51 protein-coding genes are annotated in these 55434 nt (G+C 42.3%); 24 read left to right on the forward strand and 27 right to left on the reverse strand.

Going from position 1 to position 55434, the window contains the following annotated elements:
• Positions 1-1140: 1140 nt before the first annotated feature.
• On the reverse strand, positions 1141-2373 hold the full coding sequence (gene tyrS, locus D7V32_RS11750) for a tyrosine--tRNA ligase (RefSeq protein WP_120403048.1): 1233 nt from the start codon (positions 2371-2373) through the stop codon (positions 1141-1143).
• A gap of 63 nt (positions 2374-2436) precedes the next feature.
• Between tyrS and D7V32_RS11755 the strand changes: the two genes are divergently transcribed.
• Entirely contained in the window at positions 2437-3564 is a 1128-nt protein-coding gene (locus D7V32_RS11755; protein WP_120403049.1) for an anhydro-N-acetylmuramic acid kinase, read from the forward strand.
• Positions 3565-3771: 207 nt separating this feature from the next.
• Here D7V32_RS11755 and D7V32_RS11760 read toward each other — a convergent pair whose 3' ends face one another.
• The 4 genes from D7V32_RS11760 to D7V32_RS11775 form a co-directional block, all read right to left on the reverse strand.
• Positions 3772-5061: a lytic murein transglycosylase gene (locus D7V32_RS11760; RefSeq protein WP_120403050.1), complete on the reverse strand. Its 1290-nt coding sequence runs from the start codon at positions 5059-5061 to the stop codon at positions 3772-3774.
• A 713-nt stretch (positions 5062-5774) separates the two neighbouring features.
• Complete coding sequence (locus D7V32_RS11765) at positions 5775-6896, reverse strand: 5-(carboxyamino)imidazole ribonucleotide synthase (protein ID WP_120403051.1); 1122 nt, start codon at positions 6894-6896, stop codon at positions 5775-5777.
• A 27-nt stretch (positions 6897-6923) separates the two neighbouring features.
• Positions 6924-7436 carry a 5-(carboxyamino)imidazole ribonucleotide mutase gene (purE, locus tag D7V32_RS11770; protein WP_120403052.1) on the reverse strand — a complete coding sequence of 171 codons (513 nt, stop codon included), beginning with the start codon at positions 7434-7436 and terminating at the stop codon, positions 6924-6926.
• Between the two features lie 192 nt (positions 7437-7628).
• Entirely contained in the window at positions 7629-7967 is a 339-nt protein-coding gene (locus tag D7V32_RS11775; RefSeq protein ID WP_120403053.1) for a DMT family protein, read from the reverse strand.
• Positions 7968-8222: 255 nt separating this feature from the next.
• Here D7V32_RS11775 and mpl point away from each other — a divergent pair, with 255 nt between their 5' ends.
• Positions 8223-9587 carry a UDP-N-acetylmuramate:L-alanyl-gamma-D-glutamyl-meso-diaminopimelate ligase gene (gene mpl / locus D7V32_RS11780; protein WP_120403054.1) on the forward strand — a complete coding sequence of 455 codons (1365 nt, stop codon included), beginning with the start codon at positions 8223-8225 and terminating at the stop codon, positions 9585-9587.
• A 62-nt stretch (positions 9588-9649) separates the two neighbouring features.
• Here the strand turns inward: mpl and D7V32_RS11785 are convergent, their stop codons facing one another.
• From D7V32_RS11785 to D7V32_RS11795, 3 genes are all read right to left on the reverse strand, one after another.
• Positions 9650-10114 carry a BLUF domain-containing protein gene (locus D7V32_RS11785; RefSeq protein ID WP_120403055.1) on the reverse strand — a complete coding sequence of 155 codons (465 nt, stop codon included), beginning with the start codon at positions 10112-10114 and terminating at the stop codon, positions 9650-9652.
• Positions 10115-10600: 486 nt separating this feature from the next.
• Complete coding sequence (locus tag D7V32_RS11790; RefSeq protein ID WP_120403056.1) at positions 10601-10900, reverse strand: GNAT family N-acetyltransferase; 300 nt, start codon at positions 10898-10900, stop codon at positions 10601-10603.
• A 271-nt stretch (positions 10901-11171) separates the two neighbouring features.
• Positions 11172-11453, reverse strand: coding sequence for a GNAT family N-acetyltransferase (locus D7V32_RS11795; RefSeq protein ID WP_120403057.1), 282 nt, complete (start codon positions 11451-11453; stop codon positions 11172-11174).
• Positions 11454-11581: 128 nt separating this feature from the next.
• Between D7V32_RS11795 and D7V32_RS11800 the strand changes: the two genes are divergently transcribed.
• The 4 genes from D7V32_RS11800 to D7V32_RS11815 all read left to right on the forward strand — a co-directional run bounded on the left by D7V32_RS11800 (position 11582) and on the right by D7V32_RS11815 (position 15824).
• Entirely contained in the window at positions 11582-12781 is a 1200-nt protein-coding gene (locus D7V32_RS11800; protein WP_120403058.1) for a sugar transporter, read from the forward strand.
• A gap of 290 nt (positions 12782-13071) precedes the next feature.
• The gene (locus D7V32_RS11805; protein WP_120403059.1) at positions 13072-14037 is read left to right on the forward strand and encodes a TerC family protein; all 966 of its coding nucleotides are present in this window, start codon (positions 13072-13074) and stop codon (positions 14035-14037) included.
• A gap of 257 nt (positions 14038-14294) precedes the next feature.
• Positions 14295-14660, forward strand: coding sequence for a hypothetical protein (locus D7V32_RS11810; RefSeq protein ID WP_120403060.1), 366 nt, complete (start codon positions 14295-14297; stop codon positions 14658-14660).
• Between the two features lie 3 nt (positions 14661-14663).
• On the forward strand, positions 14664-15824 hold the full coding sequence (locus tag D7V32_RS11815) for a glutathionylspermidine synthase family protein (protein WP_120403061.1): 1161 nt from the start codon (positions 14664-14666) through the stop codon (positions 15822-15824).
• Positions 15825-15890: 66 nt separating this feature from the next.
• Here the strand turns inward: D7V32_RS11815 and D7V32_RS11820 are convergent, their stop codons facing one another.
• A complete protein-coding gene (locus D7V32_RS11820) occupies positions 15891-16364 on the reverse strand; it encodes a hypothetical protein (RefSeq protein WP_120403062.1) in 474 nt (157 codons plus the stop codon).
• Positions 16365-16475: 111 nt separating this feature from the next.
• The gene (locus D7V32_RS11825; protein ID WP_228200213.1) at positions 16476-17078 is read right to left on the reverse strand and encodes a nucleotidyltransferase family protein; all 603 of its coding nucleotides are present in this window, start codon (positions 17076-17078) and stop codon (positions 16476-16478) included.
• Positions 17079-17211: 133 nt separating this feature from the next.
• On the opposite strand from D7V32_RS11825, the gene guaD reads away from it, so the two are divergent.
• The 3 genes from guaD to D7V32_RS11840 all read left to right on the forward strand — a co-directional run bounded on the left by guaD (position 17212) and on the right by D7V32_RS11840 (position 19715).
• On the forward strand, positions 17212-18534 hold the full coding sequence (gene guaD, locus D7V32_RS11830; protein WP_120403064.1) for a guanine deaminase: 1323 nt from the start codon (positions 17212-17214) through the stop codon (positions 18532-18534).
• Positions 18535-18743: 209 nt separating this feature from the next.
• A complete protein-coding gene (gene hpt, locus D7V32_RS11835; RefSeq protein WP_120403065.1) occupies positions 18744-19271 on the forward strand; it encodes a hypoxanthine phosphoribosyltransferase in 528 nt (175 codons plus the stop codon).
• Positions 19272-19457: 186 nt separating this feature from the next.
• Complete coding sequence (locus D7V32_RS11840) at positions 19458-19715, forward strand: GlsB/YeaQ/YmgE family stress response membrane protein (protein WP_120403066.1); 258 nt, start codon at positions 19458-19460, stop codon at positions 19713-19715.
• Between the two features lie 48 nt (positions 19716-19763).
• Here D7V32_RS11840 and D7V32_RS11845 read toward each other — a convergent pair whose 3' ends face one another.
• Both D7V32_RS11845 and dmeF read right to left on the reverse strand, forming a co-directional pair.
• Positions 19764-20468: a DsbC family protein gene (locus D7V32_RS11845; RefSeq protein ID WP_171407652.1), complete on the reverse strand. Its 705-nt coding sequence runs from the start codon at positions 20466-20468 to the stop codon at positions 19764-19766.
• Between the two features lie 96 nt (positions 20469-20564).
• Positions 20565-21533, reverse strand: coding sequence for a CDF family Co(II)/Ni(II) efflux transporter DmeF (gene dmeF / locus D7V32_RS11850; protein WP_120403067.1), 969 nt, complete (start codon positions 21531-21533; stop codon positions 20565-20567).
• 57 nt (positions 21534-21590) lie between these two features.
• On the opposite strand from dmeF, the gene D7V32_RS11855 reads away from it, so the two are divergent.
• Positions 21591-21857, forward strand: coding sequence for a metal/formaldehyde-sensitive transcriptional repressor (locus D7V32_RS11855; protein ID WP_120403068.1), 267 nt, complete (start codon positions 21591-21593; stop codon positions 21855-21857).
• Positions 21858-21967: 110 nt separating this feature from the next.
• Complete coding sequence (locus D7V32_RS11860; RefSeq protein ID WP_120403069.1) at positions 21968-23146, forward strand: MFS transporter; 1179 nt, start codon at positions 21968-21970, stop codon at positions 23144-23146.
• 683 nt (positions 23147-23829) lie between these two features.
• Here the strand turns inward: D7V32_RS11860 and D7V32_RS11865 are convergent.
• The 8 genes from D7V32_RS11865 to rpmH all read right to left on the reverse strand — a co-directional run bounded on the left by D7V32_RS11865 (position 23830) and on the right by rpmH (position 32602).
• The gene (locus tag D7V32_RS11865) at positions 23830-26265 is read right to left on the reverse strand and encodes a DUF3987 domain-containing protein (protein WP_120403070.1); all 2436 of its coding nucleotides are present in this window, start codon (positions 26263-26265) and stop codon (positions 23830-23832) included.
• 111 nt (positions 26266-26376) lie between these two features.
• A complete protein-coding gene (locus D7V32_RS11870) occupies positions 26377-26610 on the reverse strand; it encodes a helix-turn-helix transcriptional regulator (RefSeq protein ID WP_117007993.1) in 234 nt (77 codons plus the stop codon).
• Between the two features lie 432 nt (positions 26611-27042).
• Positions 27043-28284 (reverse strand): tyrosine-type recombinase/integrase, encoded by a 1242-nt coding sequence (locus D7V32_RS11875; protein WP_120403071.1) that lies wholly within the window; start codon positions 28282-28284, stop codon positions 27043-27045.
• Positions 28285-28489: 205 nt separating this feature from the next.
• Positions 28490-29845: a tRNA uridine-5-carboxymethylaminomethyl(34) synthesis GTPase MnmE gene (gene mnmE, locus D7V32_RS11880; protein WP_120403093.1), complete on the reverse strand. Its 1356-nt coding sequence runs from the start codon at positions 29843-29845 to the stop codon at positions 28490-28492.
• Between the two features lie 93 nt (positions 29846-29938).
• The gene (yidC, locus tag D7V32_RS11885; protein WP_120403072.1) at positions 29939-31705 is read right to left on the reverse strand and encodes a membrane protein insertase YidC; all 1767 of its coding nucleotides are present in this window, start codon (positions 31703-31705) and stop codon (positions 29939-29941) included.
• Between the two features lie 5 nt (positions 31706-31710).
• The gene (yidD, locus tag D7V32_RS11890) at positions 31711-32031 is read right to left on the reverse strand and encodes a membrane protein insertion efficiency factor YidD (protein WP_120403073.1); all 321 of its coding nucleotides are present in this window, start codon (positions 32029-32031) and stop codon (positions 31711-31713) included.
• Positions 32032-32040: 9 nt separating this feature from the next.
• A complete protein-coding gene (gene rnpA, locus D7V32_RS11895) occupies positions 32041-32436 on the reverse strand; it encodes a ribonuclease P protein component (RefSeq protein ID WP_120403074.1) in 396 nt (131 codons plus the stop codon).
• A 31-nt stretch (positions 32437-32467) separates the two neighbouring features.
• Complete coding sequence (rpmH, locus tag D7V32_RS11900; protein ID WP_000831329.1) at positions 32468-32602, reverse strand: 50S ribosomal protein L34; 135 nt, start codon at positions 32600-32602, stop codon at positions 32468-32470.
• Positions 32603-33259: 657 nt separating this feature from the next.
• Between rpmH and dnaA the strand changes: the two genes are divergently transcribed.
• From dnaA to D7V32_RS11925, 5 genes are all read left to right on the forward strand, one after another.
• Positions 33260-34636 (forward strand): chromosomal replication initiator protein DnaA, encoded by a 1377-nt coding sequence (gene dnaA / locus D7V32_RS11905; RefSeq protein WP_120403075.1) that lies wholly within the window; start codon positions 33260-33262, stop codon positions 34634-34636.
• Between the two features lie 113 nt (positions 34637-34749).
• A complete protein-coding gene (dnaN, locus tag D7V32_RS11910; protein WP_120403076.1) occupies positions 34750-35898 on the forward strand; it encodes a DNA polymerase III subunit beta in 1149 nt (382 codons plus the stop codon).
• 26 nt (positions 35899-35924) lie between these two features.
• Complete coding sequence (recF, locus tag D7V32_RS11915; RefSeq protein ID WP_120403077.1) at positions 35925-37007, forward strand: DNA replication/repair protein RecF; 1083 nt, start codon at positions 35925-35927, stop codon at positions 37005-37007.
• Between the two features lie 46 nt (positions 37008-37053).
• Complete coding sequence (gene gyrB, locus D7V32_RS11920) at positions 37054-39522, forward strand: DNA topoisomerase (ATP-hydrolyzing) subunit B (protein ID WP_120403078.1); 2469 nt, start codon at positions 37054-37056, stop codon at positions 39520-39522.
• Positions 39523-39689: 167 nt separating this feature from the next.
• Positions 39690-40037 (forward strand): hypothetical protein, encoded by a 348-nt coding sequence (locus tag D7V32_RS11925; protein ID WP_120403079.1) that lies wholly within the window; start codon positions 39690-39692, stop codon positions 40035-40037.
• 457 nt (positions 40038-40494) lie between these two features.
• Here D7V32_RS11925 and D7V32_RS11930 read toward each other — a convergent pair whose 3' ends face one another.
• Positions 40495-42432: an ATP-binding cassette domain-containing protein gene (locus D7V32_RS11930; RefSeq protein ID WP_120403080.1), complete on the reverse strand. Its 1938-nt coding sequence runs from the start codon at positions 42430-42432 to the stop codon at positions 40495-40497.
• Positions 42433-42656: 224 nt separating this feature from the next.
• Between D7V32_RS11930 and D7V32_RS11935 the strand changes: the two genes are divergently transcribed.
• The 4 genes from D7V32_RS11935 (at position 42657) to erpA (ending at position 46614) form a co-directional block, all read left to right on the forward strand.
• On the forward strand, positions 42657-43664 hold the full coding sequence (locus tag D7V32_RS11935) for a putative solute-binding protein (RefSeq protein ID WP_120403081.1): 1008 nt from the start codon (positions 42657-42659) through the stop codon (positions 43662-43664).
• A gap of 249 nt (positions 43665-43913) precedes the next feature.
• Positions 43914-44924, forward strand: coding sequence for a putative solute-binding protein (locus tag D7V32_RS11940; protein ID WP_120403082.1), 1011 nt, complete (start codon positions 43914-43916; stop codon positions 44922-44924).
• 234 nt (positions 44925-45158) lie between these two features.
• Positions 45159-46157 carry a putative solute-binding protein gene (locus D7V32_RS11945; protein ID WP_120403094.1) on the forward strand — a complete coding sequence of 333 codons (999 nt, stop codon included), beginning with the start codon at positions 45159-45161 and terminating at the stop codon, positions 46155-46157.
• A 121-nt stretch (positions 46158-46278) separates the two neighbouring features.
• Complete coding sequence (gene erpA / locus D7V32_RS11950; protein ID WP_120403083.1) at positions 46279-46614, forward strand: iron-sulfur cluster insertion protein ErpA; 336 nt, start codon at positions 46279-46281, stop codon at positions 46612-46614.
• 53 nt (positions 46615-46667) lie between these two features.
• Here erpA and D7V32_RS11955 read toward each other — a convergent pair whose 3' ends face one another.
• From D7V32_RS11955 to grpE, 4 genes are all read right to left on the reverse strand, one after another.
• Positions 46668-47051 (reverse strand): hypothetical protein, encoded by a 384-nt coding sequence (locus tag D7V32_RS11955; RefSeq protein WP_171407651.1) that lies wholly within the window; start codon positions 47049-47051, stop codon positions 46668-46670.
• A 109-nt stretch (positions 47052-47160) separates the two neighbouring features.
• Positions 47161-48072 (reverse strand): matrixin family metalloprotease, encoded by a 912-nt coding sequence (locus tag D7V32_RS11960; RefSeq protein WP_120403084.1) that lies wholly within the window; start codon positions 48070-48072, stop codon positions 47161-47163.
• 195 nt (positions 48073-48267) lie between these two features.
• Positions 48268-50214 carry a molecular chaperone DnaK gene (gene dnaK, locus D7V32_RS11965; RefSeq protein ID WP_120403085.1) on the reverse strand — a complete coding sequence of 649 codons (1947 nt, stop codon included), beginning with the start codon at positions 50212-50214 and terminating at the stop codon, positions 48268-48270.
• A 154-nt stretch (positions 50215-50368) separates the two neighbouring features.
• Entirely contained in the window at positions 50369-50902 is a 534-nt protein-coding gene (gene grpE, locus D7V32_RS11970) for a nucleotide exchange factor GrpE (protein WP_120403086.1), read from the reverse strand.
• Between the two features lie 98 nt (positions 50903-51000).
• On the opposite strand from grpE, the gene D7V32_RS11975 reads away from it, so the two are divergent.
• Together D7V32_RS11975 and D7V32_RS11980 are read left to right on the forward strand one after the other, a co-directional pair.
• Complete coding sequence (locus D7V32_RS11975; protein ID WP_120403087.1) at positions 51001-51231, forward strand: hypothetical protein; 231 nt, start codon at positions 51001-51003, stop codon at positions 51229-51231.
• Between the two features lie 375 nt (positions 51232-51606).
• Positions 51607-51852 carry a hypothetical protein gene (locus D7V32_RS11980; protein ID WP_120403088.1) on the forward strand — a complete coding sequence of 82 codons (246 nt, stop codon included), beginning with the start codon at positions 51607-51609 and terminating at the stop codon, positions 51850-51852.
• 305 nt (positions 51853-52157) lie between these two features.
• On the opposite strand, the gene D7V32_RS11985 is transcribed toward D7V32_RS11980, so the two are convergent.
• Complete coding sequence (locus tag D7V32_RS11985) at positions 52158-52655, reverse strand: hypothetical protein (protein WP_120403089.1); 498 nt, start codon at positions 52653-52655, stop codon at positions 52158-52160.
• A 195-nt stretch (positions 52656-52850) separates the two neighbouring features.
• On the opposite strand from D7V32_RS11985, the gene D7V32_RS11990 reads away from it, so the two are divergent.
• Positions 52851-53924: an alpha/beta hydrolase gene (locus D7V32_RS11990; RefSeq protein WP_120403090.1), complete on the forward strand. Its 1074-nt coding sequence runs from the start codon at positions 52851-52853 to the stop codon at positions 53922-53924.
• Between the two features lie 35 nt (positions 53925-53959).
• Here the strand turns inward: D7V32_RS11990 and D7V32_RS11995 are convergent, their stop codons facing one another.
• Positions 53960-54631: an acetoacetate decarboxylase family protein gene (locus tag D7V32_RS11995; protein ID WP_120403096.1), complete on the reverse strand. Its 672-nt coding sequence runs from the start codon at positions 54629-54631 to the stop codon at positions 53960-53962.
• A gap of 102 nt (positions 54632-54733) precedes the next feature.
• Between D7V32_RS11995 and D7V32_RS12000 the strand changes: the two genes are divergently transcribed.
• Positions 54734-55303, forward strand: a complete 570-nt coding sequence (locus D7V32_RS12000) for a peptidylprolyl isomerase (RefSeq protein ID WP_120403091.1) — start codon at positions 54734-54736, stop codon at positions 55301-55303.
• The last annotated feature ends 131 nt before the right edge of the window (positions 55304-55434 follow it).

Genomic DNA, 55434 nt, shown 5'->3' on the forward strand with positions numbered 1-55434 from the left:
CCTAATTAACGATATATTTCACGTATGTATTTTTTTTCTACAAAAATGGTAAAAAAATTGAATTTTAAGCTATTTTTTAAGCATTTTAAGTTAAAAAAATGCATTTATAGGTATTTTTTGTCTTTAAATTTCATTTGGACGCAAAATCATTCTGCTGCATATTTAGGCATAAAAACTATTAATACAAATTTTCATAAGGTCATGGCTATATTTTTATAAAACTTAAGCCCCGCTTTAAAAAAAGCTATTTGTGATGAATTGCACACTATCAGCTAAACACTCTATGTCAGCCTCTTTTACTAAATACACCATAAGCCCTAAAACCGTTTGCTATTTACCCATAAAACCTTCAGCAGAAAAAATACACCCAGCTAAACAAATACTCAGATACGAACGCGAACAGCTAATACATTACGCCTAACTCTAATCACTCAAAACTGGTAAATAATGAATTCGCTTCTTGAAATAATTACCGCTTTAATTTGATTGACTGGGACTCAAAGAGAAATCGCAGCACTTTATCAATCCGCTCATCATTGTTTTGAGGATCATAATAAGCAGCGCTCCCTTTCTTATATTTGCAGTTTCTGTGCATTTATATGGCATGCTGCTGTATTTTTTTAAACAACTACCCTTATAAAGAACCTTAATATACAGCTTTAGCATCAAGTGATCATCTGCAACATAAAAGCACGCTGTACCAAGAAATATAAAAAGGACAAACCATATTGTAAAAATATTAACAACCGCTTTAACACTGTTATGAATTTTTAGGCAATAAAAAGGAAGAGATCTCTCCCAAAATCCCTTCCTTGGAGTTGAATCTAAATTCGATCCATTCTGTAGTTATTATTGTTATCTTTAACATCAATTAAAAAATAGTCTCTTGGGGAAGAGGCTGATTTCAATTGTGAAGTTACTTTATTTTAAACACCCTCTAGATATGCTTCAAAATCTCTAGATGGATAAATCTTAAACATAAGATTCAAAAAATGCAATACTGATGGGAAAAATTAACTGTTGTTTTTATAAGGTTTTTTTGAATTTGCTTATTTAAATTATTAATATGAAATATCCATAAAAAAAGCAGGCCAAAGCCTGCTTTTAATTCAATGACTTAAAATCATCTAAACCATTCTATCAGTCTACAAAGATCACTTTAGCAATCGCTTTTTTGCTGGCTTGAACAATCAAAGTGACATTTTCTTTCACAGAAAAAGAAGCATCCACTTCCTTCCAGTCAATTTTAACCGCACCGCGGGCAACAGCATCTTTTGCTTGAGCTGCATTTTTAACCAAGCCTGATGCACGTAAAATAGAAGCAATAAACAATTCACCGCCAAATTCAGCACGTGAAATAGTGATTTCAGGCGTACCTTCCGGCAATTCGCCTTCAGTAATCAGGTTGCCTGCACCTTTATGTGCGCTGGCTGCTGCTTCCGCACCATGGAAACGCTCAACCAACTCAAGCGCAAGAATCTTTTTCACTTCCTGCGGGTTGCGGCCTTGCGCAATTTCTTTAAGCAAAACTTGAATTTCTTCAATTGACTTAAAGCTTAAAAGATCAAAATAACGTTCAATTAATGCATCTGGCATAGAAAGCACTTTTTGATACATCGCACCTGGAGCATCAAAGACACCAATATAGTTGCCTAAAGATTTAGACATCTTATTCACGCCATCCAAACCTTCAAGAATTGGCACCGTAATACATACTTGCGCTTCTTGATCGTAACGGCCTTGCAGTGTGCGGCCCATTAACAAGTTAAAGGTTTGGTCTGTACCGCCAAGCTCAACATCCGCCTCAAGCGCAATTGAGTCATAACCTTGTACCAATGGATACAAAAACTCATGAATTGCAATTGGCTGCTGATTATTATAACGCTTGGTAAAGTCATCACGCTCTAACATACGCGCCACAGTCTGCTGCGATGCCAACTGAATTAAATCTGCTGCTGTTTTTGACGCAAACCATTCAGAGTTAAAACGTACTTTCGTTTTATTTGGATCAAGAATTTTAAATACTTGTTCTTGATATGTTTTTGCATTTTCTAAAACTTGTTCGCGTGATAATGGCGGACGGGTTGCGCTCTTACCTGTTGGATCACCAATCATAGCTGTGTAATCACCAATCAAGAAAGTCACGTTATGACCCAAATCTTGGAAGGTTTTTAGCTTATTAATCAGCACAGTATGACCCAAATGTAAATCAGGTGCTGTAGGATCAAAACCTGCTTTAATATTTAAAGGACGGTTTTCCTTTAATTTTTTCAGCAGATCTTCTTCAGAAATAATTTCATGTGTGCCTCGTTGAATGAGGGCAAGTTGTTCTTCAGCCGGCAGGAAATTTGACATCTCAAAACCCAAATACATCAGTTATTCAATTTGTGCGATATACTAACACTTTTTCAGCACATTGCAGGCTTAAGAATAATCATGACAGCGATCTATATTGGGGTAATGACCGGCACAAGCATGGATGGTGTCGATATTGTTGCTGCTTCTTTTGATCCACTGCAGCTGCATGCTACGCTGACTCTCGAATTTGATCCTGACTTGCGCGATGAGCTGATGGCGCTGACGCTGCCGGATGACAATGAAATTGACCGCATGGGCAAAGCCGATGTCGCGCTTGCCAAAATGATTGGTGAAGGCATTAATTGTTTAATCGAACAAAATCATTTAGACAAAACTCAAATTAAAGCGATTGGCTCTCATGGACAAACCATTCGCCACCGCCCCGAACACGGTTTTACCCTGCAAATTGGCGACCCGAATATTATTACTGAAATCACCCAAATTCCGGTAATTTCAGACTTCCGCCGCCGCGATATGGCAGCTGGCGGTCAAGGCGCACCGCTTGTGCCTGCATTTCACCAAGATGTTTTCCAGCACGAATCAATTCACCGAGTGATTTTAAACTTAGGCGGCATTGCCAACGTCAGCTTATTGCCCGCAGGCCAGCCGGAACAAGTGTATGGTTTCGATACAGGCCCTGCCAATATTTTGATGGATGCTTGGTGCGAACGTTATACAGGCCAGCCATATGATGAAAATGGCAACTGGGCAGCTTATGGCACCCCCATCCGCAGCCTGCTGGATCGCCTGCAATCTCATGATTTTTTCTCCAAAGAACCGCCTAAAAGCACAGGCCGTGAAGACTTCAATCTTGAATGGCTAGATGAACAGATTGCAGACTGGCGCAGTGATTTAGAATATGACGAACTGGAAGATATACCTGAAAATATTCAGGCAACGCTGATGAAGCTCACGACCCGCGCCATTAAAAAAGCCATTTACCGCTCAGGCATGCCAACAGGTGAAGTCTATGTTTGCGGCGGCGGCGCCTATAATTCACATCTTTTAGAACAATTACGCTGGCGTTTGCGCAAACATGAATGGACTGTTCAAAGCACCGCAGATATCGGTCTTAGCCCGACATGGGTAGAGGCGGCAGCATTTGCTTGGCTCGCCATGCGCTTTATGGACCAGCTCAGCGGCAATTTACCGGCAGTGACTGGCGCTGCCGGCTATCGTGTACTTGGCACGATTAGCGCCGTTTAATCACCTCAGCTCTTTATTTGAATAAAAATCTAAAGATTAAATATCTCTCATAAGTCAAAAATGATCATTCATTCGCAGTAAGATGAATACTGAAAATCCCCATCTTTCTAAGATGAGGAGCATGCTCCTCAAGAGGATAAGGGAAATTTTTCATATAAATCTTCTCCCTAGCCCTCTCTTTAAAAAGGAGAGGGACTTTCCGCGGTATTACCTCATCATCGTTTTCGCATTTTCATTGCGAAAAGCTTTTAAAATTTGCTGACCTGCACGGCCTGTCGGACTTAAACCCAGCTTCAGCTGCTCCTGACGAATTGCCTGGCGGGTTTTGTCGCCAATCAAGCCATCTACAGCGCCAATGTCATAACCTTTATTCAGCAAATACTGCTGAATCTCTCTGCGCTCTGTACGAGACGTACCCGCATCATCTGTTGGCCAAGCGGTACTAAAGCCCCCCTTACCTTGCAAACGGTCAGACAAATGCGCAATCGCCAAAGCATAGCTTTCCGCTGCATTATAACTATATATAGCATCAAAATTTTTAAAGACTAAAAAGGATGGACCCTGCGCTCCTGCTGGAGACATTAAACCAGCCTGAGAACTGTCAAATAGATTACCCTGCACCAAAGGTGAACCGTCTGCGCGCATCACGCCTTGACTAGCCCAATAAGCCAGTGATTTTTTATTGCGCCGCCCTTCTCCGCCAATTTGCATGCCTGCAGGCAGCCGCACTTCAACCCCCCAAGGCTGTCCAGTTTGCCAACCGCGCTTTTTGAGGAAATTCGCTGTAGACGCCAAAGCGTCTGTGGTACTTGATACCAAATCACGGCGGCCATCACCATCAAAATCTACTGCCAGCTCCTCATAGGTAGACGGCATAAATTGAGTATGACCAAAAGCGCCTGCCCAAGAACCCTTCAGCTGAGACTCACTGAGATCACTGCGCTGTAAAATCCGCATTGCGGCAAAAAATTCCCCTCGGAAATAGCCTTGGCGGCGGCCTTCACAGCTTAATGTGCCCAAAGACTGCAATAAAGGATAAGAACCTGAAATACCGCCAAAGTTGCTTTCCACCCCCCAAACTGCCACCACAGTTTCCGCTGGAACACCATAAGCAGCAGCCACTCGATTCAGTACATCGCGGTGCTGGGCCAATTTCTGCTGTCCCAGCTGTACACGTTCTTCATCAACCAAACCGGACAAATAATCCCAAATTGGTGTAGAAAACTCAGGCTGATAATTCAGTTTTTCAATGACTGAATAATCCGGCGTTAAATTTTGCGTATAACGGTCATAGGTGGACATACTGACACCCGCATTTAGCGCTTGCGGACGTAAATTTGCCAAACAGCTTTGAAAATTATTTTGCGGCGCGTGATAGCCAGCAGAAGGGCGTATTTCTGTGCCAACACGGACTGGCTGGCCATTAATAATCAATTCAGCATAAGCTTGGGACAAAGCAAGACCCAGCGTAGCAAAGGCAAACAATATACGGCGCATAATATTCTTAATCTTAGTGAAGTGCTGTTTTTACCATACCAGCTCATTCACAAATAGAAAGGCTCAAAACGTAACTTTAAATTCATTTTATAATTTAAATTTATTTTCTCTTTTTAGTTTTAAATTTAAAAACATATCCACAAGGTTAAATTTAAATCATTTTTTAAATTCAAATTCATTTCAATAGGTAATTTTGAATTCAATTTTGCTTTAAATTTAAAAATACTTATCCACAGTTTGATTTTTTCAAGAGCTTTATCAATATATTAACATTTAAATTTAAAACACCATCCAGCGCTCTACTTTAAATTCAAAACACACTGGAACCACCTTTTCGATTTAAATTCATAATTTTGAATTTAAATTCAAAAACAAATTCATTTCAATATATTTGAATTCAAATTTGCATTTTATGCATTTTTATTCTTTTGAATTTAAACTTCGCTCGGCTCAGCAAAGAAATTTTTTAGATCAATCAGCAGCAATAGCCTTAATGCATCCACAAAAGGCACCACTTCGAATAAAATCCGCCATTATTTTGATGATTTTTTACTCATCCGCACATATAAACAACTGAGCATAAAATGTGCAAACACTTTTTAATCAGGCCGACTAATGGCTGCTGATTTAAAAGAGGCGCAATCATGCCCGAACTGTTTACATAAAAAAAGCGACCACAGGTGTGATCGCTTTTTTTAACAGCAACTTAAGGTTTAGATGGTCATATCTTCGCTAAGCGCTAATGGATTCGGTAAAATTTTCGCCAGCTTACGGCACAATACTGTCAATTCTGCGCTGTCATTTGGCATCAAGGTAATGTGGCCAATTTTACGGCCTTCACGCTCTGACTTATTATAAAGATGCAAATGCGCGCCTTCCAAAGCCAGAACATCAGCAGATTTTGGATGCTGACCGATAATGTTCACCATCACCGTTGGACGGACAACAGCCGTAGAACCCAATGGCAAACCAGCAACTGCGCGGATGTGATTTTCAAACTGAGAACACACAGCGCCTTCAATTGACCAGTGGCCAGAGTTATGCACGCGAGGCGCCATTTCATTGGCATATAAGCCTTTGTCCGTCACAAACAGCTCTAGCGTCAATACACCTACATAATTCAGATGATTCAGCAGGCGAGTGATGTAGTCTTGCGCGATAGGCTGCAAGTCTGCACTGTTGGGCGCAGGCACAATAGAGTGCGACAAAATACCGTTATGGTGATGGTTTTCCGCCAAAGGCCAAGTTCTAACATCGCCATTTTGGCCGCGAACCGCGATGATTGAAACCTCACGCGAGAAAGTTACAAAACTTTCAGCAATCAGTTCACCCGCAGGGCCTAACTCAGCCCAAGCCTGTTCAATTTGATCTGCTGTACGCAAGACAAATTGACCTTTGCCGTCATAACCGCCGCGTGAGGTTTTCAGCACGATCGGCAAGCCAAGCTCACTGACTGCAGTTTGAAGGCTTGCTAAAGACGTTACAGTCTTATATGGCGCAACAGGAATGGCCAATTCATCAAACAGCGCTTTTTCAGACAAGCGGTGCTGTGCGATCGCAAGCGCTTGACGCGGCGGATGCAAGTCTTTGTTTTTCGTTAAAACATCAACATCTGCCAAAGGCGTATTTTCAAACTCAAGGCTGAATACATCTGCACTGGCAATAAAATCATTTAAGCCATTGTTTGCCTGTGTTGAATACACTGCGCCCAATGCAGCAGATGGACAGTCTGTACTGGCTTCAAAAAAAGTACATTGAATATTCAGCGGCAATGCAGCTTGCGCCATCATACGGCCAAGCTGGCCGCCGCCAAAAATACCGATGGTTTTATCCATGATAATAACCCTTATAAAGCTTGCGGATTAAGGTTGACCAGGAATGTTTTTGCTCGAAACTTTTTCAGTTTGAGCCGCACGGAAATCTGCAACATTTTTAGCAATTTCAGGGCGTGTAAGACCTAAAATTTGCGCGGCCATAATCGCTGCATTGGCTGCGCCTGCAGGGCCAATCGCCAATGTGCCGACTGCAATGCCTGCCGGCATTTGCACGATAGACAACAATGAATCGACACCATTTAAAATAGATGATTTAACAGGAACACCCAGTACAGGAAGGTCAGTCTTCGCTGCACACATGCCCGGCAAATGCGCAGCTCCGCCAGCGCCTGCAATAATCACTTGAATGCCGCGGTCACGAGCTTGCTCTGCATATTCAAAAAGACGGTCTGGCGTACGGTGCGCAGAAACCACTTCCGCTTCAAATGGGACACCAAGCTGCTTAAGCATATTGGCAGTGTGTTCGAGAGTTGCCCAGTCAGACTGAGAACCCATGATAATTCCAACGAGAGGAGTGTCTTGTGAAGCGGCCGCATTCATTGCAATGTTTCCAGAGATAATTAAGAGAGATAAATCTCGACTAGAGCCAAGCTTTAATAAGAACTCCATATTATAGACTGATTTTACAGCTCTCCAAAATTTAACAGTCAAACTCAGCGCAGATTTTTCCTATTTTTTTGCTCTATATCGTAAAACTTAAATAAAAATAGGGCAGTAGCCCTATGATTTAAATCATTGACTTCTAAATACAAAGTAAACGCAGCCGAACAGACATAAGCCAGCCCACAAATAATCCAGTTTAAAAGGCTGTTTAAAGAGAAAAATCATAAAAGGGACAAAGACCAGCAGAGTCACAACTTCCTGCGTAATTTTCATTTCACCCATGGACCAGCCGCGCTCAGCCAATAACCGTGTTGCAGGAATCATAAAACTATATTCGACCAGCGCAATAATCCAGCTGAACAAAATAGCCTGCCAAATTGGCGCACCCGGCAAAAATTTTAAGTGTCCATACCATGCAAGCGTCATAAAACAGTTGGCAATAATCAATAAAATTAAGGGCAGGGACATGAAGCGTGGCCACCGAGTTGAGAAGCATTTTATTGTACGTTTTTTGCTAAAAAAATCAGTAAATATTGCGCTTTTCAAACGGTTTTTTCAGCAAATAAAGCCGCCGTTTAAGCCGCAGAATAATTAAACGATTAGATACAAGAATCACTATCTTTTCGCCAAGCGCCTTGCTATGGTTGCTTTCACATCGAATCAATCACGACAGCACCACAATAACAAAGTGATGTGTCTATAAAAGCAGTGGAGTGGAAATAAATGCATCTGCATATTTTGGGTATTTGCGGCACCTTTATGGGTTCTTTAGCGCTGCTGGCGCGCGACCTGGGACATAAGGTGACAGGTTCAGACCAAAACGTATATCCACCGATGTCCACTCAGCTTGAAAATGCCGGCATTACCCTGATGCAGGGCTATGACCGCAGCCATTTGCAGCCGCATCCAGACCTCGTCATTGTCGGCAATGCCATGAAACGCGGCATTGATGCAATTGAATATATGCTGAACGAAGGCCTACCATACATATCTGGCCCGCAGTTCTTGGCAGACCATGTCCTGCAAGGCAAACATGTATTAGGCGTTGCTGGCACCCATGGCAAAACCACAACCACAACCATGCTGGCATGGGTACTGGATCAAGCAGGCTTAGAACCAGGTTTCCTGATTGGCGGCGTGCCTTTAGGCTTTAAAGAAAGTGCGCGTTTAGGCGGCGGAAAATACTTCTGTGTAGAAGCAGATGAGTACGATTCTGCATTCTTCGATAAGCGCTCTAAGTTTGTGCATTACCATCCGAAAACAGCCATTTTAAATAACCTTGAATTTGACCATGCCGATATTTTTGATGATTTGGCGGCCATTCAAAAACAGTTCCATCATCTAGTACGTACTATTCCAAGCGAAGGCCGTATCATTGCGCCAATTACAGAAACCAATATTGATGAGGTATTGGAACAGGGCTGCTGGACACCCGTTGTGCGCACATCTTTAGAAGCCAATGCAAAATCTGAACTGTATGCAGAGCAGCTGTCTGCTGACGGTTCTCACTTTAAAGTGCTGCAGCACGGCGTGGTAAAAGGCATCGTGCAATGGAACATGACAGGGCAGCATTCTGTTGCCAATGCGTTAGCAACGATTGCTGCTGCTGAACATGTTGGTGTATCTATTGAAACCGCTTGTGAAGCCTTATCTAATTTTGGCGGTGTAAAGCGCCGTATGGAATTGCTCGGTACTGTACGCGGCATTGAAGTTTATGATGACTTTGCCCATCATCCAACTGCAATTGATACCACGCTGGAAGGCGCGCGCAAACGCCTAGGTGAACGTAAACTATGGGCGATTATTGAACCGCGTTCAAATACCATGCGCATGGGCAGCCATAAAGACGGTTTAGCATATTCTGCACGTTTGGCAGATGAAGTGATTTGGTATCAGCCTGAAGGTTTAGACTGGGACTTGCAGCCTGTTATTGAAGCTGCGACAAATAAAGCAGTTGTTGCCCGTTCATTGGATGACATTATTCAAACTGTTGTTGATGAAGCAGGTGAGGGCGATGCTGTTGTCATTATGTCGAATGGCGGTTTTGGCAGCCTGCACCAAAAGTTGATTAAGGCATTAAATGCTTAAATTGATGCTGTCAATAAAAAAGCCCGCAAAGCGGGCTTTTTTATTTTTTTGCATCCAGTGAATCAAAAAAAATTCTGATAGCCTCTATTTTTATAACCAGCTTGATTACGCAGCGAATCATTTTCCAGTTTATGCAGCATTTCTAACAATACGGGAATTTGATCTTCGGTCAATTGATGCGGCAGAAATGATTTCAGGCCAAATTTTGTAAATAAGTTGGACACCGCGCTATGCCTATTCACATATTTCATCGACCAATGTTTAAAATACTGCTGCTCAATGCAGATATTAGCAAAACGCAGCAGCTGATGATGCCGAGGATCACGCTCAATTTTGGCATATAGCTTTTCTAACAGTTCTGCATCCCCTTCCAAACACTGAAAAAAATAGTCTTCTGCATAATACAGCACACCATGAATACCGTTGAGCTGATTAAAATTTCGGGCTGCGGCTAAAATATCACTTAAATCTTGCAGTAAATCATTGTGAAGTTCTTGGCGGATACTGGCATAGCATAAGCGCATCATAAAAAAAGTCCTTTTATTCGATTTAATTTTGATTATTTTTTGCATCAGAAACTTCTTATTCAGACACTCTTCATTCTCAAAAACGCCTTATTTTTGTATACCTTTCGAATTAATCTAAATCAACGAAAAGTCTTAAAACTCAATCATGCACTCTCATTATGGGAGGCTATTGCATGCTGAAATTACTCCTGCTCGCACTGGCTTGCCTGTACAGCTATGTTTTATGGATTATCGCTACATCATCTGAGTGCAAATAAATGGCTGAATCTTTTAATTTCTTTATTCTGTCTCGGCTGCTGCCTGAAATTTTAGATGCATCAAAAACTTATCTGGCTGAATGCCTCATACAGCTTAGTTTCTGCTGGATCATTCAAAAGAGATCATTCATAAAGCCATGATTAACGGTTATTTGCTAGGCTGGTTCTTAACACCTATATAAACTGCTATTTCAGTCACATAAGCAAACAATATAAATAGCCGTTTTATTTAAAATGATAAAGCAGGCGCAATCACATCCTGTAAACTTTTATCGCGCCTAAACATCACTTCAACATAAGCACAGGCAGGTACAATCTTTAACTGCTGATCACGTGCAAAATCAATCAGCGCATCAAGCATTTCACGCGCAATGCTTTGGCCGCGCAGCGAATGGTCAACCCAAGTATGATTGGCAATAATTTGCTGATCCCCATTCCAGATATAGCTGATCTCTGCAACTCGCTGCCCATTTTCACCTAGCTTGAAAAATTCACCTTGCTGACCATTGTCTTGATGCTGAAGCGGCATTATTTTGTTCCTTCTCAATTTTTGAGCATTAATGCCAAAGCAATAACCACACAAAAGTGTTAATTAATCCGCAAAATACCCAATTTCAGTGATATATAAAAAGTACTGTTTTGCTTAGATTTACTAAACAATTTTTTGCTTTTTTATTTTAAGCTTAGGGGAAAACAATGGACTTATATTTAGTCGCTATAGGCTTTCTTTTACTGATTGCGCTGCTGCTGGCCGTATCTATCTTCAGATCCCGTTTTTAATCAGCTGCGCTCATTCAAACTTATACCAAGACATCACGAATTTCCGGCACTTTATCAAAAACCGATTTGGCAAAAGGGCAAAGCGGAATAATTTTGACTTGCTGTGCTCTGGCATAGCTGACCGCAGCATCCACTAAATGACGGCCAACGCCCTGACCGCGCAGCGTGTCACTGACATGTGTGTGGTCAATAATAAATTTATCCGTACCTGCCCATGAGTAGGTCATTTCAGCAGTGCGCTCACCTTGCTGCTCTATATAAAAACTGCCTTTACTGCCATTAAGCTCTTGCTGTACGATCATCTTGATTTACTGCCCTGTATTTTTTTCTGTTTCAGTCATCTTTTATTAAATTTACAGCTTTTTTTCAATGGCGCTTAACATTTCAACACCATAATTCTAGAATACGCCATTTATTTGACTGCAAAATTATGCCTGTCAGCTCAGCTCTCCCCAAAAGCGCGCAGCAGTGGGTCAGTGTCATCACATTGGCCTTTGCCGCATTTATTTTCAATACCACAGAGTTTATACCCGTTGCGCTGCTCAGTGACATCGGTCAAAGCTTTAATATGGCCGCAACAGATGTCGGCATCATGATTACACTGTATGCATGGGTTGTTGCGCCGATTTCCTTGCCCATTATGCTGCTGACGAAAAATATTGAACGGCGTTTTTTACTCATGGCGCTGTTTACAGTCTTTATCAGCAGCCATGTGCTGTCCTATTTTGCATGGAGCTTTGATATCCTGCTGCTGAGCCGTATCGGTATTGCATTTTCACACGCTCTGTTTTGGGCCATTACCGCATCTTTAGCTGTTCGGGTCGCCCCTCAAGGCAAAGAGTTTCAAGCCTTAGGCTTATTGGCGACAGGCACAGCATTGGCAATGGTGCTGGGTATTCCATTTGGCCGTATGATTGGCGAAGCATATGGCTGGCGCAATACCTTTGCGCTCATTGCGCTGGGAGCATTGGCGGTCTGTATGACTTTAGCGAAAACCTTGCCAAAACTGCCAAGCCAAAATTCAGGCTCAATCAAAAGCCTCAAAGATTTTGCGCAGCGTCCTAGCTTAATGATGGTTTTTGCGCTTACGGTGATTGTGATTACGGCGCAATTTACCGCTTATAGCTACATTGAGCCTTTTGCGCTGAATATCGGAAAATTAAGCGCTGCTGAAACAACTGCGCTGCTGCTGATTTATGGCGGAGCAGGATTTATTGGTTCATATCTGTTTGGCAAATACGGCGCCCGCTTTCCTAAATTGGCCATTCCTTTATTTACTGCCTTTTTAGCCTTAGCGATGCTCTTGATGTCTGCCGCTTCCAGCAGTTTTATCAGTTTCAGCTGCCTGAGCTTATTTTGGGGTATTGGCATTATTGGCTTCAGTTTAGCGCTGCAGGCCAAAACCTTGAACCTTGCTTCTGATGCAACCGATGTCGCAATGGCTATTTATTCAGGTCTTTACAATGTCGGCATTGGCGGCGGTGCGCTGCTGGGCGGCATTGTATCGGTGCATTTGGGATTATCCAGCATCGGCATCGCTGGCGGCATTCTGGCTGTATTCGGCACCATATTCGCAGCTGTTTTAGTCACCCGCCGCGATTTTATGGGCACAGGCACTATACAAAAATAATCAGGCTGAAATTGCTTATTGTTTAAAAATCTGCCATGCTTGGCGCATATTTGGACCCGTTCCAAAACAAAATTTAGTTGAACAAGGGGAGTAGCCTCCTCCAAACGTCAGATGCGTATGCAAAAGACGTGTCAGAATATCGTCATTACACTTTGCAAAAAGTCGGTATCTGAGCATTAGCCCTCGGCTGATGTAGGCAAGACCTTGATCATGTTGTTACAGATGTATTAATTCATCTGGCAGCTGGTCAAGGTTTTTTTATGGCCGATTGTCAGATGTGGAGAACACACATGGAAACGATCGGCAATTTATGGCTGTATCTGGCATTTTTCGGTTTAGTCACCGTTATGCTGCTCATCGACTTTTTAGGCTTTAAAAACAACCAAGGCCAAGAAGTCAAAATTAAAACGGCGGCTTATTGGAGTATTGCCTGGGTTTCAGTGGCTGCCTTGTTTGGCGGCGGCTTATGGCTCTATTTACAGCAGACTGCTGGCGTCAGTGTTGCCAACACGAAAGTGATGGAATACTTCGCCGGCTATCTGTTAGAAAAATCTCTCGCCGTCGACAACGTCTTTGTCTGGCTAATGATTTTCGCAGCCTTTGCAATTCCGCCTGCGCTGCAGCGTAAACTGCTGCTCTACGGCGTATTGGGCGCAATTGTCCTGCGCACCATCTTTATTTTTATCGGTGCATGGTTCGTACAGGAATTCTCTTGGATTCTATATATCTTCGGCGCATTCTTAGTCTATACAGGCTATAAATTCCTGCGCGGCCAAGATGAAGAAGACACCAACATTGAAGATATGGCGATTTTGAAGTGGCTGCGCAAACACATGCGTATCACGCCGCACATGCATGGCGATAAATTCTTTGTCCGCCAAAACGGCATACTGTGGGCAACACCGCTGTTTTTAGTGCTGATTTTAGTAGAAGCTTCAGACGTGATTTTCGCCGTTGACTCTATCCCTGCTATTTTCGCCGTAACCTCAGATCCATTTATTGTATTAACTGCAAACCTGATGGCGATTTTAGGCTTGCGCGCAATGTTCTTCTTACTCTCTGGCACTGCCACTAAAATGCATTATTTGCCATATGGCCTCGGTTTAATCCTTGTCTTTATCGGTTTCAAAATGCTGATGCTGGATGTCTTCCATATGCCAATCTGGATCTCATTGAGCTTTATCGTCATCACCTTAGCAATCACGGCATGGCTTTCAATCCGCCACAGCAAAAAATATAACCAAACAACCATCTAACATTTTGCAGGCTCATCAAAAGCCTTCCGTCAGGAAGGCTTTTTTATTTTTTTCAATAATACCGCTGGTTTCAAACCAAGCTAGGCCTAAGAAAAAAATACTGTATGGCCATCATACAACTCGCATAAACTTGTCCAAATAAACTGATTCAGCCGCTGTACATTAGCACGCACTATAAATATGATAAGCAACCAATAAAAATGCATTTTTTTTATTCAAAGTTTCAAACAAACCGTACATATTCAGGTTAGTCCTTTATGAGAACCAAGCATTTAACATTGGTCATTGTTCCGATGCTTTTAACAGCATGCGGCGGTCAAAAAACATTACAACAAGACGTTTACGATAATCAATATGACTGTTCTTTAGATTGGAATTACGAACTGTGTGAACCAGAATCATCCAGCTACACCGGCAGCACAGCCAGCTCAGGCGGCATACGCTATATCGGGCCGCAGTATTATTCAAATAACCGTAAAGTCCGTTTCCGCGGCAGTAAAATCACAGCATATGGAAACCGCTCAGTTCGCGCGCCGCTTATTTCAACGCGTATTAACAGTCAGGCAAAGTCGACACCTATACGCGGCGGTTTTGGCCGCGGCGGCGGTTCATTTGGCGGTTAAATCATGAAAAGAGTTGTATTGCCCGAGCGCCAGAATTGGCAGCAAACACACCAAGCGATCGGTTTTGATTATTTTAATTTGCCCTCTGCAGATGGATCTATTTACTGGTCTGAAGGCATTGCTTACGAATTTACCTTAAAGCAGATTGAAACACTCGAAGATGCATCAAACGAATTGCATGCAATGTGCTTAGACCTTGCAGCGGATATGATTCAGCGCGGGAATTACCCGCATTATTTTCAGATCCCGCAGGCCGCGATTGCCATGATTGAACAATCATGGAAAAGTAAAAGCCCAATGCTGTATGGGCGTTTTGACTTTGCCTATGACGGCCAAAATATAAAAATGCTGGAATATAACGCAGACACCCCCACAGGCCTGCTGGAAGCTTCCGTTGCTCAATGGCTTTGGATTGAACAAGTCGCTGACATTCCGCACCGAGATCAATTCAACAGCATTCATGAAAAACTGATTAAACGATGGAAAAGCTTATTTACGGCTGGCAGTAAAATCCACTTTGCCGCCTGCCAAGAAGCTGGCCGTGAAGACTGGGGCAATCTTGAATATTTGATGGATACTGCCTTTCAAGCCAATTTGAATGTCAGTGAACTGTCTATGGAAAATATTGGCTGGGATGGGCAAAACTTTGTTGATTTGAATAATCAGGCCATCCGCCATTTATTTAAACTTTATCCGTGGGAATGGATTTGGGAAGAGAATTTTTCACAATATTTACGGCCCCATCATCAGTGGATAGAACCCTGCTGGAAAATGCTCCTTTCGAATAAGGCCTTATTGGTTGAACTTTGGAAACGCCATCCAAACCATCCGCTATTGCTCGAAACACATCCTTATGACCCAGCGCAGCATTATGCTGGAAAATGGGTTAAAAAGCCGATTTTGGCAAGGGAAGGGGCCAATATTCATATTGTGCAAAACGATCTGGATTTAGGCGCAGCTTCTGGCAGTTTTTATTTTGATGATTACGACAAATACGGTTATATCATGCAAAAATGGGTGAAAACACCGCTGCATCACGGCATGCTGCCAACCTTAGGTTTATGGATGGTCGGTGATGAGTGCGCTGGATTATCCATCCGCGAAGATGTGTTTGATGTGATCGGCAATGATGCGCATTTTGCCGCACATTATTTTGTGGAATAGGCCAAAATCAAAGCAGATAACATAAAAAAACGCGGAGCATGCTCCGCGTTTTTTACAGCTATATATTTAAATCGTGTGCGCTGCAACGCGTTTCATATATGACACTAAACGGGTAAAAAATAAAATCTGCAAAATCAAAGTAAATAACGAAATCAGCCACTCATACCATAAGTCAAAAGCGGTTCCATCCAAATTCAAGCCAAAATATAGGCCCAGTAAAATCAAGCCAAAAATTATGCCAGCTACAGTCGTTTGAACCAAAATAGGAAAGGATAGCGCCGTAATTCGGCTAATAAAGTGTTCTCCGTCATCACCGCCATTCGCTTTATATGCGCTTTGAATCCCGGCAAACATAATAATCAGGGTTAAAAGGCTTTCTGCGCCAATGACGCGAGTGTCATAATAAGGTGAAAACATGCCATAGTAATAAACGGCAGAAACCAAAAGCGCGGTGACTAAATAATAGTTTTTATAATGCTTTTTCTCTAAGGTATTTTCTGCAAGTTCATGCGCTAAAGCTTTGGTATTCCAAAAATACATTTCTTATTGATCTCTACATTCTTCATTTGCGCACACTTTACTTACTCTTGCGTCAAAATTAAAGTCCATCTGCAATGTTCTTTTTTGAATACCTTTAGAAACGTCATATTTTTAGGCATCAATCAGCTGCAGCTTGGGCCATTTGGCTCGAAAGCATTTTGACTGTATACGCTGTGCAAAAACTGCATGACTGACCAAGGATGCATTCCATCGCAGCTTTAGCTCAAATAAATCCTGCAGCCCAAACGGCGCGATACATTCAAGGCTGTTTTGCGCATTGAGACGCAGCGCAACAGCAGTTGCTGTTTCTGGCCACAAAGACAGCGCATGCTCAACGGAGCAAAGCGGTTCTATCATTTGGCCTGTATCCGTCCTGTACCATTGATGCACATACGCCTGATTGACGACATCCCAAGTCATTTCAGGGAAGAGCTGCTGCAGCTGGCTTTGTATTTCCCGCTGACGGATGCCGTCATCTTTAGCATCAAAATAAATCACATCAGCTTCCGTCTGCGCCAAAACATAAGGCTGGCCATCCAGCTGTGACCACACCAGATTACGGATGAGACCTGCCGCAATATATGCATCTGGCGCAATTTGAAATAACTGACACAGAATCTGCATCATATCATCACGGGCATACACGATGTTTTTCAATTGATCTAGATAAGTCCAGCTTGGCGTTTCAGTCATATTCAGCCTTTTGTTTCGCATACTTTCAGCAATGCTTCGCTATTTAAGCCGCGCTTTTCGGTATGTTAGAGCCCCGACCGCAAAATACAGCAACGGCTTTTTATAGCAAAGTAGGCTACAATCAACCGAAAAAATAGAAATTGTAGGTTTGATTATGTCAAAAACAGCAGCACGCAGCGCAATCCGCGGACGCTTTTTAGACATCGAAAATACAGTTGCCCAAGCATGTGAAATTCACGACCAAGCGCGATATGTAGAAGATGGTTTACTCATTTGCCTAAACGGCAAGATCGAATGGTTTGGCACATGGCAGGACGGGCAGGCGCATCTGCCGCCCGATGTGCAAGTACAGCATTATCCAGACCAGCTGATCATACCGGGCTTTATCGACACTCACATCCATTATCCGCAAACGGAAATGATTGGCGCTTATGGCGAACAGCTGCTGGAATGGCTGGACACTTATACTTTCCCAACAGAGCTGCAATTTTCCGATCCAGCCTATGCTGAAAAAATTGCCGAATTTTTTGTGCAGGAACTGCTGAAAAACGGCACCACAACGGCTTTAGTTTTCTGCACAGTACATCCGCAATCTGTTGATGCCCTGTTTCAAGCGGCACAAAAGCGCCAAATGCGCCTGATTGCCGGCAAAGTCATGATGGACCGCCATGCGCCTGAAAATCTTTGCGACACTGCTGAAAGCGCTTATGCCGACTCTAAACAGCTGATTGAAAAATGGCATGGCAAGGGCCGCAATTTATATGCTGTTACGCCGCGCTTCGCCCCAACATCAACGCCTGAACAATTAGCGCGGGCAGGGCAGTTAAAAGCTGAATATCCAGATGTCTATGTGCATACACACTTAAGTGAAAATAAAAATGAAATTGCATGGGCTAAAGCTTTATTTCCAGAGCAAAAAGGCTATTTAGATGTTTATCATCATTACGGCCTGACAGGATCACGCTCTGTCTTTGCTCATTGCGTGCATTTAGAAGATGACGAATGGCAATGCATGCATGACACCGATTCAGCCATTGCCTTTTGTCCAACCTCTAATCTGTTCCTCGGCAGCGGTTTATTTCCGCTGAAAAAAACATGGGAAGCGCAAGTGAAAGTCGGTTTGGGCACAGACATTGGCGCAGGAACATCCTTCAGCCAGCTGCAAACCATCCAGGAAGCCTACAAAGTACAGCAGCTGCAGGGCGATAAACTGTCTGCATTTGAAGCGCTGTATCATACGACCTTAGGCGGTGCAAAAGCGCTGGATTTGGCAGATCAGCTTGGCAACTTCAATATAGGCAAAGAAGCTGACTTCATTGTTTTAGACCTGCAGCCAACTGCGCTGCAAGCGCTGCGTCAGTCACGCGCCAAAGGCATCGAGGATGCTGTATTTGCCCTGATGATGATGGGCGATGACCGTAATGTGCAAGCTGCCTATGTCTATGGTGAATGCGCATATCAACGTTCAAAAGCCTAAACCTCAGATGGCCAGCTCAAGCAGCAGCACCTAAAAACTGTTGCCTGAGCAATTGATTTTTATAGTAAATAAGATGAACAACACAGACTCACTTACATTCTGAACAGAAAATTTAATGCAAGGCCGCTGAACTTGTATTAAAATTAATGCATATTTTTTAGGTGTTGCTCGTCAACGCCTTTTTTATTTTTGCTTTTAGGTATCTACCCATGACAGTCCAAATGAGCGTGATGATTTCCGCTGAAGAAATTCAAGCTAAAGTGCAAGAGCTGGGCGCTAAAATTGACGCACACTATGCCAACAGCGATAAAGAATTGGTGCTGATCGGCCTGCTGCGCGGTTCTGTAATTTTCATGGCGGACTTATGCCGCACAATCTCTAAACCTCATGAATTAGATTTCATGACCGTATCCAGCTATGGCGGCGGTACGGTATCAAGCCGTGATGTAAAAATTTTAAAAGACCTTGATGGCGAAATCCGCGATAAAGATGTTTTAGTGGTTGAAGATATTATTGACTCTGGCAATACACTCAGCAAAGTACTTGAAATTTTGCAAACACGCGCACCAAACTCAATTGAACTTTGCACCCTAGTCAGCAAACCGTCACGCCGCGAAATTGAGCTTGACGTAAAATTCCTTGGTTTTGAAGTTGAAGATAAGTTTATTGTCGGTTATGGCTTAGACTATGATCAAAAATACCGCCATATACCATTTATTGGTGAAATCGGTCTTTAAGATTCGATATGCATTAAAAAACGGCCGAAGGCCGTTTTTTATTTCTTAGATTAGTTTTTTAAATTTTCACTGAACAAAATCACAACAGTTTTTAGCTGAATTCGGCTTTTTAAAGCAGCAGATCTCACTCAAGATAGAATTGAACACGATGTAAAAACAAATACATGATAAGAAAGGAGAACACATATGTGGTCACTTATTGTTGCGATTGTAGTTGGTTTTATTGCGGGCCTGATCGCCCGAGCAATCCATCCCGGTGAAGACAAAGCTGGATTTATTGTAACAACCTTATTAGGTATTGCCGGTTCTTTACTCGCCACATACGGCGGACGCCTCTTAGGCTTATATGGTGAAAACTCAGCTGCAGGCTTTATCGCCTCTGTTATAGGCGCGCTGATTATTCTGTTTATTTATAATATGATCACTAAAAAATCCAGCGCATAAGCCTCTAAAAAAATACCCGTTCGATGACGGGTATTTTTTGTCTGCTGTTTATTTTTTCACAACCGTTTTAAAACGCTCTTCAATATCAGCGGCAGGGTAGGCACCCATCATTTTTGCGCCATCTTCAAAGATCAGCGCAGGTGTGCCATTTAAGCCCAATGATTTTGCCAGCAGCATATTGCGTTCAATCGGATTTGCACAGCCTTTTTTAGTTTTAGGCTCGATGCCTTTGCTGATTAAATTTTCCCAAGCAAAAGCTGGATCTGACTCACAAAACACTTGCTTCGATGGAGCAACTGACTGCGGTTTCAGCGGCAAAATGAAAGTATAAACCGTGACATCTTTTAACTGATTCAGCTCTACTTCCAGCTGTTTGCAATACGGGCAATTTGGGTCAGAAAATACCGCCAGCTGGCGCTTGCCAGTCCCCCTTACGCTTTTGACGGCATCTTTCAAAGGCAATGCCTTCCAGTCAACTTGCCCAGGACGCAGCATCAGTGACTTCGTCAGATTAGTCTGATCCTTTAAACGGATCATGCTGCCGGCAATGACATATTCAGCATTTTCACTTACATATACCACAGTATCGCCAGCAAAACCGCTGTATAGCCCTGGCATCTCTGTACTTTGCACATGTTCAATCTGCAAAGCAGGATATTTTTGTGTCAGCTGACGCTGAACAGAAGCAGCATCTGCCAAGGCCCATTGCGGCACCAATCCTGCCAACAGCAAAGCACACATTTTTTTAATCATCATGATTACCATCGCCATATTAGTCGCATGATTCTACTTTGTATTTATCTTCTGCATGCAGTTTTTTTCAGTTGTTTACATAGACATTGCAATGCATCATCTTGTTTCACGTGGAACATCACCGTCCTGAGGCCTATTAATTTCAACTGAAATATGCACAATTTCATCATGTATAGATAAAGCCTGCCGCACCATATCTGCATTAAGAGCCTCAGCTGTTTCCAATGCCAAAATACAAGAGAACTTCGCTTTTGCAACTTTCCATACATGCAGGTCTGTAATATCCGCTTTCACTGGCAAACCGGCAATCACCTCACGAATTTCCTCTGCCACAGGATGATCCATTTCTGCATCCAGCAGTGTTTTGCCTGTTTCCTGCATGAGGCCCATAGCCCAGCGCGCAACCAATACAGCGCCCACCAACCCCAATACGGCATCTAAGAAATCCCAGCCCCAATATTTTCCGGCAATCAGGGCAATAATGGCAAAAACCGAAGTGACAGCATCTGCAACCACATGCAAAAAGGCAGCTTTCTGATTTAAATCATGATGATGTTGGTGATGACCTGAATGACCGCTATGTCCATGATGCTCATGATGATGGTGGCTATGATCACCATCATGCAGCAGCCAAGCGCATGCAAGATTAATAAGCAACCCTAAAATGGCAATCGGAATCGCTTCGCTGTAATGAATGTGTACTGGGTTAAATAAACGAATGACAGATTGCACCGCCATCAGCACCGCAACAGCCATCAGCAAAACCGAACTGCTGAAGCCGGCCAGAATTTCAATTTTCCATGTACCAAAGCTAAAACGGAAATCTTGAGCATAACGGCGTGCAGCGCGGTAAGCCATATAGGCTAAACCCAAAGCCAGCACATGGGAACTCATATGCCAGCCATCGGCAAGCAAGGCCATAGAGTTAAAAAACCAACCGCCGGCAATTTCTAGCAGCATCATTACTGCCGTTAAAATCACGGCAATTAAAATGCGCTTTTGCGCCAATGGATTACCTTGGTCAAACTGGTGGCTGTGATGACGTATAATTGAAGCCATATTCATTTTTCATTAAGATTAAATATACTCCCCAGCAGTATATTTATTTTTCAGGAGCAATGCATGAGCCATTTGCATCATGATAAAAAAATTTTAAACCGTGTAAAGCGCCTGCAAGGCCAGCTAAATGCTGTTGAACAGTCTTTGCTGCAGCCAGATGCAGAATGTATTGCTGTATTGCAGCAGGCAGCCGCAATTAAAGGCGCCGTAAATGGCCTGATGAATGAGCTGGTCGAAATGCATTTACGCCATCATGTATTGGGCGGACAGGTAAATATTGATGAAGCCGAACTGGCTGAATTTATGAAGCTGCTGAAACGTTATGCTTAAGTTTCATTTGAAAATTGACCGGCCTCAAGGATATCTTTAAACTAAAAAATATTATTTTCTCATTATTTGCATTTTTCATTATAAATGCATCACCATTTTTGGTTTGAAGCATGGCAAAATCTCAAAATTGGCGCCCTTTTTATATGGTTAGCCTTGCTCTGATTATGGGAACAATCGGCACAGCTCTGGCTAGCCCGCTGTATCCTATTTACCAAGGGCTCTGGCAGCTGCTGCCCAGTCAAATTACTTATATTTTTGTTGCCTATATGTTTGGCTGTTTGGCGACACTGCTGTTTTTAGGCCGCGCCAGCAACAGTTTTGGCTTTTTACGCACGCTGCAGGCAGGCATGCTGTTTGTAATCGCAGGTTTAACTGTATCGGTATTTGCATCTAATGTGATTGTTTTGTCTGCTGCACGTTTTCTCATCGGCATCGCTTCTGGCCTAATTACCACCTCTGCCATGCTGGGACTCATTTACACCATTCCAGACAGCCATAAACAGCATGCGCCGCAAATCAGCTCGATTGTGACCGTGATTGGTTTTGGCTTAGGGCCTATTACTGGCGGGCTGATTGCACAATTTTCAGCGTGGCCGCTGATCATGCCTTATCTTCCAGTCATTTTAGGCGCTGTTATATGCGTTATAGGTTTATTCAGCATTAAACATCGGCCAGCGGAAACTCAAGCTTTTACAGCTGCGCCGCATTTACAATTACCAGAGCGGCAGTATCATCAAGAGTTTTATTTGGCAGGCATTACTGCCTTTTGCGCTTTTGCTGCTTTTAGCCTTTTTGCTTCGCTGGCGCCTTCATTTATTCAGGATATTATTCCATGGCATGGCCCGCTGGTCAGCGGGGCAACGATTTCCAGCATTTTGCTGATCTCAGCGATTGCACAAATTTACGCCAAACAAATAGCACCGCACAAAGTACTGAAGATGGGGCTTATTTCCTTTATTTTCGGCTATATCACTTTAAGCCTCTGCATGCTGCTGCAGTGGGGCAGCTTATTTTTTGTCAGTGTCCTCATGGCTGGAGCAGGCCATGGGCTGGGCCTCTTGGGCGCATTTGGCATCATTCACAGCATCAGCAATTCTGCTAACCGTGCAGCCGTCATGTCGACCTACTTATTTATTGGTTATTTGGGCACAATCGTCCCCATTATTGCCGTCGGGTTCCTAACAGATCATTTTGGTTTCAGCACCAGTATTATCTGTTTTTGCATTGCTATTGGACTGCTTTGCCTGATGCCGCTGCTGTTTAAAGCGCAAATTTCAGATACAGCTTAATTCAGTCCCAATTAAAAAGTGCCTTGTTTAGCCCAAGATTAGGCTTAACAAGGCACTTTTTTGCTGCAATCAATTGCAGCAATTCATCAAACAGTCTTATTTTCCAATACAGAATGTATTATTAATATTTTAAATTATTAATATCAATAATTTATAAATTTAATTTAAAGTCAGTGACTAAAAGGTGACTATTAAAAACAATGATAGAAATTTTCACTAAGGGGCTGTCTAGGATCAGAATAGAATAAATTACTAATCCTTATGTATAGCCCCAAATACGCACTGTTTAGCGCCTATGCATCTTAGATCTTCCACCATATAAAAACATACTATTAGACCAAAACTGCTTATATGCGTGATTTAAAGCGAACTTATACTTAACAAAATGAAGATGCATTATTTATATATTTTTTATCTTAGTTTAAAAATAATAAGGCATTAAATTTTATTTTTCTTTAGAAATGGTGCTAATTTGCTAATTTTACGCTCTAATCCTTATAGATAAATACTTTCACGTTAGCAAACGGTTTGCTAATCGTTGCTAAAATTGCTAATTATTTGCTAAAAATTGATAAAATTAGCAGTTTCTTTAGCAAAATTAGCAGGCATTAGCAGATGGATTGCTAAAACCAAAACCTTATACAGTAAGGCTTTGGCTATGATTTTAGCAAATTAGCAGGTTTTTAGAGGGTTGGATTTTTTTCTATGTACTGCCTACCATTAATTAAGATATTTTTTATATAATTACAGTCCTCTAATTCCTGTAATGCTAAATTTAAAACATCTTTATTTTTTCTAAAAACCATAGGGGCATTAGTCTGTAACTTAGAACGCATGATCTTGGAATCCTTTTGCTTTGCTAACCAGTTCCATAATAGTTGGCTATGGGTTATTTCATTGGTTTCTAAATCAGCATATCTAATCCATTCAGCCAAAGAATGCCGTAACATACTGCAAGCCGACTGCATAATATGCGCCGTGATATATTGTTCTCCCTCAAAATAAGCCAATACCGTAGCCAAACGCCGTGCTAACTGGCTCGCACGACTCGCAAAAGGCTTAATAGATTCATACGGCTTACCTTTGGCTTGATTCAATTCACACTCATTATAAAAGTCTAAATCAATCTGATATGCCTCTGTGTCAAACTGTATGACACGGCGTTTAAACACATCTATCGTGCCTGTATCATCCAAAACACGAGGTATCCCATCAGTATTAGCTAATTCCTTGCACCGTTCCCAATATCGGGTTAATCGGAGATCTTTATACATCAGTTTGGATTGCGCTCTAAACGCTGAATTCTGTTGTCTTTCACCTGCTAGGCTATCAGGTGCAGTGAATAGAAAACGAGGTAAAAAGCCTTGTTCACGCTTAATAGGATCTTTTAACTCACTGTTTAAAATTTCCCTTTGTCCTTGCAAGTTAAATGTTAAACGAACGCCATAGGCTGAACCGCTACCGTTCTCATTTGACTTGGATCGCTGTCTTTGAACAAAGCCATCATCAAACAACTTGGTAAAGCCTCCCAATACACTATTCGCCGTATCGCTTTTCATACTGTGCCCACCAAAGAATTGAGCAGCTTCATCAGTATTAATTGAGCCATCACGGATGACTCTATCAATGTATAAGCCAGCTAATGATTCAAAGGTAATATCATTAAACATTGTATTAGGATCTTGAGGTCGTGGATTCTCTTGTTCAAATGCCTCTCTATTCGTCTTACCCTTTACAGATGCAGATCTTTGCTTCCATTTTTGCAAATCATCACCATACTGCTGCAATTGCATCTTACGAATATCTTTTAAAACCCTATCAGCTATATCTTTGCATGAGCTTTTACGGCTTCCACTTCCGCCCTCAGTAATAAGAAATAAACTACAAGGCTCACCTTGTCCGTTAAAATCCATTGGCTTTGGTGCATTTACTTCCGCTTGAGCTAAATGCGATAGCGTTCCTAGTACACACATTACCGCCATTGCTATAGGGGCTTGTACATATTGAGCAATCGCCTCACTTGCTTCTCTAACAATGATCGGCAAATCTTGAATAGGAAAAGGCGTAGCTTTTGATATGCTTTTTGATAAAGGAATGACCGCTTGCCAAGTATTGGTATCTTTCGCCTTAGATGGCTGTATAAGCCCCATAGAGGCAAGTACATCATTTACCGCCTGTAGTGCTTGGGCTTTATCCATACCACCATGTACAAGTAAATCAAAGCCATCACCGCCTATGGTTTCACACTCTGCACCTTGACCACAAATAAACGTACCATTACCGCCTTGATTATCAAATCTAAAACGATCTTTACCCCCACACATCGGACACGGCGCATGTTCATTTTGATTGGTTGGCAATACATAACCCAACTTTCTAAAAATCTCATGCCATTGCCCATTTGCTTGTGATTTGGCTTGCTCAAAACTAAGAGGTATAATTGATAATGTGTTTAAGGTCGGTTGTGCTTGTCGTGCAATCGGCTTTTCTTTTTCTTCAATTTCTTGAACTGGCAATGACTGTACAAAATTAATCACTTCCTCAGCCGTGTAATGTCTTTTATCCACATGAGCGACTCTAGTGATAAATGCTTCACCTTTTTGATGTTTAAACCCTGCAAGGCGCATAATTCTTGGTAAATCATGTATCCCCTTATCCACACCATCATCCAAGAAATACGCAATCAATCTCTTTTGTAATGCTGTGAATTGATCAAGGGGAATATTGCTATTTTTATCTAATACCCAATAAGCATGATGCTTACCTTTAGATGACTCAATAACCATATTGGGTGGCAAATCTAGGTTAACTAAATCACCAACACGCTCCATATTGACCGTATCAAAATCAACAAATAGCGCACGTACACGAATAATATTTTCTGTTTTACGCCCTTTGCCATCGGTTTGATTAACCGTAACAAATACTCCTGCACCTTGCTCATTATTACGTGCCAGTAGGCTATAGCATTGGGCTAAAGTTCCACTGACAGTTTTTACAAGCGTTTTATCTTTGTGGTCTGCATGATCAGCCAAAGTCTGGAATGTAAAACTTTCACATTGACCAAGAAAATCAAGCATGTATTCCATTTCGTTTCGATCTATTAAAGGGGTAGTCATTTATTCACCCCCATAACGTAACTAGGCGATGAATCCCTAGAATGATAAGAATAAAAATTGTCCCATAAATCAGCCCTAAAGCTAAATCCAATAAAACCTGTTTCATGAGAATTAGCCCTCCATCTTTTCGATAGAGGTACGGCTTGCTATACGCTCTGAAATCCATAAATCAATCTCTGATTCAAGCCAAGCGACACGGCGTTCAGATATTTGAATTGGCTTAGGGAAATTGCCTTTTGCCATTTCTGCATAGATAGATGAAGCTCCAAAGCCTGTTTTGGCTTGTACTTCTTTACGGCGGATTAAACGTAGATTTTGAGCGGTTTGCTCATTTAAGATATTCATAATATCTAAGCTCCCAAATAGGATATGCCTAGACACAAAATTAGAAATGAAATGTAATTTTTAGATAAATATCTGATTAATAAATATAAGAATATAGTCACTCAATTTGAGTAACAATTAATATTTGCAATTCTAGTTGCAAATCCGTACACACGGTTATACTATAAAAATCAGTTTTGAATCGTTTACATTTCTAAGATTCCTTAGTTTTGTGCCTTGCAACGGCGATTTTCAAACATGGTGAAGCGCTAACTTCACCGACCAACCCGATGCGCTAACATCGGGTTTTTAATGCCCACTGATTTCAATAGAACCCAATGAACTAAGTGCATAATGTGGGACATTTTTCTCTTTTGCAACATTAAAATTAAAAAATATTTAATCTAAGTTACTGTATTAATTGCAATTATAATTGCAACCGTTAAATACTCACTATATCTCTTTGATTTTTCTAGCTTCATTAAAAAATACAATGTTGCTTTCATAAATAATATTAAAAATATATTCACTCCATTTTTTCATCATCTCTATACGTTCTTTCTCATACTTAGCCTTATTGTAGACACCTCTAACGCCTTTCACGGTGTGATTTAAACAAGCCTCAATTGCATCACTATTAAAGCCTTGCTCATTCAGATGTGTACTCGCTGTACGGCGTAAATCATGCACAGTGAAATCAGGTATTTCTGTTAATTTTAATGCCGACTTTTGCGCCGTATTAAAAGCGTTATGACTGATATGCGTACCACTCTTGCGCCCAACAAATACATAAGGCTCATTGCCTGCAATGGTCTTCAATTCCTTAAATATCTCTATAACTTGATCAGACATATAAACAACCATTTCACGGCTATGACCAGTTGCACTATCCGCCTTTGTTTCAGGGATTAGCCATAAGCGTTGTTCAAAGTCGATATGCTCCCATTTGGCCCTCAGTAGCTCTGATTTACGCACTAAAGTAAGTAATGACAGTAATAAGCCTAATTTACGTGGACGGTAAATACGTGAGTTTAAAAGGGTAGTGTAGTAAATGCGGATTTCACTAATACTTAAATATCTGTTTCTAGGTACGGCTTTATAAATATGTCGTGTTGGGATAGCTAATACTGGGTTGTATGGGACTAATCCAAGCGTCATTGCATAGTCAAACATACGCTTTAATAAGCCTCTGACTTGGTTAGCTGCGGCATCATAGCCTTGCTCTTTCTTACGCCATATCACACGACGTACATCATCAACACTGATCTTATCTAATGCAATGTGACCTACCATAGGGTAAATATCATTGTTTAAACATAAAACCATGTTGTAAGGATTTTTACGTTCTTTAGAAATGACCTCTTTTAAATAGCGTTCGCCGTAGTCTTTAAACAATACCCCTTGCGGTTTGTTCTTTTCCTTTTTAGGTGAAAACCCTTTCGCTACCATTGAAGCCGATTCATCACGTAACTGTCGGGCATCTTTAAGAGATAGATCAGGATAACGACCTAAAACAAGCCGTTCTTGTTTGCCATCCAGTGAATAACGATAGTGCCAAGACTTTACTCCCGATTCCTTAACCTCAATGAATAATCCGTTATTCAGCTTGTCTTTAACTGAGTATCTTTTTTCTTGTGCTTTAAGGTTTTGTATTTCTCGATCTGTTGAGAAAAACAAGCCGTTTGTCTTTGGCATTATTCTAGTCACTCAAATATAAAAATAAGATTCTATTGTCACGTAACTATTAGGTGACTAAAAAAATCATAGCACTAGATGAACTAATAGAACATATAGGAACAATATTAAGGCATAAAAAAAGCACTAAGTTATTAAAACTTAATGCTATTTAATTAAAGTTAAAACTTATTGGAACTTATTGGAACATTAGCTTAAATTGAAATTACTTTCCAATACAAAAAGAACCGAAAATTTTCCCCAACAAGTCATCTGCGCTGAAATCACCAGTAATTTCACCTAAAGCATTTTGCGCTAAACGCAAAGATTCAGCCACCAGTTCACCAGCGTGATAAACCGTCAGCTGCTCACGCGCTTCTGCAAGATAGTACTGTGTGCGCTTCATCGCATCTAAATGGCGTGTACGGGCAATAAAGGTATCTTCTTCAGGCTGGAAGCCTGCATGCGCTGTAATCGCCTCTATGAGCGCCTGAACGCCTGTTTCCTGCTTCGCTGATACTGTGACATGGCGAAAACCCTGCAAATCGCTCAGCACCGCCTCCGAACCTGTTAAATCGCATTTATTGCCTATCAGCATTAAACGTTTAGGCTCAATATGCTCTGCAAAATACTCTTGCGCCAGCGCCAGCGGATCTTCGCCTTGACTTAGGTCATAAACCAGCAGCAGCAAATCCGCCTGCTCAATTTCTTTAATCGCACGGCGGATACCTTCTTTTTCAACAACATCGCCTGTTTCACGCAAACCTGCTGTATCTGTCAACGTAATAGGCAAACCATTCAGCGTAATCTTTTCATGCAGCACATCACGCGTCGTCCCCGCAATATCCGTCACAATAGCGCGCTCAATCCCAGCCAATGCATTCAGCAGGGAAGACTTGCCCGCATTCGGCTTGCCTGCAATCACCACCTGCAAACCTTCACGCAGCAGCTGGCCTTGGCGTGCAGACTGCTGCACTGCAGTGACAGATGCACTGACCTGATCCAATAGACCTAAAATTTTGCCGTCTGCCAAAAAGTCGATTTCTTCTTCTGGAAAATCAATCGCCGCTTCAACATGCAAACGCAAATGAATCAGGTTTTCCAATACTGCATTTACTTTTGTAGAAAAAGCGCCTTGCAATGAGCGCACCGCAGAACGCGCTGCCGCTTGCGATGTCGCATCAATCAAATCTGCAATGGCTTCGGCCTGTACCAAGTCCATTTTGCCGTTTTCAAAGGCGCGCATGGAAAACTCGCCGGCTTTGGCTGCAATTGCGCCTAACTCCAGCAAACGCGCCAGCAGGGCATTTTGAATTACAGGGCCGCCATGGCCTTGCAGTTCAACAACATCCTCACCAGTAAATGAGTTTGGATTCGGGAAGCAGATCACTAAACCCTCATCCATAATTTCATCTTGGGCATCCAAAAACTTACGGAAGCCCGCATAGCGCGCTTTTGGCAATTCTGTTTGGCACAAAGCCTCAGCAATCGCATATGACTTTGGCCCAGAAAGACGGATAACACCGACGCCGCCGCGCCCTGGAGGCGTTGCAATCGCAGCAATCGTAGTTCGGTTTTGCATAGTGTTCACCTGCAGAAATATAAAAATCGGGCCAAAGAAAAATCCGCCTAAGATTACCATCTTAAGCGGATTTATTCAGCCCATCAGCAATGCTTAGTTTGCTGAATCGGCACCTTCACGTTTTAAACGTTCTTTTTCAACAGCTTTGTTGATCATGCCTTGCTGCAAGATCGTAATACTGTTGTTGACAATCCAGTACAGCACTAGGCCAGCTGGGAAGAACAGCATAAATACAGTAAAGATAATCGGCATAATCTTGAAGACTTTCGCCTGCATTGGATCTGCTGGCTGCGGGTTCAAACTTTGCTGGATGAACATTGTTGCACCCATCAGCAATGGCAAGATGAACCATGGGTCCATTGCAGACAAATCTTGAATCCAGCCTAACCACGGTGCATGACGAAGTTCAACCGATTCCATCAACACCCAGTACAGCGCAAGGAAGATTGGCATTTGCAGCAATAATGGCAAGCAGCCCGACAGCGGGTTCACTTGTTCACGCTTATACAGCGCCATCATTTCTTGCGAGAAACGCATACGGTCTTCACCGAACTCTTCTTTCATACGCTGCATTTCTGGCGCAATCACACGCATTTTCGCCATTGAGCGGTAGCTCTTAGACGACAGCGGCCAAAGAATCAATTTCACAAGAATCGTCAATAGAATAATTGACCAGCCCCAGTTGCCTACTAAGCCATGGAAGAATTGCAAGCCAATAAATAATAGCTTAGCAATTGGCCATAACCAGCCATAATCCACAGTTTGGTTCAAGCCAGCAGCCAAATCTTTCAATTCAGACTGAATTTTTGGACCAGAGTAGAAGGTTGCATCCACTTCAGCAACCGTACCTGCAGGCACATTAATCGTTGGCGAAGTAAAGCCAATGATATTCATGTCATCTGAAGATTTACGCGATTCAAGCTTAGCCGCATACTGCTGGCCATTGCCCTGCGTTAATTTCAGCTCGCCTGGCACCCAAGCGCTGACAAAGTAATGCTGCACAACTGCAACCCAGCCGCCTTTTGCTTCAACATTCAGCTTTTCTTCAGTGAAGTTGGCAAATTTCAGCTTGTTGTATTGCTCATCCGGTGTCCCCCAAGCGCCGCCCAGGAACGTACCCAAAGTGAAAATACCCTGATCCGACTTGCCTGGATCATCAGAGTTATCACGTTTGATTTGACCGAACATCTGGCCTTGCCAGTTTTGCGCGCTGCGGTTCACCACTTTGTGGTTCACCACAATCGGGTATTCGCCTTGCGTGAAAGTGAAAGTCTTGATGATTTCCACACCATCAGCCGTTTTGTAGACCATCGGCACCGACAGTACTTGATGCTGTTTGCCGTCTTTGTCTTTAGATGCTTTCGCATCAGCTAATGTATAGGCTGACTTTTCAATTTCATAAGACGGGCGGCCCGCACGGCTGCTGTCTGGACCATTTAGGCCAATTAAGCCAGACTGAGCGACATATGTGCGCTTAGCATCGCTTTCCAGCATAATAAATGGCTGATCACTGTCTTTATTTTTGTCATGGTTGAGTAATTCAACACGAACAATATCACCGCCTTTAGGATTAATCCAAAGATGGTAAAGGTCAGTTTTCACTGAAATAAGCTGTTGGCTTACTGGTGCAGTTGCATCTGCTGTCTGTTGAGCTGGCACATTTGCTTGCGGAACATCAGTGGCTGCTGATGCTGTCGCTTGGCCATTTGGCAAATCTGCAGATACTTCATGCGAAACTGCTGCAGCTTCAGGCTGTGCTTTGTTTTCCGCATTTCCATAATCTTTTTGCCAAGCCAAAATGAGCAAATAAGCGACAACAAACATGGCTCCTAGAATGGCAATCCTGGCCCATTGTTGCATATCTATTACCCCAAATGGTTAGAGTGTTTTTGATTCATAAAATGATCACGAAAGGGTACAGCAACGTGATGCTTTTGAGAATCTATTTGCTGAAATGAAATAAAACGAATTGCTTTAGCAGGCACAGGGTCATACCCGGAACCTCCCCAAGGATGACAGCGGCAAATACGATGAACAGACAGCCAAACACCACGCACAGCGCCATGCCGATGGATTGCTTCCAAAGAATACTGTGAACAGGTTGGAATATAGCGGCAACGGGGACCTAATACAGGACTGATCGCTATTTGATAAAAACGGATGAACCAATGCAGTAAGCGTACCATTGGCCGTCTCTACTTTTTCGGTGAGGAAGGTGCTGTTTTTGAATGCTTTTTGGCAATACGTTGAAGCTTTTGCCAAGCAAATTGTAATTGCTGGTGCAATTCCGCATTAGGTATTGCTTCTATACCCTGTTTAGGCATAACCACAATATCCAATACATCTAATTGCTGCTGATGCAAGCGAAAACTTTCGCGAGCCAGACGTTTTACTCGGTTTCTTTCATGCGCGCGGCGCACTTTTTTCTTAGCAACAACAATACCCAAACGGCTTTTAAGCTGTTCGGACGGTTTTGCAAGAAATAAGAAATGGGGCTGATGCACTTTAAAAAGCGCACCATCGAAGACACTTTTGTAGTCGGCAGCACAGTGTATTCTTACATCTATGCCAAACTCATAAAGTGCTGTCATCACGCCCAAGTCTTTTTTTAGCGTTAACAGATTAAACTGTTAAGCTATGACGGCCTTTTGCACGGCGACGAGCTAATACTTGACGACCAGCTTTAGTAGCCATACGAGCACGGAAGCCATGAACGCGTTTACGTTTCAATTCAGAAGGCTGGAAAGTACGTTTCATATCGAAACTCCAAAAATGATCTTTCTATGAAGGTCCGCGATTTTAGTGCTCATTGCTTGAGCTGTCAATTAAAAACCTGCTTTCTTTCAAAAAGAAATTAAGTTAAAGCATCGATATGTTCGTCACTGGGAAAAATTAAAAATTTTGCAATTAATATACTCACAAGTTAAAGCACTGTTTATAATAAGATATATAGTTACCAACAAGTTTAACCACAAATTTATCCACAGCGCGTTCCTCATTACCTCTTCTTTTTATTTTAAATTTAAATTTATACCCTTTTTTGAATTATCCCCAGAAATTAAGGTCTTTATAAATAAATTCAAATTTATAAATTTAAATTTATTACTACTAGTGTTGTGTTTTTCTGTGGAAATCATATTTTTTTAAATAAAAAACAAAACTTTATATTGTGAATAACTATGTTTCTATAATTTTGATACTTTGTGGATAAGTTTATGGTATATTTTATCCACAGCTTGAGGATAAGTTTATCCACATGGGTTTTAAATTTAAATTTATGCACTGAAATGTTCTTTTTTGAACAGAATTTGCTGAATTAATCATGACAGATGTGGATAACTTGGTTAGAATGGCGGCCCGCTTTGACGGGCTGAATATTTTTTATATGCGCAATGGAATGAATAGGGGTTTCACATGCTTTGGACGGACTGCTTAAATCGCTTGCGACAAGAGCTCTCTGGAAATGTCTTTACGATGTGGATCCGTCCTTTGGTCGCAGAAGAGACTGAAGACACCCTTCGTTTATATGCGCCTAATCCATATTGGACCCGCTATATTCAAGAGCATCATCTAGAGCTTATTACAATTTTAGCGGAGCAGCTTTCTGAAGGCCGTGTGCGTAAAGTCGAAATTTTGGTGGATTCACGGCCTGGCGCAATTCTATCGGCCAGTGAGCAGCCGGCAACAACAACTGCAGCGCTATCTGCTGCGCCAGCTCCTCGTCCAAAAAAAGAACGTGAAGAGAGCGCTTCTGTAAAACAGAGCCGCAAGCGTCAGCTGAATCCATTATTTACCTTCTCTTTATTTGTGGAAGGCCGTTCAAATCAGATGGCTGCAGAAACTTGCCGCAAAGTATTAACACAATTAGGCGCATCACAGCATAATCCGCTGTTTTTGTATGGTCCGACGGGTTTAGGTAAAACGCATTTAATGCAAGCTGTGGGTAACGCACTGCTGCAGGCGAAACCGAATGCGCGTGTCATGTATATGACTGCCGAAAGCTTTGTGCAGGATTTTGTCAGCTCTTTGCAGCAAGGCAAGGTTGAAGAATTTAAAAAGAATTGCCGATCTTTAGATTTGCTTTTGGTGGATGATATTCATTTGCTGGCAGGTAAAGAAGCCAGTTTGGTGGAATTCTTTTATACCTTTAACGCATTGCTGGATGAGTCTAAACAAATTATTTTAACATCTGACCGCTATCCAAAAGAATTGACCGAATTGGACCCGCGTTTAGTTTCACGTTTTTCTTGGGGATTATCCGTTGGTGTTGAACCGCCGGATATTGAAACCCGAATTGAAATTTTGCTGAAAAAAGCGCAAAGCAATGATGTTGAATTGCCGCGCAACTGTGCATTGTTTATTGCGCAGCAAGTGGTTGCCAATGTGCGTGAATTGGAAGGCGCGTTAAATAAAGTTGTGGCTATTTCACGCTTTAAAGGCACACCAATTGATTTGGATGTCGTGCGTGAGTCTTTAAAGGATGTGTTGGCCATTCGTGCGCGTACTATCAGTACCGAAAATATTCAGCGTGTGGTCAGTGAGTATTTCCGCATACCTTTAAAAGAGTTGCTGGGTCCTAAACGAACCCGTATTTATGCGCGTCCGCGCCAGTTGGCTATGGGGCTTTCCCGTGAGCTGACAGGTGACAGTTTTCCTGAAATCGGTATGGCTTTTGGCGGCCGTGATCACAGCACAGTGATGCACGCTTGTGAGAAGGTGCTGAGCCTGCGGGAGGAAGACCCGATTTTCAATGAAGACTATAAAAATCTGCTTAGATTGCTGCAAAGCTAAAGCTGTTTTTGCTTAAATTCTATTCTTGCAATGCGGCAGTATCTGCCGCATAGTACACTGCTAAAAAATTAATCTTTATCTATTCTTAATCTTCAGTTTTAGAGGAATGTATCGTGCGTTTAAAAATCGCGAAAGAAAGCTTACTGAATGTTCTATCACATGTCGTAGGAGCGGTCGAACGTCGCCATACCTTAAATATTTTATCTAATTTGAAGATTCAGGTGACTGAACAAACATTGACGATTACAGGTTCTGATCTGGAAGTTGAATTGGTTGCTTCGGTGGCTTTACCTGCCGGCGCATGCCTGCAGGCAGGTGAAACAACAGTGCCTGCGCGTAAGCTGGTTGATATTTGTAAATCGCTGCCATCAGCTGCACTTATTGACTTGCAAATTACTGAAGACCAGCGCTGTATTTTAAAGTCAGGAAACAGCCGTTTTGTGCTAGGTACATTGCCTGCAGAGGATTATCCGCTGCTGACCACTGAAAATACGCAGGGTACAGACATTACGGTGACACAGCGTGAGCTGAAGCGTTTATTTGAAAAAACGGCATTTGCGATGGCAGTGCAGGATGTACGTTTTTATTTGACGGGTACTTTGCTTGAAGTAGACCAAAATCAGCTGCGTGCAGTCACTACGGATGGCCACCGTTTGGCGCTGTGTGAAACAGCGGCTGTATCAAATGCAGCTCAGGCGGTTCAAGCGATTGTACCGCGTAAAGCCGTAGGCGAGCTGCAGCGTTTGCTGAGTGTTGAAGATGAACAGCTGGTGCTGCTGATTGGCCGAGAGCTGCTGAATGTTACGATCAGCATCCCAAGCCGTGACAAAGAGCAGGGCGAGTTGATTGTACGTTTCACGACAAAATTGATTGATGGTAAATTCCCTGACTACCGTCGCGTTATTCCGCGCGGCGGTGATAAAAATGTGCGTATTGCGCATGATGTCTTTAAGCAGTCGCTGCAGCGCGTTGCGATTTTAAGTAATGAAAAGCTGCGCGGCGTGTTTTTGAATTTTAACCCAGACTCTTTGCAGCTTCGTGCGAATAACCCAGAGCAGGACGAAGCGATCGAGGACTTAGCGATTCAATATGCAGACTCATCAATGGAAATGTCATTCAATGCGCAGTACTTGCTGGATGTGCTGAATGTGCTGGACGGTGAAGATGTATCTATGACTATGACTGAAGCCAATCAGTCTGTGCTGGTGCAAGATCCGCTGCATGAAGATCAAACTTATGTTGTGATGCCGATGCGTGTTTAAATAGCGCTGAATACTGTAAAACAGCTATGCAAATTACGCGTTTACATATAGAACGTGTTCGAAATTTAAAGACGGTTGCACTCGCAGGATTGCAGCCGTTTAACGTCTTTTATGGTCAAAATGGTTCCGGTAAAACCTCGATTTTAGAGGCTATACATTTACTGGCGACGGGCCGTTCTTTCCGCACGCATATTCCTAAAAACTACATTCAAAACCAAGCGAACGATGCGATTGTTTTTGCGCAGTCGGCAGCCGATAAAATTGGAATGCAGAAATTCCAAGGCGGCGAGCAGATCATTAAAGTCAATGGTGATTTGGTTGCGACGCAAGGGCAGCTGGCAAAAATTTTGCCGCTGCAGCTGATTGATCCGCAAAGTACAGACATTATTGATCATGGCGCTAAACCGCGCCGTCAAATGATGGACTGGATGATGTTCCACGTGGAACCGGAGTTTTACCATGCTTGGCAATACTATGCGCGGGCGCTGAAACAGCGCAACAGCCTGCTGAAGTCACAGAGCCGTTTAAGTTTAAGTGATTTAGAGCCGTGGAACAAAATGCTCAGCGATTATGGTGAAATTTTACATTTGCAGCGTCAGTCTGCAGTGGAGCAATGGCAGCGTTATTTGCAGCAGGATTTAGCTCAATTGCTGCCAGATTTGCAAATCAGCCTCGAATATTATTCAGGCTATCATCATGAGACTGGCTTGCTGAATGATTTGACCAACTCACATTATAAAGATCTGGAGCGGCGCTATACTGAATACGGGCCGCACCGTGCAGACCTGCGTTTAAAGACCTCAATGGGAGATGCTGATACTGTACTTTCCAGAGGTCAAAAAAAGCTTCTTCTGACGGCGCTAAAGCTGTCTCAGATTGCAATGCTGCATGCCTGCAATAAGGAAACTGTGGTATTATTGGATGATGTGACAGCAGAATTAGATTTAACTGCACAACAACGTTTAATTGAGCGCTTAAGCCAGCTTGGCAGCCAGGTTTTTATGACCACTTTAGATCACGAATCAGTTAAGCAGCACATGCATGATTTATCTATTTCCTATCAATTATTCAAGGTTGAAGGCGGTGCTGTTCAGCTTGCTGTGCAATGATGATTTACCCATTTTGGATAGACCTATTTTTCACTAGGGAGAAACCATGAGTTCAGAAGAGCAATCTGTCTCTAATACAGAACAAACCAATGAAAAGGCTTATGATTCCTCTAGTATCAAAGTATTGCGTGGCCTAGATGCTGTTCGTAAACGCCCAGGCATGTATATCGGTGATACAGACGATGGCACAGGTTTGCATCATATGGTATTCGAAGTTGTCGACAACTCAATTGACGAAGCTTTGGCAGGCCATTGTGATGAAATTCTGGTAACGATTCACGAAGATGAGTCGGTTAGTGTGTCTGATAATGGCCGCGGCATTCCAACAGATATTCATCCAGAAGAAGGAGTATCTGCTGCTGAGGTGATTTTAACCATTCTGCATGCAGGCGGTAAGTTTGATGACAACAGTTATAAAGTGTCAGGCGGCTTGCATGGTGTTGGCGTTTCAGTTGTAAATGCTTTATCTGAAAAATTACTTTTAAATATTAGCCGCGCGGGCAAAACTTACGAACAAGAATATCGCCATGGCGATCCTGTTTATAAGCTGCGTGAAACAGGCGTAACGGATGTTTCAGGAACAACTGTACGCTTTTATCCAAGCGCGGAAACTTTTAGCCAAACAATTTTTAATGTTGATATTTTGGCCCGCCGTTTACGCGAACTTTCGTTCTTAAATGCGGGTGTTCGCATTGTATTGCGTGATGAGCGTATCAATCTGGAGCATGTCTATGATTATGAAGGCGGCTTGTCAGAATTCGTTAAATATATTAACGAAGGCAAAACTCATCTGAATGATATTTTCCATTTCACAGCGCAGGCAGATAACGGTATCGGTGTTGAGGTTGCTTTGCAATGGAATGATTCATATCAGGAAAATGTCCGCTGCTTTACCAATAACATTCCGCAAAAAGATGGCGGTACGCATTTAGCAGGTTTCCGTGCAGCTCTAACTCGCGGTTTGAACAGCTATATGGAAAGCGAAAGCTTGCTCAAAAAAGAGAAAGTTGCAGTTTCCGGTGATGATGCGCGTGAAGGTTTAACAGCAATTGTTTCTGTTAAGGTGCCTGATCCTAAATTCTCTTCGCAGACCAAAGAAAAATTGGTATCAAGCGAAGTGAAGTCTGCTGTAGAGCAGGCGATGAATAAGTCCTTTGCTGAATACTTGCTGGAAAATCCGCAAGCCGCGAAATCGATTGCGGGCAAAATTATTGATGCAGCCCGTGCGCGTGATGCAGCCCGTAAAGCGCGTGAAATGACACGCCGCAAGAGCGCACTGGACATTGCAGGCCTTCCGGGGAAATTGGCTGACTGCCAAGAAAAAGATCCAGCATTGTCGGAACTGTATTTGGTCGAAGGTGACTCTGCGGGCGGTTCTGCCAAGCAGGGCCGTAACCGTAAGATGCAGGCGATTTTACCGCTGAAAGGTAAAATTCTGAATGTGGAGCGTGCGCGTTTTGACAAGATGATTTCATCTGCTGAAGTCGGTACGCTGATTACTGCGCTTGGCTGCGGTATTGGCCGTGAAGAATATAACCCAGACAAATTGCGTTATCATAAAATCATTATTATGACCGATGCTGACGTTGATGGTTCACATATCCGTACGCTGCTGCTGACTTTCTTCTTCCGTCAAATGCCTGAACTGGTTGAGCGCGGCCATATTTATATTGCGCAGCCGCCGCTGTATAAGCTGAAAAAAGGCAAGCAAGAGCAATATATTAAAGATAATGATGCTTTAGAAACTTACTTAATTTCCAGCGCGATTGACGAGCTAGAATTGCATGTCAGCGCAGATGCGCCGGCGATTCGCGGTGACGCTTTAGCAAAAGTGATTGCCGATTACCAAACCTCACAGAAGAGCTTGCATCGTTTAACCGTGCGTTATCCTGCAAGTTTGCTGGATGCTTTGATTTCTGTTGAAGGCTTTAAGCTGGATCAGATGACAGACCGCACATATGTGGAACAGTGGGGTGAGCAGATCCGTGCTGCAGTTGAGCACGCACAGCCAGCTTTACGTCCAGAATTGAGCTTCGAAATCTTTGAAAAAGAAGCTGCTGATGGCCAGAAAGCAGAGGCATATTTGCCGCGTATTACGATCTATGTACATAACCTGCCGCATAGTTATCTATTAGATGCGGGCTTGCTTGGCTCCGGTGAATATGCGCGCTTGCTGAAAAATTCGAAGAGCTGGTTTACTTTGCTTGAAGAAGGCGCCTATTTACAGAAAGGTGACCGTAAAATTATGGTCAGCTCTTTCCATCAAGTGTGGCAGCAAATCCTGCAGGATTCGCGCCGCGGCATGATGATTCAGCGCTATAAAGGTTTGGGCGAGATGAATGCTGAACAGCTGTGGGAAACCACGATGGATCCTGAAAACCGCAACATGCTGCAGGTGACAGTTCAGGATGCGATTGAAGCTGACCGAATGTTCTCTTGCTTAATGGGTGATGATGTTGAACCGCGCCGTGCATTCATTGAAGAGAATGCATTGAATGCGGATATTGATGCTTAATCCGTTACAGAAAAATTTTAAAAAGCGCCCTTCGGGGTGCTTTTTTTTATGCTAATGTAGCTGAATGATGGATAAATTATAATCAAATTAAATCATGCTTAATGCATTTAATGAAGGTGTCATATCGGTCTGGAAGCATGTTTTACTATCAAAATATGAGGTGAAAAATGATGGATAATCAGCTGGAACAGATTCGTGATATTTGGGTCAATGCATTTTTTACAGGCAATTATGAGGTGCTGCTTCAGTATGAAGATGAGCGCTTTAAGGTGGTATATGAGCAAGATGGGCGCATAGAAAGCAACTTTACCCGTTACGAAAGAATTGCACATGCTGTCAAAAATGGCGTATGGAAGCCGCGTAAACCAGACGTAGAATTCGAAGAATATGCATTTGACCGTGAGCAGGAGAACTGTAAAATTCTGATTGGATTAACTGAAAATAGGCAAAGGATTCAGGAGCTTTGGCATTTTGATCAAAGCTGGAAGATTACAGAGCTGCGGTTTCTGAAATAAAAAGAATAGGGTTTTAGCCAATAAATATAATGCTTATAAGAACAAGTTTAGTCATCATGTGTGGATAATTATTTTAATCATAGAAAAAGATAGGCGGTACAAAAATAAAAATTATCCACAGTTTGGGTGTGAAATTAAAATGAATTTAAAGGTATAGTGTGGATTGTTTTTAAATTTAAATTTTTTAAAATGAATTTAAATTGCGGTTTTAAATTTAAAGCCTAATTTTGAATTTAAAAGCAATGGGTATGCAAATTTTGTTCTTCAATGCGGATTGCTATTGATTCAGCTTTATCACTTTACAAAATTGTGCTCGATCAGCTGTTTTATTTCTTTTGCAGGATTATATTTCGGGTTTAGCCGTTTGGTTTTTGATTGTTTATTTTTAATAAAAAATCGCCGTGGAACATTTATTTCACGGCGATCTGTTAGGTTTAGCAAAACTGAACAGTGCTGATCAGTCTGCGAAACCGCTTTCTAATTCCTCTAATTCCATCATTAATTCAAGCATTTGCTCTTCTGCTTGCGCCAGTTGACCCTTTAAATCCGTCTGTTCATTCATCAGCTGAAGCAGATCATCTTTACGGCTGCTTTCATATAAAGATGCATCGCCAAGCAATGTTTCAATTTCTGCTAAGCGCGGCTGGAACTTGCCAATTTGAGCTTCACATTTCTCAATATTTTTACGGATGGGGCGGCTGAGCTCACGGCGGCGGGCTGCTTCTTTACGCTGCGCTTCTTTATCCAGCTTGGAAATTGCTGGTTTATCGGCAACTTTTGACTGAATGGGTGCAGCGGGCTGCTGGCCATTTTTCATGATTTCTATACGCGCCTGACGCAGCCATTCAGCATATGCAGGAAGGTCTCCGTCAAATTCACGGCATTGGCCATTATGTACCAGCAGAAGTTCATCGCAGACCGCGGCAATGAGCTGGCGTTCATGAGAAACTAGAACGACAGCGCCTTCAAAATCCTGCAAAGCCATTGTCAGTGCATGACGCATATCGAGATCTAAATGGTTCGTCGGTTCATCTAGAATTAATACATTTGGGCGCTGCCATACGATAAGGGCGAGGGCTAAACGCGCACGTTCGCCGCCAGAAAAACCTTCACTTGGCGTATCCATGCGTTCGCCGCTGAAACCAAAACTGCCAAGGAAAGAACGTAAGCTTGCTTCACTGATTTTTTTATCCGCAATACGTGCAAGCTGCAGCATTGGACTGGCATTGCCGTCCAGCGCATCCATTTGATGCTGTGCAAAGTAGCCGATATTCAGCAACTCAGAAGCTTTACGCTGACCTTTGAGCAGCTGAAGATCATTAACCAAGGATTTGATCAGGGTTGATTTGCCTGCGCCATTCATCCCGAGCAAGCCAATACGGCTATTGGGTGTAATTTGCAGGTTGATATTGGTGGCAATTAATTTTTCGCCATAACCAATGTCGGCATGTTCCAGCTGCAGCAGAGGGGAACTCATTTTTGTCGGTTCACGGAAGCTGAAAGTAAAAGGCGTATCTACATGAGCGGCAGATAATTCCTGCATACGCTCTAATTGTTTAATACGGCTTTGCGCCTGTTTGGCTTTGGTCGCTTTAGCTTTAAAACGATCAATGAATTTTTGTAAATGCGCACGGGTTTCCAGCTGTTTTTCGTAGGCTTGCTGCTGCTGTGCAAGGCGTTCACTGCGGGTGCGCTCGAAAGTTGAATAATTGCCAGTGTATAAAATCAGTTCCTGATTTTCGATATGCAGAATGTGGTCGGTAATTGCATCAAGGAAATCACGGTCATGTGAAATTAAAATCAGCGTGCCTTCATAGGCTTTTAACCAGTCTTCCAGCCATAAAATGGCATCTAAATCTAAATGGTTTGTTGGTTCGTCCAGCAGGAGCAGGTCTGAACGGCTCATCAAAGTGCGGGCCAAATTCAGGCGCATACGCCAGCCGCCAGAAAAACTGGAAACGCTTAATTCGGATTGATGCTCAAAAAAGCCCAGACCAGCCATCAGCTGTGATGCTTTAGAGGCAGCAGCATAGCCATTAATTTCATCAAAACGGCCATATAGATGCGCCAATTCTTCATTTGTTAGATTTTCTGGATGTTCCAGCTTGTGCTGAATGTCCCAAAATTCTTCATCGCCTGAAAGTACAAAATCGATTGCTTTCATATCTAAGGCTTTGATTTCTTGGGCCATGTGAGCAACTGTCCAAACTGCTGGACGGGTTAATGAACCGCCGTCAGATTCCATGCCGCCTAACAATGCGGAAAATAAGGTGGATTTTCCAGCACCATTGACACCAGTGAGGCCAATTTTCCAGCCTGGGTGCAGCTGCATGGACGCTTTTTGAAATAAAACACGTCCGCCGCGACGTATAGAAAGTTGGTCTAACTGAATCATGAACGATAAAACACAGCAAAAAGATGGCGCTATTCTAAAGGAAGCCTACTCAAAACCAAAACGGCCCTGAGAAAATGGCGGTTTCAAAAATAAAAAATGAGATATTCATCACTTTTTTTATCGAATAGCAGGAATTTTACTAGGCGGATGCGCAGAAGCTGTTTATATTAAAATCAAATTAAACAAAAAATAGACAATAAAACCAACTGGAAAAGGATTGTGCGATGCAAAAAGGATTTTTAATGCTATCTGCAGCGCTATTGTCAGTTTGTTCAATGCAAACTCAGGCAAAGCAGACGATTTGTGTTTTTGATTTACTGGGTAAGGCTGGAGAATCATATAAGCTCATGGAAGAATGGGCTTTAGCTTCAAAAAATTGGGGCGGAGATATAAAGCTCATTCCTTACCAATCAGAAGAACAGGCTGAGAAAGATTTTAAAGCAGATAAATGCGATGCAGTTGCGATGACGTCTATGCGGGGCAGGGCATATAATAAATTTGGCGGCTCAATTGATGCTTTGGGCGGCGTGACTTCCAATGCAATTGCTAAAAAAGCGATCGCCTATGCACTTGATAAACGTAATAACAAACGGCTTATTTCTACGAGAGGAAATACAAAGTATGAATTAGCCGGAATCAGTCCTATCGGCATTGCCTATATTTTTGTCCGGGACCGTTCGGTCAATACCATTGAAAAAGGTAAAGGTAAAAAATTCGCTTATTTACATTATGATTTAGCTCAAAAAGTGGCGATTGAGCGTGTGGGTGCAGTTGGTGTGCCTGCTGATATTTTTAATTTTGTTAAAAAATTTAATGACGGTGAAGTTGATATTATTGCAGCGCCAGCCTATGCCTTTAAACCTTTGGAAATTTATAAGGGCTTAGGCAGCAAAGGGGCTATGTTTAATTATCCAGTCGTAAACGTAACCGCCAATTTGATTATTAAACCCAATGCATTTCCAGACAGTTTTGGTGAAAAATCGCGAGAGTGGTTTTTAGGTGAATTACCTCGCGGTTTTAAAATGATTGAGCGAATGGAGGCTGAAATTCCTGCTAAATATAAATCAGATATTCCTAAAGAAGATCAGCTGCGCTATCAAAAATTGCTGCGGGATGGCCGTATAGAGCTGAGCCGACAGGGCGTTTATGACTCGACTATGATGACAGTATTAAAAAAAGCCCGCTGTACAGTGGAAAGAACCAATTTTGAGTGTTCTATTGGCGGTGAATAAGATAGAAATTTTTATAAATTTGTAACAGCTCCAAGCGATTGCTGGAGCAGAGTATTTTAAATGCTAAATATATGCATTTTATTCATATATTTCAGATTAAACACTGTGCGATATACCGCTTTTATTGTAAAAAGTGCCAAAATGACATAAAAAAATGGAGTAAATGCTCTATTTTTTTAAAAATAACTTGCTTAATATTTGCAGTGAATGGATACCCATGAACAAAAAGATTTTAAAAGGATAAGTACAATGAAAAAAGCTCTTCTTTCTTTGGCTGCAGTGTCTGCAATTGGTTTTGCAGGAACAGCCCAAGCGCAAAAAGTTGACATCTGTGTATTCGACTTGCTGGGCAAGTCGGGTGAATCGTTCCAAATGGCTCAAGAATGGGCGCTGGCTGCAAAAGGCTGGGGAGCGGAAGTGAATCTGATTCCACGTCAGGACGAAGCTGTTGCTGATAATGATTTTAAAGCAGGCAAATGTGACGGCGTATTTATGACCGCTATGCGTGCGCGCCAGTACAACAAATTTGCAGGTTCTATTGATGCGCTTGGCGGCGCGCCGAGCAATGAGATTGCTAAACGCGCAATTACTTTTGCGTTGGATCAGCGCAATGCCAGCAAAATGGTCAGTAACCTAGGCGGCAAAAAATATGAAGTAGCAGGTATTGCGCCTTTAGGTTCAGCATTTATCTTTGTCCGTGACAAGAGTATCGACTCTATTGAAAAAGCTGCAGGCAAAAAATTTGCAGTTTTAGGCTATGATGACGCGCAAAAAATTATGGTGCAGCGTGTAGGCGCGCAAGCGGTAATTTCTGATGTATCTAACTTTGTAGCGAAATTTAATAATGGTCAAGTTGATATGGTCGGCGCTCCAGCATATGCCTACAAACCATTAGAAATTTATAAAGGCCTAGGTTCAAATGGCGCAATGTTTAATTTCCCGGTATTGCAAGTGACAGCCGATCTGGTCGTCCGTCCAGATCAGTTCCCTGCAGGTTTCGGTCAAAAATCCCGTGATTGGTTTGTGAAAAACTTGCCGAAAAGTTTCTCTATGATTAGCCGTTTAGAGGCTGGCATTCCAGCAAAATTCAAATTGAATTTAACTGCGGAAGAAAAAACCAAGTATCAAAAACTGCTGCGTGAAGGCCGTATGGATATGACCAAGCGCGGTATTTATGATGCAGGCATGATGTCTGTATTGAAGAAAGCGCGCTGTTCTGTCGATAAGGCGAACTTTGAGTGCTCACTTGGCGGTGAATAAATTGTTTTATAAAGGAAAAGCCTAGAAATTCTAGGCTTTTTTTGATGTGTGTTTCATGGCATTTTGGCAATTGTATGATTGCTGAAAGTACAGGAAGATGATGTATTCCAGCATTTGAATAAAGGATTGAATGCTGGGCATAAGGCAAGACGGCAGCTGTCTCAGAGCGCTGGCTTTCTTGCTTGAGTAAATAAAAATAAAGCAGCAAGGACTTGAAGAATGGACAAAATAAAAATGCTTAAAATGCTGGCAGCAGGCGCAGGTTTGATGGCTGCAGCTGGTGCTGTACAGGCAAAACAGGTTGTGTGTGTATTTGATTTAGTGGGTAAAAACGGCGACGTTTATACATTGATGAAAGATTATCAGCTGGCTGCAAAAAATTGGGGTGCAGATATTGAGCTGCGCGTCGGTCAAAATGAAGGTGTGATTGCTGAAGATTTCAAAGCAGGCAAGTGTGACGGTATCAGTGTGACAGGTATGCGCGGCCGTCAATTTAACTCATTTACTGGTTCTTTAGATGCTATTGGCGCCATTCCAGATTTGAAACTGGCGGTGAAAGTGATGCAAGGTCTGGCAAACCCAGTGTTCAGCAAAAAAATGCTGCATGGCAAATATGAAATTGCTGGTGTGATTCCTGTCGGTGATGCTTACTTACTGGTCAATGACCGCAGCATTAATACAGTTGCCAAAGCCGCGGGTAAAAAAATAGCCGTACTGGATTATGATGAAGCGCAAAAAATTATGGTGCAGCAAGTCGGCGCTCAAGCGGTCAGCGCAGATGTCACCAACTTTGGCGCAAAGTTTAATAATGGCCAAGTCGATATTATTGGCGCGCCAGCGGCTGTGTTTAAACCGTTAGAATTGCACAAGGGCTTAGGCACGAAAGGCGCTATAGTCAATTATCCAATTTTGCAAGTGACGGGCAACATTATTATCCGTCCAGATAAGTTTCCTGCGGGCTATGGTCAAAAATCTCGTGAATGGGTCAAAACTCAGCTGCCGCGCGCTTTTAATATTTTAGGTAAAATGAAAACTGATATTCCAAGTAAATATTGGATGGATGTGCCGGCAGCAGACCGCGCGGGTTATCAAAAAATGATGCGTGAGGCGCGTGTGGATTTAACCAAGCGCGGTGTGTATGACAGGCAAATGATGAAACTGCTGTGGCAGTTCCGCTGTAAAGAAGATCCGAAAAACTTTGAATGCGCATTGCAGGATGAAAATTACAAATAATCCTGATAAATTTGCTCTGATTTAGTTTTATTTGCAAAGACTGACCATATATTGAGTATGTTATACTTGAAATATGGTCTTTTCTTTTTAAAGATGTCCGAACCGAACAGAGGAACCCATCATGAATGCTCAAGCACTTGTGCTGACTGACAATGCTGCCAATAAAGTACGCCAATTGCGTGACAGTGAAGGTAACCAAGATTTAATGCTCCGTGTCTATGTGACCGGCGGCGGCTGTTCAGGTTTTTCTTATGGCTTCAATTTTGCAGAAAGCCAAAATGAAGATGACGCTGAGTTTTTAAATGGCGATGTTAAAATGCTTGTAGATTCATTAAGCTACCAGTATTTAGTTGGTTCAGTTGTTGATTATTTAGAAGGCTTGGAAGGTTCACGTTTCGTGGTTCAAAACCCGAATGCAACGACAACTTGCGGCTGCGGTTCATCTTTTTCTATTTAAGAAAGCGCTTATACAGTTTCAAAAAAGCCCTCAATCGAGGGCTTTTTTATGCTTTAAACATCAGCATCCAGTTTAATCGCTTCGAGTAAATCTAAAATAATCGTGGTTACATCTTGGCTCAAATCACGGTTATTAAAAATTTCATAAGCAGAGATTGTAATATCCGTGTCGCTTGGCAGCAGTTTTTGCTCTTCTTCAATCAAGTGCTGAATTGGCAGCAGGGTTTGTTTGACTTCAAGGTGCAGCACATCTTTAAATGCTATATTTTCGTCCTCAAGTTCAAGCAGGTTTTCATTGAAATAAGGCAGAAGAATAGAATGGAGATAAGGCTGAATTTCTGTAATATCAAAAATTTCAATATCACGTGTTTGTTCGATTGTGCTGATGTGGTCATTCACTTCAATTAAGATATGGTAGTAACTCACATTGCTCTCCATTCATAGATTCAGGCAGAAGTTATAGTGTTCAGGTTAACATGAAACTGCTGTTTTGTTGTTAATGCTTGTATAAAAACCCTATAAAAAATAGGGTTTTTATACTCGTGTTTTAGCGCGAAGCCAGCAGGGCGATATCTGAGGGCTGCAATTGAAAGTGCTGCAGATTTTGTTCGCCCAGCATCGGGTACATCAGCGCTTTCGCATCTGAATGATGGCTTAATCCAAGCGCATGGCCCAGTTCATGCGCAATAGTCAGGCGTAAGTCATCTTTGCTTTCAAATTGGTAAATTTGGATTTCTTTGCCCATAAAAATACCTTTATGAAACTCTCGCGGCGGGAAGCGGTGTTTGGCTAATGTAACATTTAAGTTATAACGTTCAATATTTTGATTGTGCGCATTGATTTGCAGGTTGAATTGATCATTTATTTTATTGAAATATTGAATTTCACTGTTGAGCCGGCTGCTCTTTTCCTGCAGCTGCTGATATTGCTGTTCAATGCGCTGGCGGTTTTCACCCTCTGCAGTTTCTATTTGGCTCCAGCTGCTGCGCTGCTGTTGAAGATGCTGGCGTTCAGCTTCCAGCATGCTTTGACGCTGGAGCAGATTATTGTACATGCGGTTAAGATAATCACCTGAAGCAGTGAGGTTATCATTGACGCGCTGATTATTATTTTTGGTTTGAAGCAGACTTTCCTGAGTTTTTTTAAAAGCATTAAAGTTATCTTGGCGTTCGTCATAGACCAGTTTTATTTGCAGCTGCGCTTTGGGGTCATAGATAAACAGCTGTTTGCCGGTCCCTTGCTGCCAAATATCTGCTGCTTGCCGGGTCAGCTCGATCATTTCTGCCTGTGTCAGGCCAAAGCGCGGATCTGCAGGTGCAATTTGATAACGCAGCCGTGTATCAAAAGGATGGAATATCCGGTCGGATAAAGAGTTGAAGCGGAGCTGGTCATGTGTATGTACTTGATAGCTCAGCAGTCCAGCGAACAGCAGTATTGCAATAAGTATAATTAAGCGCATGAGGCAGCCGTCGTGTTGAATTTAAAATAATGTATAAGATTTATGCAGTTTTGTGTAGCGGAAAATGGACGCTTTGTCTGAATGATCAATGAGATAAATACTGAGAGCTGCATTTTTTTAGAAAACGGCGGCCATAAAAAAACCGCGCTTTCGCGCGGTTTTTTTGAGCTTTAAATACTCGGTTAAAGTGACAAATTATTTTTTATCATCTTTAACTTCAGTGAACTCAGCATCTACAACGCCATCGTCCGCTTTTTGCTGTTGTTGGCCAGCAGCATCACCTTGGAAAGCGTTCGGGTCGAAACCTTGAGCGCCGCCTTGGCCTTGAGCAGCTTCATACGCACGTTGAGTAATCGGCATGATGATGTTTTGAAGCGCTTCAGTTTTCGCTTTGATTTCTTCTACGTCATTTTCTTTCGTAGCAGCTTCAAGCTCAGCTGATGCAGTTTCAATTGCAGTTTTTTCGTCTGCAGTTACTTGCTCGCCAAGATCTTTCACTGCTTTTTGAGCAGAAGATACAAGCGCGTCAGCTTCGTTACGCGCTTTCGCTAATTCTTCAAATTTGCGGTCTTCTTCAGCATTCGCTTCAGCATCTTTGATCATCGCTTCAATTTCAGCATCGCTCAAACCTGAGTTTGCTTTAATTTGAATGGATTGCTCTTTACCCGTGCTCTTGTCTTTCGCAGATACTTTCAAGATACCGTCAGCGTTGATGTCGAAAGAGACTTCAATTTGCGGCACACCGCGTGGAGCAGGCGGGATGTCGCCTAATTGGAAGTTGCCTAACAATTTGTTTTGCTGCGCCATTTTACGTTCACCTTGGAACACAGAAATGTCTACAGCAGGCTGGTTGTCAGCAGCAGTTGAGAATACTTGAGATTTCTTCGCAGGAATCGTGGTGTTTTTCTCGATAATTGCTGTTAACACGCCGCCCATTGTTTCAATACCAAGTGTAAGCGGTGTTACGTCAAGAAGAAGTACGTCAGTTTTGTCACCTGAAAGTACCGCACCTTGAATCGCAGCGCCCATTGCTACTGCTTCATCCGGGTTCACGTCTTTACGTGGTTCACGACCAAAGAATTCTTGGACTTTCTGTTGAACCATTGGCATACGTGATTGACCGCCCACCAAGATGACGTCAGAGATGTCAGAAGTCGAAAGACCTGCATCTTTAAGCGCAATACGGCAAGGCTCAATTGTACGAGCAACTAAGTCAGCAACAAGGCCTTCTAATTTTGCACGAGTCACGTTGATCACTAAGTGTTTAGGACCAGTTGCATCTGCAGTGATGTATGGCAGGTTGATTTCAGTTGCATTTGAAGAAGAAAGCTCGATTTTTGCTTTTTCAGCGGCTTCTTTTAAACGTTGAAGAGCAAGCGGATCTTGTTTCAAGTTTACGCTTTGTTCTTTCTTGAATTCTTCAACAAGGAATTCAATTAACGCGTTATCGAAGTCTTCACCGCCAAGGAATGTATCACCGTTTGTAGACAGCACTTCAATTTGCTGGTCGCCATCAAGGTCAGCAATTTCAATGATTGAAACGTCGAAAGTACCGCCGCCAAGGTCGTAAACTGCAACTTTACGGTCGCCTTCTTTTTTGTCCATACCGAACGCTAAAGCAGCAGCAGTTGGTTCATTGATGATACGTTTCACTTCTAAACCAGCAATTTTACCTGCATCTTTAGTTGCTTGACGCTGTGCATCGTTGAAGTAAGCAGGAACAGTAATTACTGCTTCAGTGACTGTTTCACCTAGGTAATCTTCAGCTGTTTTCTTCATCTTTTTCAAGATTTCAGCAGAGATTTGCTGCGGTGCAAGTTTCTTGTCGTTTACATCAACCCAAGCATCGCCATTGTCTGCTTTGATGATTTTGTATGGTACAAGACCGATGTCTTTTTGAACCGCTTGGTCTTGGTATTTACGGCCGATCAAACGTTTGATCGCGAATAATGTGTTTTTAGGGTTTGTCACTGCTTGACGTTTAGCAGACTGACCTACAAGGATTTCGCCATCTTTATACGCAATAATAGATGGAGTTGTACGAGCGCCTTCAGCGTTCTCGATTACTTTAACTTTGTCGCCTTCAAGTACTGCTACGCAAGAGTTAGTCGTACCTAAGTCAATACCAATGATTTTCGCCATTTGGATGTTTCCTCTAAAATTCTTTTATTCCCAAAATCTTCCCTTTCTCAAAGGGAAATAAAAAGGGATTTACTTGTTATCCGATATGAGAGCCGTTCTAATTTTTTCAAGTAAGCTGGCAGAAAAAATTTCACAAACTCTCTAATTTCAAGGCTTATGCGCCAACCATAACCATTGCAGGACGGATCAGGCGGCCATTTAATGTGTAGCCTTTTTGCAATACAGTGCCAATTTCATTCGCTTTTGCATTTGGATCAATACCAACAGCTTGGTGCAGGTCAGCATTAAAGCCATTTTGTGTATCTGCTTCGACCACACCAAATTTTTCCAGTGTCGTCAGCAGCGATTTCAGCGTCAGCTTTACACCTTCCACAACTGCAGAGTCATCGCCTGCAGCTGCAATTGCGCGTTCTAAGTTATCTACAGAATCCAGCAATTCTTTAGCAAATTTTTCAAGCACAGTATCTTTATGCTTTTCTGCTTCGCGCTGAATACGCTCAACACTTTTTTGCGCCTCATAGACAGCATTTGCTGTACGCGCTTTTTCCAGCTTTAAGCTTTCTTCTAGATTGGTGATCTGCGCTTGTAAATCTTCAACTGAAACTTCTGTTGGCTCAGTTGCTTGAGTTTGCTCTGCCGCTTGCTCTTGCCCTAAATCTTGAGCGTCTTGATTATGCTCAGCTGTCATCGATTTACTCCGTTTAAATGGGTTCTTAAACATGTACAGTCCCTTTGGCGCCAGTTCTCACTGCATGAATTCTGAACTGCCATGATTTACTAAATGTCATGATTATTAAAGAAATCGGGGCAGGGTGGAAAAATTCAAGCAATCATGGACATAATTTTTTAATCGCAGTACATAAAATGCTGAAAAACGTGATTTTAGAGATCATTGCGGGAAGCAGCGCCATTTTTTGCGCAGAAAGCTGTGATATTGGCGAAATAGCGGAAACGGTGAAAAATAAAAATAGGATGCTAAGTTTTTGTATTTTTTTGCCCAAAAAGCAGTCAGGTTAATATTTATACATAAAAACGATTATACTAAGGCGAATTAAGTATTTCTCAAAAAACCTCAATTGGTTAATATTAGAGCTAGATTCTATGGCTGTAGTTTCTTTTAGTTAATTTCTCGAATGTGTTTTTCAAAGCTTATCCATCTACTGGATAAGCTTTTTTTTTATCGTTTTTTCAAGATTTAGCTTCTCAAATGAAATATGGCAGGGAATGGTGAAAACAGATCATCTATTGAATTAATAAAAAATAGCAAAAGCTTTACGGGTATTGCTTAAAATTACAACTTAGCATGTATGACGGTCACATAATTTTTTTTCATCATAGGCACAGCAAAGACGAACTTTGCGTTTTGTTTAAAAATGAAAGGAAATAACCGAAATGAAAAAAACCTTAATCATGCTTTTAGCTTCAGGCGCTGCCGCTGTAACTGCGGTTGGCTGTACATCAAATGAAACTGCACATGCGCCTGAAAGTGCACAAGTCACTGCAGATATGCAAAGCAATGCAGCAGAACAAAATAGTGCAGCTGTACAGGCGGATCCAGCAGCTCAAAGCACGATAGACAATATTCAATCTGTACCGGCGGCTGAGGAAGCAGCAGAGCAGCCGGCAGCAATACAATAACTCCCCATTAACATTTAATTTTACTTTGATGAGCTATGGCAGAGCACAGCAGGTGAAGAAATGGCGTACATGCCTGCAAGGCTTTAGATGCTGTGCTTTAAATACACTATGAGTTAAATTAGAGTCATAGAGAACAGGAAGTTCCAATTCAATTGCTGAGAAGCACAAACGGAAGGATAACCGTTGCCCCTAAATACATCGCCCTAAAGCAAGAAATTGTTTTAGGGTTTTGTTTTTGCGCATGATAAATCAAGGCATAAAAAAGCCTCTGGAAAAGCAGAGGCTTTAAGTCATCTTAAATTTATTCAATCGCGGCGCTCATTATGGCGGTTATGGCCATATTTTTGCTGTTCGGCACGTTGGCGCTGTTCCCAATACTTACGCTGCTGATCAGTTCGCTGCTGTGCTTGCCGTTCTATGCGCTGACGTTCATATTCACGTTTTTTGCGTTCTTGCTCGGCACGTCTTTCACGGTCTTGCTGGATTTGCTTACGCTGTATTTCACTGCGATGGTGTTCGGCTTCTCTTTTTTTACGTTCCCATTCTTGCTGATTTTTACGGTTCTGTTCCCAGTTGCGGCGCTCCAGCTCTTGTCTGCGGCGGTCGCGTTCTAAACGTTCGCGCTGCTGCTGATACTCCCAGCGCTGCTTATCATGATTGCGGTCGTAGCGGTGTTCATAGTCACGGTCATATACACGGCCATGGTTATAGCCGCCGTCATAATAGCCGTCATCTGGAAAAGCGACGCAGCCGACAGCTAAAAATGAAACGGCTAGAGATACGACGATAATTTTGATGGTCATAATCTTGTCCATATTTAAACTAGAGCTGCAAAAGCACTCTGAGATGAAAGAAAAATTGTCAATGACAAGTGGTTAAAATAAGCTTAGCTTAAGCGATGACAGGCTGTGTATGCAGATGTAGCGACTTGTATAAGAAAATAGTCACATAAACGCAGATCATGTAGATAATATGAAGAAAAGCAAAGGAGGACCGCAATGGCCGCATTTAATCAAAGCTTGCAGCAAATGCTGGAAAAGGGACAAGGGACAGCAGTGCGTACCTTGGATAAATTACCAGGTTTTTTTCAAGAAAATATTGCTAAAGCATTGGGTTATCCCTTTATTTTTCCAGAACTCGACCCTTTGATTAAATGCATGATGGCGGCACAGCTGAAGCAAGGCCGTGTCGGTTTTATTGGTTCAGATTATCAAAAGTCACGGAAACAGTTTGATTTGCAAATGCAGTCGATCCGCCATAAGCCTACAGCGCTTAAGCAAGTAGAAGACCTGCGTTTGCCTTTACAAAGCGGTACGGTATTTGCGCGCCATTATCATCCTGCCCCTCATAAAAAGCTGCCGATGATCGTCTTTTATCATGGCGGCGGCTTTGTTGTCGGGAGTTTAGATACACATGATGAAGTTTGCCGTCTGCTGGCTGTACATGCAAAGGTGCAAGTTTTAAGTATAGATTATCCTTTAGCGCCAGAAGCAAGCCCTGCACAGCTGATCCAGTCTTGTGAAGATGCATTGGCATGGGTATTTCAAAACAGCCGTCAGCTGAAAATTTTAAAAAGCCGAATTGCCGTCGCTGGCGACAGTGCTGGCGGGAATATTGCAGCAGTAATTGCTCAGCGTACCGCGCAAAAAGCGTATCGTCCGCATGCACAGCTGCTGATTTATCCTGTTGTTGACTTTAAAAGCCGTCATCCCTCTTTCTTTGCTTATAAAGATGGCTTAGTGCTGACCAGCGGTGATATTGATAACGTTACGGCTTTTTATGCAGATCAGCATCAGGTTGCCTTGGATGACCCGCTGATTTCACCGACATATGGAAAGCTGAAAGGTCTAGCGCCTGCTTACATTATTACTGCAGGGCATGATGTTTTACATGATGAAGGTGAAATTTACTCACATAAACTGCGTCAGAACGGTGTACAGCTGCACTATCAAGAGTATCCCGATCAAACTCACGGCTTTATTAATCTGACACCTGTTTCATACCGCGCCAAAAAATATTCGATTGAGCTTTATCGAAATTTTAGAAAATTTTGGGATAAAAAAGCCGCTTAAATTTTTAAAAAGGCGTTTCACGTGGAACGCCTTTGTTATTTTTTGCAGATAAGCGCTTTAGGGAAAATCATGCTGAATTCAGGCACAGAAAAGCTCTGAAGCAAACGGGCTTTATTTAAGTCTGGAAAGAGCAAAGGATTGCTTTGCCATTCAGCGCTGCTGATTTTGCTGAAGCGTCCGCGGAACTGCGGAGTAAACTGATAGCGCTGTCCTTGCCAAGATTGGCGGATTTTTAAAATAGAGGCAGGCAGATGATTGCTGTTTATATAGAAGCTGCGGTTTCTTTTAGGCTTCTTGATATGAATGGACAAGTTCTGGTTTTGAATACTCACTGTGCAGGATAGGGTAAGTTCATTTTCCTGCCATGAAAATGCTGCCAGCTCCTTAGGAATACCCCATAAAGTTTGACCATGATCTACAGAGATTTGACTCGAAACATAAATTTTAGGAATGGTGCTGAGCATTCTTTTGCTGATTAGCGGATGATCAAGCAATAGAAGCTCATCATAGGGGCCGACGGGTGAATCATGGTAACGCACCAGCATGACTTGTATAACGCGGCCAATAGGAGAGGGCGCTAGCCGAAATTCTGCCGCAGTCTTGATTAAAGCAGGACTGAGCCAATAATTTAAAATATAGGCGTGGCCATGCAGAGGCCAAGGCGGTTCATGTACGATATGTGCAGCAGGCTGATTGCGTATATTCATCATTATTCTCTTAATTATGTATGTATCGCTAATGCTTTATTTTTCATGAAAGACTAAAATATAGTCAGTGACAAGTATTATTTAAAATAGATGAGTGAGTAAATGTTAAAACAGGTATTGGCAGTGATCGCGGCTTCAGCAGTCAGCATAGGTGCATGGGCGCAAAATACAATTGTAGAAATGAAAACCAATATGGGTTCTATAGAAATAGAACTGCTGGATGATAAAGCGCCTGTTTCTGTGAAGAACTTTATTCAGTATGCAAATGAAGGTCTTTATAATGGCACCATATTCCACCGTGTGATTCCAGGTTTTATGATTCAAGGCGGCGGTATGGACGCTAAAATGGCTGAAAAACAAACCCGTGCGCCAATTATCAATGAATCTTCAAATGGTATAAAAAACTCACGCGGTACTTTAGCAATGGCGCGGAAGAATCATCCGGACTCTGCAAGCAGCCAGTTTTTCATTAATACTGAAGATAATGACTTCTTGAATAAAAGTGCGATGAATGCGGGCTATGCTGTATTTGGAAAAGTGACTAAAGGCATGGATGTCGTAGATAAAATTGAAAAAGTTCAGACAGCAATATATCTGCCTCATCAAGATGTGCCTGTAAAGCCTGTGGTTATCAATGCTGTGACGGTTAAACCGCCAAGTGTGAAAAAGTAAATAAAAAAGTTTAAATTAACTGAAATTTAATTTTATTTATTTAAATTAATCACTTGCTTTAAAATGTGGCGATAAATGATTCAATGTGGTGCATAAAAAAGAAACACACGATAAAACAAGTGATTAAAGGT

This window comes from Acinetobacter tianfuensis (genome assembly GCF_003611465.1).
In the GTDB taxonomy this organism is placed as follows: Bacteria; Pseudomonadota; Gammaproteobacteria; order Pseudomonadales; family Moraxellaceae; genus Acinetobacter; species Acinetobacter tianfuensis.

Bases quoted from the DNA above. Each gene is read 5' to 3' on its own strand.
- erpA (WP_120403083.1), top strand. From the start codon at position 46,279: ATGAATGCTCAAGCACTTGTGCTGACTGACAATGCTGCCAATAAAGTA.
- rpmH (WP_000831329.1), bottom strand. From the start codon at position 32,602: ATGAAACGTACTTTCCAGCCTTCTGAATTGAAACGTAAACGCGTTCAT.
- D7V32_RS11935 (WP_120403081.1), top strand. From the start codon at position 42,657: ATGCAAAAAGGATTTTTAATGCTATCTGCAGCGCTATTGTCAGTTTGT.
- D7V32_RS11810 (WP_120403060.1), top strand. From the start codon at position 14,295: ATGAGAACCAAGCATTTAACATTGGTCATTGTTCCGATGCTTTTAACA.
- D7V32_RS11940 (WP_120403082.1), top strand. From the start codon at position 43,914: ATGAAAAAAGCTCTTCTTTCTTTGGCTGCAGTGTCTGCAATTGGTTTT.
- D7V32_RS11925 (WP_120403079.1), top strand. From the start codon at position 39,690: ATGATGGATAATCAGCTGGAACAGATTCGTGATATTTGGGTCAATGCA.
- D7V32_RS11860 (WP_120403069.1), top strand. From the start codon at position 21,968: ATGGCAAAATCTCAAAATTGGCGCCCTTTTTATATGGTTAGCCTTGCT.
- dnaA (WP_120403075.1), top strand. From the start codon at position 33,260: ATGCTTTGGACGGACTGCTTAAATCGCTTGCGACAAGAGCTCTCTGGA.
- yidC (WP_120403072.1), bottom strand. From the start codon at position 31,705: ATGCAACAATGGGCCAGGATTGCCATTCTAGGAGCCATGTTTGTTGTC.
- D7V32_RS11980 (WP_120403088.1), top strand. From the start codon at position 51,607: ATGAAAAAAACCTTAATCATGCTTTTAGCTTCAGGCGCTGCCGCTGTA.
- D7V32_RS11990 (WP_120403090.1), top strand. From the start codon at position 52,851: ATGGCCGCATTTAATCAAAGCTTGCAGCAAATGCTGGAAAAGGGACAA.
- D7V32_RS11945 (WP_120403094.1), top strand. From the start codon at position 45,159: ATGCTTAAAATGCTGGCAGCAGGCGCAGGTTTGATGGCTGCAGCTGGT.
- D7V32_RS11865 (WP_120403070.1), bottom strand. From the start codon at position 26,265: ATGACTACCCCTTTAATAGATCGAAACGAAATGGAATACATGCTTGAT.
- D7V32_RS11855 (WP_120403068.1), top strand. From the start codon at position 21,591: ATGAGCCATTTGCATCATGATAAAAAAATTTTAAACCGTGTAAAGCGC.
- D7V32_RS11805 (WP_120403059.1), top strand. From the start codon at position 13,072: ATGGAAACGATCGGCAATTTATGGCTGTATCTGGCATTTTTCGGTTTA.
- gyrB (WP_120403078.1), top strand. From the start codon at position 37,054: ATGAGTTCAGAAGAGCAATCTGTCTCTAATACAGAACAAACCAATGAA.
- D7V32_RS11955 (WP_171407651.1), bottom strand. From the start codon at position 47,051: ATGGAGAGCAATGTGAGTTACTACCATATCTTAATTGAAGTGAATGAC.
- grpE (WP_120403086.1), bottom strand. From the start codon at position 50,902: ATGACAGCTGAGCATAATCAAGACGCTCAAGATTTAGGGCAAGAGCAA.
- guaD (WP_120403064.1), top strand. From the start codon at position 17,212: ATGTCAAAAACAGCAGCACGCAGCGCAATCCGCGGACGCTTTTTAGAC.
- yidD (WP_120403073.1), bottom strand. From the start codon at position 32,031: ATGGTACGCTTACTGCATTGGTTCATCCGTTTTTATCAAATAGCGATC.
- D7V32_RS11825 (WP_228200213.1), bottom strand. From the start codon at position 17,078: ATGCGAAACAAAAGGCTGAATATGACTGAAACGCCAAGCTGGACTTAT.
- D7V32_RS11930 (WP_120403080.1), bottom strand. From the start codon at position 42,432: ATGATTCAGTTAGACCAACTTTCTATACGTCGCGGCGGACGTGTTTTA.
- D7V32_RS11760 (WP_120403050.1), bottom strand. From the start codon at position 5,061: ATGCGCCGTATATTGTTTGCCTTTGCTACGCTGGGTCTTGCTTTGTCC.
- hpt (WP_120403065.1), top strand. From the start codon at position 18,744: ATGACAGTCCAAATGAGCGTGATGATTTCCGCTGAAGAAATTCAAGCT.
- D7V32_RS11785 (WP_120403055.1), bottom strand. From the start codon at position 10,114: ATGATGCGCTTATGCTATGCCAGTATCCGCCAAGAACTTCACAATGAT.
- D7V32_RS11800 (WP_120403058.1), top strand. From the start codon at position 11,582: ATGCCTGTCAGCTCAGCTCTCCCCAAAAGCGCGCAGCAGTGGGTCAGT.
- D7V32_RS11765 (WP_120403051.1), bottom strand. From the start codon at position 6,896: ATGGATAAAACCATCGGTATTTTTGGCGGCGGCCAGCTTGGCCGTATG.
- D7V32_RS11975 (WP_120403087.1), top strand. From the start codon at position 51,001: ATGATTATTAAAGAAATCGGGGCAGGGTGGAAAAATTCAAGCAATCAT.
- D7V32_RS11985 (WP_120403089.1), bottom strand. From the start codon at position 52,655: ATGACCATCAAAATTATCGTCGTATCTCTAGCCGTTTCATTTTTAGCT.
- D7V32_RS11995 (WP_120403096.1), bottom strand. From the start codon at position 54,631: ATGAATATACGCAATCAGCCTGCTGCACATATCGTACATGAACCGCCT.
- dnaK (WP_120403085.1), bottom strand. From the start codon at position 50,214: ATGGCGAAAATCATTGGTATTGACTTAGGTACGACTAACTCTTGCGTA.
- dmeF (WP_120403067.1), bottom strand. From the start codon at position 21,533: ATGAATATGGCTTCAATTATACGTCATCACAGCCACCAGTTTGACCAA.
- mpl (WP_120403054.1), top strand. From the start codon at position 8,223: ATGCATCTGCATATTTTGGGTATTTGCGGCACCTTTATGGGTTCTTTA.
- D7V32_RS11845 (WP_171407652.1), bottom strand. From the start codon at position 20,468: ATGATTAAAAAAATGTGTGCTTTGCTGTTGGCAGGATTGGTGCCGCAA.
- purE (WP_120403052.1), bottom strand. From the start codon at position 7,436: ATGAATGCGGCCGCTTCACAAGACACTCCTCTCGTTGGAATTATCATG.
- mnmE (WP_120403093.1), bottom strand. From the start codon at position 29,845: ATGCAAAACCGAACTACGATTGCTGCGATTGCAACGCCTCCAGGGCGC.
- D7V32_RS11775 (WP_120403053.1), bottom strand. From the start codon at position 7,967: ATGTCCCTGCCCTTAATTTTATTGATTATTGCCAACTGTTTTATGACG.
- D7V32_RS11960 (WP_120403084.1), bottom strand. From the start codon at position 48,072: ATGCGCTTAATTATACTTATTGCAATACTGCTGTTCGCTGGACTGCTG.
- D7V32_RS11795 (WP_120403057.1), bottom strand. From the start codon at position 11,453: ATGATCGTACAGCAAGAGCTTAATGGCAGTAAAGGCAGTTTTTATATA.
- D7V32_RS11875 (WP_120403071.1), bottom strand. From the start codon at position 28,284: ATGCCAAAGACAAACGGCTTGTTTTTCTCAACAGATCGAGAAATACAA.
- D7V32_RS11755 (WP_120403049.1), top strand. From the start codon at position 2,437: ATGACAGCGATCTATATTGGGGTAATGACCGGCACAAGCATGGATGGT.
- D7V32_RS11815 (WP_120403061.1), top strand. From the start codon at position 14,664: ATGAAAAGAGTTGTATTGCCCGAGCGCCAGAATTGGCAGCAAACACAC.
- D7V32_RS11870 (WP_117007993.1), bottom strand. From the start codon at position 26,610: ATGAATATCTTAAATGAGCAAACCGCTCAAAATCTACGTTTAATCCGC.
- D7V32_RS11820 (WP_120403062.1), bottom strand. From the start codon at position 16,364: ATGTATTTTTGGAATACCAAAGCTTTAGCGCATGAACTTGCAGAAAAT.
- D7V32_RS11790 (WP_120403056.1), bottom strand. From the start codon at position 10,900: ATGCCGCTTCAGCATCAAGACAATGGTCAGCAAGGTGAATTTTTCAAG.
- D7V32_RS12000 (WP_120403091.1), top strand. From the start codon at position 54,734: ATGTTAAAACAGGTATTGGCAGTGATCGCGGCTTCAGCAGTCAGCATA.
- tyrS (WP_120403048.1), bottom strand. From the start codon at position 2,373: ATGTATTTGGGTTTTGAGATGTCAAATTTCCTGCCGGCTGAAGAACAA.
- recF (WP_120403077.1), top strand. From the start codon at position 35,925: ATGCAAATTACGCGTTTACATATAGAACGTGTTCGAAATTTAAAGACG.
- rnpA (WP_120403074.1), bottom strand. From the start codon at position 32,436: ATGACAGCACTTTATGAGTTTGGCATAGATGTAAGAATACACTGTGCT.
- D7V32_RS11840 (WP_120403066.1), top strand. From the start codon at position 19,458: ATGTGGTCACTTATTGTTGCGATTGTAGTTGGTTTTATTGCGGGCCTG.